Source organism: Micromonospora sp. CA-111912 (genome assembly GCF_050948415.1).
Taxonomy (GTDB): domain Bacteria; phylum Actinomycetota; class Actinomycetes; order Mycobacteriales; family Micromonosporaceae; genus Micromonospora.
Map to the genome: position 1 here is coordinate 7,155,439 of NZ_CP192007.1, position 56,603 is coordinate 7,212,041.

The 56,603-nt window shown below is 72.2% G+C and carries 52 protein-coding genes, 1 pseudogene and 1 CRISPR repeat array (2 of these 54 only partly in view); of the genes and pseudogenes, 32 read left to right on the forward strand and 21 right to left on the reverse strand.

What is annotated here, in order from left to right:
• Positions 1-1,158, reverse strand: the 5' portion of a protein-coding gene (locus tag ACQPZO_RS30670) for a hypothetical protein (RefSeq protein WP_433345729.1). The gene continues 33 nt to the left of window position 1, outside the view; 1,158 of the gene's 1,191 nt are visible here — the first part of the coding sequence; the start codon lies at positions 1,156-1,158; its stop codon lies off the left edge, out of view.
• Between the two features lie 323 nt (positions 1,159-1,481).
• Between ACQPZO_RS30670 and ACQPZO_RS30675 the strand changes: the two genes are divergently transcribed.
• Positions 1,482-2,069: a flavoprotein gene (locus ACQPZO_RS30675; RefSeq protein WP_433345731.1), complete on the forward strand. Its 588-nt coding sequence runs from the start codon at positions 1,482-1,484 to the stop codon at positions 2,067-2,069.
• Positions 2,070-2,187: 118 nt separating this feature from the next.
• Complete coding sequence (fdhD, locus tag ACQPZO_RS30680; protein WP_433345733.1) at positions 2,188-3,039, forward strand: formate dehydrogenase accessory sulfurtransferase FdhD; 852 nt, start codon at positions 2,188-2,190, stop codon at positions 3,037-3,039.
• A gap of 228 nt (positions 3,040-3,267) precedes the next feature.
• Here fdhD and ACQPZO_RS30685 read toward each other — a convergent pair whose 3' ends face one another.
• Positions 3,268-3,519, reverse strand: coding sequence for a flavin reductase (locus ACQPZO_RS30685; RefSeq protein WP_433345735.1), 252 nt, complete (start codon positions 3,517-3,519; stop codon positions 3,268-3,270).
• A complete protein-coding gene (locus ACQPZO_RS30690; protein WP_433345737.1) occupies positions 3,519-3,653 on the reverse strand; it encodes a hypothetical protein in 135 nt (44 codons plus the stop codon). Before ACQPZO_RS30690 ends, ACQPZO_RS30685 begins: the two co-directional genes overlap by 1 nt.
• A gap of 249 nt (positions 3,654-3,902) precedes the next feature.
• Here ACQPZO_RS30690 and ACQPZO_RS30695 point away from each other — a divergent pair, with 249 nt between their 5' ends.
• From ACQPZO_RS30695 to ACQPZO_RS30705, 3 genes are all read left to right on the forward strand, one after another.
• Positions 3,903-4,115: a hypothetical protein gene (locus ACQPZO_RS30695; protein WP_433345739.1), complete on the forward strand. Its 213-nt coding sequence runs from the start codon at positions 3,903-3,905 to the stop codon at positions 4,113-4,115.
• A gap of 226 nt (positions 4,116-4,341) precedes the next feature.
• The gene (locus ACQPZO_RS30700) at positions 4,342-5,088 is read left to right on the forward strand and encodes a DUF5753 domain-containing protein (RefSeq protein WP_433345740.1); all 747 of its coding nucleotides are present in this window, start codon (positions 4,342-4,344) and stop codon (positions 5,086-5,088) included.
• Positions 5,076-5,270: a DUF397 domain-containing protein gene (locus ACQPZO_RS30705; RefSeq protein ID WP_433345742.1), complete on the forward strand. Its 195-nt coding sequence runs from the start codon at positions 5,076-5,078 to the stop codon at positions 5,268-5,270. The genes ACQPZO_RS30700 and ACQPZO_RS30705 overlap by 13 nt, the downstream gene beginning before the upstream one ends.
• A 375-nt stretch (positions 5,271-5,645) precedes the next feature.
• Positions 5,646-7,748: direct repeats of the CRISPR family, unit length 28 nt; unit sequence GGATCACCCCCGCATACGCGGGGAGCAG.
• A gap of 175 nt (positions 7,749-7,923) precedes the next feature.
• Here ACQPZO_RS30705 and ACQPZO_RS30710 read toward each other — a convergent pair.
• On the reverse strand, positions 7,924-8,955 hold the full coding sequence (locus ACQPZO_RS30710) for a DUF4192 domain-containing protein (protein ID WP_433345745.1): 1,032 nt from the start codon (positions 8,953-8,955) through the stop codon (positions 7,924-7,926).
• 196 nt (positions 8,956-9,151) lie between these two features.
• On the opposite strand from ACQPZO_RS30710, the gene ACQPZO_RS30715 reads away from it, so the two are divergent.
• The 5 genes from ACQPZO_RS30715 to ACQPZO_RS30735 all read left to right on the forward strand — a co-directional run bounded on the left by ACQPZO_RS30715 (position 9,152) and on the right by ACQPZO_RS30735 (position 15,916).
• Entirely contained in the window at positions 9,152-10,069 is a 918-nt protein-coding gene (locus ACQPZO_RS30715; protein WP_433345747.1) for a fructosamine kinase family protein, read from the forward strand.
• The gene (gene moaA / locus ACQPZO_RS30720) at positions 10,066-11,079 is read left to right on the forward strand and encodes a GTP 3',8-cyclase MoaA (protein ID WP_433345749.1); all 1,014 of its coding nucleotides are present in this window, start codon (positions 10,066-10,068) and stop codon (positions 11,077-11,079) included. Before ACQPZO_RS30715 ends, moaA begins: the two co-directional genes overlap by 4 nt.
• Complete coding sequence (locus ACQPZO_RS30725; RefSeq protein WP_433345752.1) at positions 11,076-11,351, forward strand: MoaD/ThiS family protein; 276 nt, start codon at positions 11,076-11,078, stop codon at positions 11,349-11,351. Before moaA ends, ACQPZO_RS30725 begins: the two co-directional genes overlap by 4 nt.
• Positions 11,352-11,361: 10 nt before the next feature.
• Positions 11,362-12,606, forward strand: coding sequence for a metallophosphoesterase (locus ACQPZO_RS30730; RefSeq protein ID WP_433345754.1), 1,245 nt, complete (start codon positions 11,362-11,364; stop codon positions 12,604-12,606).
• Positions 12,607-12,721: 115 nt separating this feature from the next.
• A complete protein-coding gene (locus tag ACQPZO_RS30735; protein ID WP_433345756.1) occupies positions 12,722-15,916 on the forward strand; it encodes a UvrD-helicase domain-containing protein in 3,195 nt (1,064 codons plus the stop codon).
• A 20-nt stretch (positions 15,917-15,936) separates the two neighbouring features.
• Here the strand turns inward: ACQPZO_RS30735 and ACQPZO_RS30740 are convergent, their stop codons facing one another.
• Both ACQPZO_RS30740 and ACQPZO_RS30745 read right to left on the reverse strand, forming a co-directional pair.
• The gene (locus ACQPZO_RS30740; RefSeq protein ID WP_433345758.1) at positions 15,937-16,563 is read right to left on the reverse strand and encodes a prepilin peptidase; all 627 of its coding nucleotides are present in this window, start codon (positions 16,561-16,563) and stop codon (positions 15,937-15,939) included.
• Positions 16,564-16,573: 10 nt separating this feature from the next.
• Positions 16,574-17,611, reverse strand: a complete 1,038-nt coding sequence (locus tag ACQPZO_RS30745; RefSeq protein WP_433345760.1) for an EamA family transporter — start codon at positions 17,609-17,611, stop codon at positions 16,574-16,576.
• Positions 17,612-18,410: 799 nt separating this feature from the next.
• Between ACQPZO_RS30745 and ACQPZO_RS30750 the strand changes: the two are divergent.
• The 7 genes and pseudogenes from ACQPZO_RS30750 to ACQPZO_RS30780 form a co-directional block, all read left to right on the forward strand.
• A pseudogene (locus tag ACQPZO_RS30750) lies at positions 18,411-18,680 on the forward strand (LppU/SCO3897 family protein); the annotation flags it as partial.
• Between the two features lie 179 nt (positions 18,681-18,859).
• A complete protein-coding gene (locus ACQPZO_RS30755; protein ID WP_433345762.1) occupies positions 18,860-20,095 on the forward strand; it encodes an AAA family ATPase in 1,236 nt (411 codons plus the stop codon).
• 637 nt (positions 20,096-20,732) lie between these two features.
• Positions 20,733-21,134: a hypothetical protein gene (locus ACQPZO_RS30760; protein ID WP_433345764.1), complete on the forward strand. Its 402-nt coding sequence runs from the start codon at positions 20,733-20,735 to the stop codon at positions 21,132-21,134.
• Positions 21,135-21,246: 112 nt separating this feature from the next.
• Positions 21,247-21,729: a hypothetical protein gene (locus tag ACQPZO_RS30765; protein ID WP_433345766.1), complete on the forward strand. Its 483-nt coding sequence runs from the start codon at positions 21,247-21,249 to the stop codon at positions 21,727-21,729.
• Between the two features lie 55 nt (positions 21,730-21,784).
• Positions 21,785-22,621 carry a hypothetical protein gene (locus ACQPZO_RS30770; protein ID WP_433345767.1) on the forward strand — a complete coding sequence of 279 codons (837 nt, stop codon included), beginning with the start codon at positions 21,785-21,787 and terminating at the stop codon, positions 22,619-22,621.
• A gap of 9 nt (positions 22,622-22,630) precedes the next feature.
• Entirely contained in the window at positions 22,631-23,305 is a 675-nt protein-coding gene (locus ACQPZO_RS30775; RefSeq protein ID WP_433345769.1) for an ABC transporter ATP-binding protein, read from the forward strand.
• A gap of 22 nt (positions 23,306-23,327) precedes the next feature.
• Entirely contained in the window at positions 23,328-24,446 is a 1,119-nt protein-coding gene (locus ACQPZO_RS30780) for an ABC transporter permease (RefSeq protein WP_433345772.1), read from the forward strand.
• A 24-nt stretch (positions 24,447-24,470) separates the two neighbouring features.
• Here the strand turns inward: ACQPZO_RS30780 and ACQPZO_RS30785 are convergent, their stop codons facing one another.
• Positions 24,471-25,019: a GNAT family N-acetyltransferase gene (locus ACQPZO_RS30785; protein WP_433345774.1), complete on the reverse strand. Its 549-nt coding sequence runs from the start codon at positions 25,017-25,019 to the stop codon at positions 24,471-24,473.
• Between the two features lie 156 nt (positions 25,020-25,175).
• Here ACQPZO_RS30785 and ACQPZO_RS30790 point away from each other — a divergent pair, with 156 nt between their 5' ends.
• Together ACQPZO_RS30790 and ACQPZO_RS30795 are read left to right on the forward strand one after the other, a co-directional pair.
• Complete coding sequence (locus ACQPZO_RS30790; RefSeq protein ID WP_433345776.1) at positions 25,176-25,718, forward strand: DoxX family protein; 543 nt, start codon at positions 25,176-25,178, stop codon at positions 25,716-25,718.
• A gap of 215 nt (positions 25,719-25,933) precedes the next feature.
• Positions 25,934-27,385, forward strand: a complete 1,452-nt coding sequence (locus ACQPZO_RS30795) for a glycosyltransferase 87 family protein (RefSeq protein ID WP_433345778.1) — start codon at positions 25,934-25,936, stop codon at positions 27,383-27,385.
• A gap of 63 nt (positions 27,386-27,448) precedes the next feature.
• Here the strand turns inward: ACQPZO_RS30795 and ACQPZO_RS30800 are convergent, their stop codons facing one another.
• From ACQPZO_RS30800 to moaC, 4 genes are all read right to left on the reverse strand, one after another.
• Positions 27,449-27,880: a molybdenum cofactor biosynthesis protein MoaE gene (locus ACQPZO_RS30800; RefSeq protein ID WP_387022393.1), complete on the reverse strand. Its 432-nt coding sequence runs from the start codon at positions 27,878-27,880 to the stop codon at positions 27,449-27,451.
• Positions 27,877-29,136 carry a molybdopterin molybdotransferase MoeA gene (locus tag ACQPZO_RS30805; RefSeq protein ID WP_433345780.1) on the reverse strand — a complete coding sequence of 420 codons (1,260 nt, stop codon included), beginning with the start codon at positions 29,134-29,136 and terminating at the stop codon, positions 27,877-27,879. Before ACQPZO_RS30805 ends, ACQPZO_RS30800 begins: the two co-directional genes overlap by 4 nt.
• Positions 29,137-29,256: 120 nt before the next feature.
• Positions 29,257-29,727 (reverse strand): MogA/MoaB family molybdenum cofactor biosynthesis protein, encoded by a 471-nt coding sequence (locus ACQPZO_RS30810; RefSeq protein WP_396676699.1) that lies wholly within the window; start codon positions 29,725-29,727, stop codon positions 29,257-29,259.
• Complete coding sequence (gene moaC, locus ACQPZO_RS30815; RefSeq protein ID WP_433345783.1) at positions 29,724-30,215, reverse strand: cyclic pyranopterin monophosphate synthase MoaC; 492 nt, start codon at positions 30,213-30,215, stop codon at positions 29,724-29,726. Before moaC ends, ACQPZO_RS30810 begins: the two co-directional genes overlap by 4 nt.
• Before the next feature lie 688 nt (positions 30,216-30,903).
• On the opposite strand from moaC, the gene ACQPZO_RS30820 reads away from it, so the two are divergent.
• Genes ACQPZO_RS30820 through ACQPZO_RS30835 form a run of 4 tightly spaced genes read left to right on the forward strand, consistent with a single transcriptional unit; the run spans position 30,904 to position 35,840 of the window.
• Positions 30,904-33,435, forward strand: coding sequence for a putative bifunctional diguanylate cyclase/phosphodiesterase (locus ACQPZO_RS30820; protein ID WP_433345784.1), 2,532 nt, complete (start codon positions 30,904-30,906; stop codon positions 33,433-33,435).
• Entirely contained in the window at positions 33,432-34,784 is a 1,353-nt protein-coding gene (locus ACQPZO_RS30825; protein ID WP_433345786.1) for a glycosyltransferase 87 family protein, read from the forward strand. The genes ACQPZO_RS30820 and ACQPZO_RS30825 overlap by 4 nt, the downstream gene beginning before the upstream one ends.
• Positions 34,781-35,416 (forward strand): phosphoribosyltransferase, encoded by a 636-nt coding sequence (locus ACQPZO_RS30830; protein ID WP_433345788.1) that lies wholly within the window; start codon positions 34,781-34,783, stop codon positions 35,414-35,416. The genes ACQPZO_RS30825 and ACQPZO_RS30830 overlap by 4 nt, the downstream gene beginning before the upstream one ends.
• Positions 35,417-35,435: 19 nt before the next feature.
• A complete protein-coding gene (locus ACQPZO_RS30835; RefSeq protein ID WP_433351373.1) occupies positions 35,436-35,840 on the forward strand; it encodes a zf-TFIIB domain-containing protein in 405 nt (134 codons plus the stop codon).
• A 64-nt stretch (positions 35,841-35,904) separates the two neighbouring features.
• Here the strand turns inward: ACQPZO_RS30835 and ACQPZO_RS30840 are convergent, their stop codons facing one another.
• The 5 genes from ACQPZO_RS30840 to rpsF form a co-directional block, all read right to left on the reverse strand.
• Complete coding sequence (locus ACQPZO_RS30840) at positions 35,905-38,571, reverse strand: replicative DNA helicase (RefSeq protein ID WP_433351375.1); 2,667 nt, start codon at positions 38,569-38,571, stop codon at positions 35,905-35,907.
• 481 nt (positions 38,572-39,052) lie between these two features.
• Positions 39,053-39,499: a 50S ribosomal protein L9 gene (rplI, locus tag ACQPZO_RS30845; protein WP_433345790.1), complete on the reverse strand. Its 447-nt coding sequence runs from the start codon at positions 39,497-39,499 to the stop codon at positions 39,053-39,055.
• Positions 39,500-39,513: 14 nt separating this feature from the next.
• Complete coding sequence (rpsR, locus tag ACQPZO_RS30850) at positions 39,514-39,753, reverse strand: 30S ribosomal protein S18 (RefSeq protein WP_007073789.1); 240 nt, start codon at positions 39,751-39,753, stop codon at positions 39,514-39,516.
• A gap of 41 nt (positions 39,754-39,794) precedes the next feature.
• Positions 39,795-40,343: a single-stranded DNA-binding protein gene (locus ACQPZO_RS30855; RefSeq protein ID WP_433345792.1), complete on the reverse strand. Its 549-nt coding sequence runs from the start codon at positions 40,341-40,343 to the stop codon at positions 39,795-39,797.
• A gap of 88 nt (positions 40,344-40,431) precedes the next feature.
• Complete coding sequence (rpsF, locus tag ACQPZO_RS30860; protein WP_117668160.1) at positions 40,432-40,722, reverse strand: 30S ribosomal protein S6; 291 nt, start codon at positions 40,720-40,722, stop codon at positions 40,432-40,434.
• Positions 40,723-41,317: 595 nt separating this feature from the next.
• Between rpsF and ACQPZO_RS30865 the strand changes: the two genes are divergently transcribed.
• Both ACQPZO_RS30865 and ACQPZO_RS30870 read left to right on the forward strand, forming a co-directional pair.
• Positions 41,318-42,109 carry a deoxyribonuclease IV gene (locus ACQPZO_RS30865; RefSeq protein WP_433345794.1) on the forward strand — a complete coding sequence of 264 codons (792 nt, stop codon included), beginning with the start codon at positions 41,318-41,320 and terminating at the stop codon, positions 42,107-42,109.
• Entirely contained in the window at positions 42,106-44,313 is a 2,208-nt protein-coding gene (locus tag ACQPZO_RS30870; protein WP_433345796.1) for a hypothetical protein, read from the forward strand. The genes ACQPZO_RS30865 and ACQPZO_RS30870 overlap by 4 nt, the downstream gene beginning before the upstream one ends.
• A gap of 24 nt (positions 44,314-44,337) precedes the next feature.
• Here the strand turns inward: ACQPZO_RS30870 and ACQPZO_RS30875 are convergent, their stop codons facing one another.
• The 3 genes from ACQPZO_RS30875 to ACQPZO_RS30885 all read right to left on the reverse strand — a co-directional run bounded on the left by ACQPZO_RS30875 (position 44,338) and on the right by ACQPZO_RS30885 (position 49,515).
• Positions 44,338-45,852 (reverse strand): glycosyltransferase family 87 protein, encoded by a 1,515-nt coding sequence (locus ACQPZO_RS30875; RefSeq protein ID WP_433345798.1) that lies wholly within the window; start codon positions 45,850-45,852, stop codon positions 44,338-44,340.
• Positions 45,853-45,982: 130 nt separating this feature from the next.
• A complete protein-coding gene (locus ACQPZO_RS30880) occupies positions 45,983-48,859 on the reverse strand; it encodes a transglycosylase domain-containing protein (protein ID WP_433345800.1) in 2,877 nt (958 codons plus the stop codon).
• A gap of 191 nt (positions 48,860-49,050) precedes the next feature.
• Complete coding sequence (locus tag ACQPZO_RS30885) at positions 49,051-49,515, reverse strand: DUF5318 domain-containing protein (protein ID WP_396671867.1); 465 nt, start codon at positions 49,513-49,515, stop codon at positions 49,051-49,053.
• A 175-nt stretch (positions 49,516-49,690) separates the two neighbouring features.
• Here ACQPZO_RS30885 and ACQPZO_RS30890 point away from each other — a divergent pair, with 175 nt between their 5' ends.
• The 3 genes from ACQPZO_RS30890 to ACQPZO_RS30900 all read left to right on the forward strand — a co-directional run bounded on the left by ACQPZO_RS30890 (position 49,691) and on the right by ACQPZO_RS30900 (position 52,072).
• The gene (locus ACQPZO_RS30890; protein WP_387022351.1) at positions 49,691-50,329 is read left to right on the forward strand and encodes a PadR family transcriptional regulator; all 639 of its coding nucleotides are present in this window, start codon (positions 49,691-49,693) and stop codon (positions 50,327-50,329) included.
• A 23-nt stretch (positions 50,330-50,352) separates the two neighbouring features.
• On the forward strand, positions 50,353-51,432 hold the full coding sequence (locus tag ACQPZO_RS30895; RefSeq protein ID WP_433351376.1) for an inositol-3-phosphate synthase: 1,080 nt from the start codon (positions 50,353-50,355) through the stop codon (positions 51,430-51,432).
• A gap of 109 nt (positions 51,433-51,541) precedes the next feature.
• On the forward strand, positions 51,542-52,072 hold the full coding sequence (locus tag ACQPZO_RS30900; protein ID WP_433345803.1) for a hypothetical protein: 531 nt from the start codon (positions 51,542-51,544) through the stop codon (positions 52,070-52,072).
• A gap of 20 nt (positions 52,073-52,092) precedes the next feature.
• Here the strand turns inward: ACQPZO_RS30900 and ACQPZO_RS30905 are convergent, their stop codons facing one another.
• A complete protein-coding gene (locus ACQPZO_RS30905) occupies positions 52,093-52,572 on the reverse strand; it encodes a methylated-DNA--[protein]-cysteine S-methyltransferase (protein WP_433345806.1) in 480 nt (159 codons plus the stop codon).
• 100 nt (positions 52,573-52,672) lie between these two features.
• Between ACQPZO_RS30905 and ACQPZO_RS30910 the strand changes: the two genes are divergently transcribed.
• The 4 genes from ACQPZO_RS30910 (at position 52,673) to ACQPZO_RS30925 (ending at position 56,488) form a co-directional block, all read left to right on the forward strand.
• Positions 52,673-53,194 (forward strand): SigE family RNA polymerase sigma factor, encoded by a 522-nt coding sequence (locus tag ACQPZO_RS30910; protein WP_405115154.1) that lies wholly within the window; start codon positions 52,673-52,675, stop codon positions 53,192-53,194.
• Positions 53,191-54,291 (forward strand): TolB family protein, encoded by a 1,101-nt coding sequence (locus ACQPZO_RS30915; RefSeq protein WP_433345808.1) that lies wholly within the window; start codon positions 53,191-53,193, stop codon positions 54,289-54,291. The genes ACQPZO_RS30910 and ACQPZO_RS30915 overlap by 4 nt, the downstream gene beginning before the upstream one ends.
• Positions 54,292-54,426: 135 nt before the next feature.
• Entirely contained in the window at positions 54,427-54,939 is a 513-nt protein-coding gene (locus ACQPZO_RS30920; RefSeq protein WP_433345810.1) for an NfeD family protein, read from the forward strand.
• A gap of 52 nt (positions 54,940-54,991) precedes the next feature.
• The gene (locus ACQPZO_RS30925; RefSeq protein WP_433345812.1) at positions 54,992-56,488 is read left to right on the forward strand and encodes a flotillin family protein; all 1,497 of its coding nucleotides are present in this window, start codon (positions 54,992-54,994) and stop codon (positions 56,486-56,488) included.
• Between the two features lie 56 nt (positions 56,489-56,544).
• Here the strand turns inward: ACQPZO_RS30925 and ACQPZO_RS30930 are convergent, their stop codons facing one another.
• On the reverse strand, positions 56,545-56,603 hold the 3' end of the coding sequence (locus ACQPZO_RS30930) for a CCA tRNA nucleotidyltransferase (RefSeq protein WP_433345814.1). 1,405 nt of this gene lie beyond the right edge of the window; 59 of the gene's 1,464 nt are visible here — the last part of the coding sequence; the start codon falls outside the window, past its right edge — the gene reads right to left on this strand; the stop codon is at positions 56,545-56,547.

The following is a 56,603-nucleotide window of genomic DNA, read 5'->3' on the forward strand; positions in this document are numbered from 1 at the left end:
GGCCCGCCGCCGGGTACGGCCGGCGAGCAGCGGCAGCAGCACGATCTCGAAGGCGACCAGCAGCAGCGACCCGATCGAGTCCCAGAAGCCGGGGCCGGTGGGGGAGCCGTTCACCAGGGCGGAGAAGACCCGGGAGGCGAACTCCAGCACCAGCGGCGCGGTCCACAGCGTGACGGTCACCAGCAGCGCCACGACCCCGCCGCAGGTGATCAGCGCGAACCAGGGCGCGAGCTGCCGGTCGCGCGGGGACCAGTCGTCCTGAGGCTGTTCGGACGGGCGCACCCAGGGCAGCCAGGCGAACCGGTCGCGCAGCCAGGCCCGGCTCACCTCGTCCAGGTTGGTGCAGCCCAGCGCCGTGGTCGCCACGTAGTACAGGTCGGTGCGCAGGAAGACGTAGAACTGCCAGGACATCCGCAGCAGGACGGTGTACGCCACCGCCAGCGCCAGCCGTCCCGGCCAGGACAGGCCGTCGGACAGGCCGACCCAGGCGACGAGCACCAGCGCGCCGAAGAGCACCGCGTCGGCCAGCAGCCCGGCCAGCATCGGCAGGTAGCGCTGCCGGGCGGGCACGGTGAGCAGGGCGTCCAGCTCGGTCTCCACCACCGCGTAGTAGAGCCGGCGGCCGACCCGCATCTTGGTGGGCAGGCCGAGCCTGCGGGCGGCGAGCAGGTGGTACCACTCGTGCCACAGGATGCCCGGTGACTGGCACAGGGCCAGACCGAGCTGCACGGCGAGCAGCGACGGGACGAAGAAGACGTTCTGGGCGTGCGGCCGCAGCTCCGGCTGGCTCACCATGGCCACGGCGGCGGCGATCACGATCAGCGCGTACGCCGCCCAGGCCAGTGGGGAGAAGGCGGCACGGCCGAGCCGCCGGAAGCGGACCTCGGGCGCCCGGGCCGGTGGTTCCCCGTCGGCCCGGATGAAACCGAGTTCGCGCAGCGTGTCGACGAAGTCGGCCATGTCCACGGGCTCCCCGAAGGTGCTCCGGTACCACTGCTCCGCCTCGCCGACCGGCATCCCGTCGGCGAGGCGGCGCAGCAGCGCGACCCCGTCCTCGGGCAGCAGGGCGAAGGACGCGGCGTCGATCCGACCGACCGTGACGCCGTCCCGCTCCGGCACGTACGTGAGCGGATGGAACTCCAGGCGGGTGGTTGACATGGTTCCTCCAGGGCGTAAGCCCGGCGAAGGCCGTCCCGGCGCGCCGACGCGCCGGGACGGCCGACCGGTCAGCAGCAGTCCGTGCAGTACAGCGGCGCCGACGTGGTGAGCTTGATGGAGCCCGTCTTGCGGATCGTGATCTTCTTCATGCCGTTCACCTCCTAGGCCGGCGGGTCGTGGGGGCGGCCGGCTGAGGACGAACCTGCCAGCCGGACGCCCCGGGCGGCATGGGGAGCGGCCCCCAAACTCCCGCGCCGATCCGGCGGCGAAGATGGGGCCGTTCCCCCATGTCCGCGGCGTCCCCGCGCCGGGACGCTGTCCGCATGCGAGACGACGCGCTTTCGGTCATCATCTGCGGCTCCAGCGCCGCGATGGCTGCCTCCGGTTACCTGTCCTGGCTGCGCCAGGAGATCGACCTGCCGCTGCGGGTGCTGCTCACCGCCAGCGCCGAGCGGTTCGTGCAGCCCCAGGTGGCCGCCTGGTACGCGGACGAGGTGTTCGCCAGCGGCGACCCCGCGCTGAACCCCACCGAGTTCGCCAAGCGCTCGCTCGGCATCGTCGTGTTGCCGGCGACCGCCGGCACGATCGCCGCGGCGGCACTCGGCCTGGCCGGCACCCCCGCGCAGACCGCCCTGCTGGCCAGCGACCGGCCGGCGATCTTCTTCCCGAGCATGAACAAGTCGATGTGGACGAAGCGGATCACCCAACGCCACGTCGAGACGCTGCGCGACGAGGGCCACACCGTCGTCGAGCCGCAGGAGCGGGTGATCTTCGAGCTGTGGCAGCGCGAGAACGTCCTCGGCATCGCCATGCCCCCGCCCGACGCGGTCGCGGAACTCGTGGCGAGCTGGCTGGAGAGCAGCCTGTCCGGCGAGGCCGAGGAGCCCGCCGACCCGACCGCCGCCTCCTGACCGGGCATCGGGCGCCCGATGTCCGGCGTCGGCGCTCCCGGCGCTCGACACTCCCGGCTCCCGACGCTCCCGGCCGGGCACGTCCGCACCGGGCGTGCCGTTCGGGCAGGATGGCGGGATGGGACGGGCCACTGACCGGCGGAGCGTGCTCCGGATCGACCTCGATGCGACCGACCCGGCCCGCGTGACGGTGCGCCGGCCGGACAGCGTGTCCGTGGAGGAACCGCTGGAGATCCGGGTCGGTCCGGGCGGGCCGGGCCGGCGGCGACCGCTGGCGGTGACCATGCGTACCCCCGGCGACGACCTGGACCTGGCGATCGGGTTCCTGCTGACCGAGGGGCTGATCCGGTCCGCCGCCGACGTGCACACCGCCCAGCTCTGCGCGGGCGCGGACACGCCGAACACGTACAACGTGGTGGACGTGGTGCTCGCCCCCGGCGTGCCGGAGCCGGCCACCGACCCGGCGCGGAACTTCTACACCACCAGCTCCTGCGGGGTGTGCGGGAAGGCCAGCATCGACGCCGTGCGGACCCGTTCCCAGTTCGCCGTCGCGGACGACCCGCTCACCGTGCCGGCCGGGCTGCTGGCCGAGCTGCCGGACCGGCTGCGGGCGGCGCAGCGCAACTTCGACCGCACCGGCGGCCTGCACGCGGCCGGACTGTTCACCGGCGGTGGGGAGCTGGTGGTGCTGCGCGAGGACGTCGGCCGGCACAACGCCGTCGACAAGGTGATCGGCTGGGCGGTACGGGAGCGCCGACTGCCCCTGGCCGGGCACCTGCTGCTGGTCTCCGGCCGGGCCAGCTTCGAGCTGACCCAGAAGGCGTGGATGGCCGGGCTGCCGCTGCTCGCGGCGGTCTCCGCCCCGAGCACCCTGGCCGCGGAGTTGGCCGAGGAGGCGGGGATGACCCTGGTCGGCTTCCTACGCGGCCGGACCATGAACGTGTACGCCGGCGCGCAGCGGATTGAGTAGAAGCCTTACGGGCCCTGGCCAGTGACCAGGCGTCGCCGCGTTGCCCCCTCACGGGGGCAGTCGACCACGCCCCTCACCAGTCGGGCGGCACCCCATGATCGTCTGTCGAAAAAGGAGAATCTCCTCGGCGTGTCGTCTCACTAAAGCGCAGACGATCAATGAAGTCGTGCGGGTTCCGCCTTGAAGTTGTCGCCGATCGCAGCGGGTGTCGTCCCCGGTCAAGAGGCGCTATCCGCGAGCACGCGCCCAGGAGATGAAGCGATCGGTCAGGCCACCCGGCGGCCGGCCGGGGGTCAGCTCGATCAGGTGTGCGGTCGCCTCCTCCTTCAGCGTCGCCAGGTAGATCAGCAGGGCCGTACGGTTGCCCTGGTACTCGGACAGCAGCGACAGCCGCGCCGCGCCGCACGGCCACGGGTGGCCGCAGACGCGGCACAGCCAGATCGGGCGTACCGGCAGGTGCGGGCGGGCGGCGCGGCACATCAGCGCACCCGCAGCGCGATCGCCCGCGCCTCGTCGTCGGTCAGCGGCAGGAACCACAGGAAGCGCTGGACGATCTCCGGGGGCGTAGGACCGCCCGGCCGCCCACGGAGATCACGGATGGCCTGCTGCGCCATCCGCAGGCACCCCGGCAACAGCGCGGTACGCAGTTGGTTGTCGATCGGGCCCTCCGTCCAGGCCGGGCAGGGGAACGGGCTCCCGCAGCGCCGACAGGTCCACGCGGGCCCGTGAGAGAAGTGCTCCGCCAGGTCCGCCGCGCGGGTGCGCCCGGTGGCGGGTGCTCGGTGGTTGCGGTACCTCACCGCTGGCCTCGGTTTCCGCGCATCAACTGCGTCGGGGTGGGCAGCTCGCCAGCCACGCCCCGGATGAGCCGCGTCGCCGCGTCGTTGCGCGGCCCCCGGTACGGCGGGATCATCGGGCCGACCAGCGGGGGGTCGTACGGGACCGGGTCCCTGGGCGACGGAGCCGGCCTCGGCGCGGGCTTCGGAACGGCCGGCGCGGGATCGCGCTGCGGCTTCGCGGCCCGGTACGCCCGGCAGACCTGGCACGCGCAGTGCCGGCCCCGCCGGGACCGGTGACGCCCTCCTCGGTGCGACACGATTCCACCCTTCCGTCGAGATTGGAGAGGGGGCCGTCCGCTCGTCGCACGGGAAGGACCGGGGCGGCCCCCTCGACGAACGCAACCGCCGGGCAACTCCTCCACCGGCCACGCCGTCCTGCACACAGCCTTCCGACAGTTGCGAGGCGAACACACTGCGTTGCATTATGTGTTCGGGACGTTCTGGACGTTAGGAGATCTCAGGGATGAATCGAGCCGTACAGGTCGCGATGACCGAAACGGGCCACACGGCTGACAGCCTCGCCGCTCACATTGGGGTCGACCCGAAAACCGCAGCCAAGTGGGCGAGTCACGGACGGATACCGCAGACGCGGCACCGCGCAAAGGTTGCCGAGCTTCTCGGCAAGGACGTACTGGAACTTTGGCCGGACGCGCTGAAACGAAAGGAGCCGGCCTGGTTTCGGCCGTGGACCGAGATTGAGCGTGAAGCAGTCGGCCTCAGGTGTTTTGAGTCGGTTGTCATCCCGGGCCTTCTCCAGACCGAGGCATACGCTCGCGCCGTCCTGGCATGCGGGCCGTTGATGGCTGACGCGGCCGACCACGTGGAGAGTCGGCTTCGGCGTCAGGCCGCCGTGTTCGAGCGTTCCCGCCCTCCCCTGACGGTCTTCGTGATCGACGAGGCTGCACTACGACGGGGCAGCCCAGGGGTGATGCACCCACAGCTCGATCATTTGGCAGCGGTGGCCCAGCACGCCAACGTGATGGTGCACGTCCTGCCCTTGGGCGCAGGTCTGCATCCAGGACAGGCAGGGCCTTTCGCAATCGCGACGACTCCCGATGCAGACGACGTCGGCTACCTGGACGATCAGGCCGCAGGGCGCATCACAAACGACGTTGCTCCCCTGTGGGCGGTCTGGGATACCGTGAGGTCGGTCGCGCTGCCGCGAGACCAGTCCATCGACTTCCTGAAGGCGCGAGCATGGCTGACCTGACTGGCGCCCGTTGGCGCAAGAGCATCCGTAGCAGCTCCAACGGCGGCAACTGCATCGAGGTCGCCGACAACCTTCCGGGCATCGTCGGCGTACGGGACTCGAAGGACCCGGCCGGCACGGCCCTCAGCTTCTCCCCGGCCGCGTGGCGCTCATTCATCGTCCACGTCGCTGCGCGCGCCTGACCCCACGGCAGAAGACGTAGAACGCCCGCCCCGAAAGGGGCGGGCGTTCTGCCATACCGAGCAGGAAGCAGATGGCCCGCTAGAGGGTGAGAATCCTGCAAGGAAGCAGGCTGTGCCCGCTGATCAACTCAACCCCGGGATCACCCCGCATCAGCGGGAGCAGTCTGACCGGCACGTCGCCATATCGGTCTGGATGAGATCACCCCCGCGTACGCGGGGAGCAGACGGTGATCGGTGGCACCATCACCCTGGCCGAGGGATCACCCCCGCGTACGCGGGGAGCAGGTCCTGCCCTGGCCCTTCGTCCTGGCCCGAGGATCACCCCGCATACGCGGGGAGCAGGGTTGCTGCGGGTTGCCGGGCGGTGGCACCGCAGGATCACCCCCGCATACGCGGGGAGCAGGTGCACGACCACGGCCACGGATAGCAGGAAGCGGGATCACCCCCGCATACGCGGGGAGCAGTACGGCGGTGGCGGCGGCCCGATCGTGCACGAGGGATCACCCCCGCATACGCGGGGAGCAGGGCGGGCAGCAGTCCGTGGAGCCGGTCGCGGGGGGATCACCCCCGCATACGCGGGGAGCAGACGCCCGCGCGTCGGCGCGCAGGGCGGCCCGTCGGGATCACCCCCGCATACGCGGGGAGCAGCCCTCTCCGCCAAGATCCGGCGGGTCGCGGCCCGGATCACCCCCGCACACGCGGGGAGCAGGCCCAGCACTTCGCCGCCATCAGCATCCCGGCCGGATCACCCCCGCATACGCGGGGAGCAGGCCGACGGGTCCGACGTGGAGCGGTTCGACCTGGGATCACCCCCGCATACGCGGGGAGCAGCCGCTGGGTGGTCCACCGGAGTACCCAGTCGGCGGATCACCCCCGCATACGCGGGGAGCAGCGGGGCGCACGCTGGGCGGTCGGCTGGTTCTCGGGATCACCCCCGCATACGCGGGGAGCAGGTCGACCACCCCGGCCTAATTTCGTAAGGAGCCGGATCACCCCCGCATACGCGGGGAGCAGGGTCCGGTTTGCCCGAAACGCGGCGCATCATAAGGATCACCCCCGCATACGCGGGGAGCAGGCCCCTGACCCCACGCCGACCCGGCGGCGGCGGGGATCACCCCCGCATACGCGGGGAGCAGCCCCGGGCTGCGTCGCAGACGGCGGTGAAAGGGGGATCACCCCCGCATACGCGGGGAGCAGGCCGATTCCGGCATGAGGGGGGCAAGGGAAACGGATCACCCCCGCATACGCGGGGAGCAGATGTCGGTGATGACTCCGGTATTACCGACCCTGGGATCACCCCCGCATACGCGGGGAGCAGCCCAAGGACGGACTGTAGCCAACCCTTCTCGCGGGATCACCCCCGCATACGCGGGGAGCAGAGCAAGTAGGCGTCCGCCTTCGCTAGACCCCAAGGATCACCCCCGCATACGCGGGGAGCAGCCCCCGCTGTGCGGCGACCTCGGCGCGCAGGTCGGATCACCCCCGCATACGCGGGGAGCAGCGGTCCGCCCCGGTCAGGTTCGGGGACGCACCCGGATCACCCCCGCATACGCGGGGAGCAGGGTCAGTAGGGGATGACGATGAGGTGTCGGTCGGGATCACCCCCGCATACGCGGGGAGCAGTCCGCACCGAAGCGGAGCGCCGATTCATGCTCAGGATCACCCCCGCATACGCGGGGAGCAGGGAATGGGAGGCGGGCAGGGCTCGCTTAGCGTCGGATCACCCCCGCATACGCGGGGATGCAGTGGGCACCCGACCCGCCGATGGCCCCGGAAACGGGATCACCCCCGCATACGCGGGGAGCAGGACACTGGACATCCTCACGGGACGGTCATCGGGGGATCACCCCCGCATACGCGGGGAGCAGTCCCGGGCGCGCGCACCTTGTTTGACCTGCTCAGGATCACCCCCGCATACGCGGGGAGCAGGAGGACGCGGCGCAGGTTGCGGGGGTCGACCCGGGATCACCCCCGCATACGCGGGGAGCAGCTGTGCGTGCCGCATCGGCCGCCGGGTGTGAGGGGATCACCCCCGCATACGCGGGGAGCAGGCCCATGCGCCCCCGCGTCGGCTCGTCTTCGACGGATCACCCCCGCATACGCGGGGAGCAGGGCGGGGCGGGTGCCGGCGGTGGCGTGCAGGACGGATCACCCCCGCATACGCGGGGAGCAGAAGTCGTCCGCGTGCGCATTGTGCTCTGCCCAAGGATCACCCCCGCATACGCGGGGAGCAGACCCGGTCGCGCGCCTCGCTCGGGCTGTACTCGGGATCACCCCCGCATACGCGGGGAGCAGCACGGCCGGTCGCTGTCCAGGGCGTGGATGTGGGGATCACCCCCGCATACGCGGGGAGCAGATGGAACAGGGCCTCGACCAGGCCGAGGGCAAAGGATCACCCCCGCATACGCGGGGAGCAGGTGGAGTACCGCTATCCGTACAACCCTGACGACGGATCACCCCCGCATACGCGGGGAGCAGACTTCCTGACCTGCAGCGCTAAAGATCAACTTCTCGCTTTTCCTTCACTTTGCGCTGCAAGATCAACTCCTGGCTGGCGCTGCTGGGCAGTTCGCAGGTCGGACATAGCGTACGGCGAAAGAGGACCGGAAAGGGACCCGGAAACACCACGCCAACATCCCCGCCAACCTGCTCGTCACCCACGTCGGCGGCGGCGCTGGCGAAGCACCCCCGGCGGGCCGGTCGTCGGCCAGCCGTCGAGCTGGGACGGGGGTACCCCTCGGCGCAGCAGGTCGTCGAGGAGCAGTGCGAGCGAGTAGTCCGGGTGCGCCTCCAGTACCCGTTCCAGTGCCACCGCAGCGAGCGCCCCCTGCCCGGCCCGCCAGGCGGCGAAGGCGAGCAGGGAACCTGGAGCGGCGATCAGGTCCCGCTCGGTGCGGCGCAGCACGTCGGTCCAGAGGGCGAGGTCCCGCTCCCGCCCGTCGGTGCGCTCCCAGGCGTGGTCGCGGACCGGCAGGTGGGTGAGGAGCAGAGTCAGCCAGGCCACCTCGTCGTCGGTGAGCCGCTCACCTCGGCGACGCATGGCCTCTCGGACGGCGAGCGTGCCGGCGCGGCGCAGTGCCCGACCGCCGAGCAGGTCGGCCTCCGGCGCCTCGGCCAGCAGGGCCGCCAGTCGGCGTTCGGCGCGGTCGACCGCCCGTCCCATCGCCACCCGGGCCGGGCCGCCGAAGGGGGCCACCTGCGTGGTCAGGGCCGCCCGGTCGGGTAGGGCCACCTGACCGGCGAAGACCGCCGCCGCGCTGACCTCGCTGGCCCCGGTGTCGTACGGGGTGCCGTCGGGCGGGCAGCAGGCCGGCTCGTCGCACAGGTAGGACCAGTAGCGGCCGTCGGTGACCCGCAGGGCGTCCAGCACGGTCAGCTCGGCGGCGGCCAGCGACCCGCGTACCGCGTCGACGGCCGGGGTGACCCGGGAGGCGTCGCCATAGCCGAGCACGGTGGCGGACTCGGCGCCCTGCCGGGCGATGACGCCGGCCAGGTGGGCGGCCGGGTCGAGCGGGTCGTCGCCCGGACCGGGCAGGTCCGCCCGGGCGGCGAAGACGATCCGCCGGCCCCGCATCGCGACCACCACCACGCTGTCGGAGGGATGGAACCCGAGCAGGTACGGCACGGCCGCGATGAGGTCGGCGGGCGAACGGACGGTGAGCCGGGGGCGGTCGGTACGGGCCATGGGAGGCAGCCTCGGCCGCAGCCGAGCGCCCCGGCAGGCCCTGTGGACGACACGCGGGTTATCCACAACCACAGAGAGTAGCGACGCAGCTCAGCCCCGGTCTCCGTTTGGGCCGCTGACCGGCGGCACGCCCCGTTGACGCCGGGCCATACCGGAGACCCCCACGGGAAGCGCCCCGAACGGCTACCTTGCGGTCATGGACCTGGCGTACCTGCGGGCGCATCCGGAACACCTGCCGACCTTCCTCACCCACCAGCGGATCCGGGAGACGCCGGTCGCCGGCGGGGACGTCTGCGCGGCGTCCCGGCTGACCCTGGACGACGGGCACTCCGTCTTCGCCAAGACGTGGCCGGAGGAGCGGGCCGGCCGGCCCGTGCCGGAGGGCTTCTTCGCCGCTGAGGCGGCCGGGCTGCGCTGGCTGCGGGAGGCCGGCGGGGTCCCCGTACCGGAGGTGGTGGTGGCGCTGCCGGAGCTGCTGGCGCTCGACTGGGTCGAGGCCGGCGAGCCGACGCCCGAGGTCGCCGAGCGGTTCGGCCACGAACTGGCCGCGACGCACCGCGCCGGGGCCGCCGCGTTCGGCGCGGAGTGGCCCGGCTTCATCGCCGCGCTCCCCCAGGACAACACGCCGGACCCGGGCCCGTGGCCGGACTGGTTCGCGCGTCGGCGGCTCGCCCCGTACCTGCGGATGTCGGTCGACGGCGGCGCGCTCACCGGCGTCGAGGCCGCGCTGGTGGAGGCGGTCCTCGACCGGATCGGCGAGTTCGGCGGGGACGAGCCGCCGAGCCGGATACACGGCGACCTGTGGTCGGGCAACGTGCTCTGGGGGACCGACGGGCGGGCCTGGCTGGTCGACCCGGCGGCGCACGGCGGGCACCGGGAGACCGACCTGGCCCAGTTGGCGCTGTTCGGCGGGCCGCCGCACCACGACCGGATCATGGGCGCCTACCGGGAGTCCTGGCCGCTGGCCGACGGGTGGCCCGCGCGGGTGCCGCTGCACCAGCTCCACCTGCTGCTGGTACACGCCGCCCTGTTCGGCGGGGCGTATCGCGAGGCAGTCGGCGATGCCGCCCGCGCCGCGCTGCGTGAGGCCGGGCGCGCTACGGTCGAGGGGTGACCGTCGCCCCACCGACCGAAGGCGTCCTCGCCGACCGGTACGGCCGCGTCGCCCGGGACCTGCGCGTCTCGCTGACCGACAAGTGCAACCTGCGCTGCACGTACTGCATGCCGGCTGAAGGGCTGTCCTGGCTGGCCGGCCCCCAGTTGCTGACCGACGACGAGATCGTCCGGCTGGTCGGGCTGGCCGTGCGGCACCTCGGGGTGACCGAGGTGCGGTTCACCGGCGGGGAACCGCTGATCCGTCCCGGCCTGGTCGGCATCGTCGCGGCGGTGGCCGCGCTGGAGCCCCGGCCCCGCATCTCGCTGACCACGAACGGCCTCGGGCTGGACCGGCTGGCCCCCGCCCTGCGGGCCGCCGGGCTGGACCGGGTGAACGTGTCGCTGGACACCCTCGACGCCGGCCGGTTCGCCCGGCTGACCCGGCGGGACCGGCTCGCGGACGTGCTCGCCGGGCTGACCGGGGCGGTCACCGCCGGGCTCAGCCCGATCAAGATCAATACCGTGCTGATGCGCGGGGTCAACGACGACGAGGCCCCCGCGCTGCTCCGCTTCGCCCTGACTAAGGGCTACGAGCTGCGGTTCATCGAGCAGATGCCGCTGGACGCCCAGCACGGTTGGGACCGGGCGACCATGGTCACCGCCGACGAGATCCTCGCCGCGCTGCGTACCGGGTTCGACCTGACCCCGGACCCTGCCGAGCGGGGCGCCGCGCCGGCCGAGACCTGGCTGGTCGACGGCGGCCCGGGTCGGGTCGGGGTGATCGGCAGCGTGACCCGCCCGTTCTGCGGCGACTGCGACCGCACCCGGCTCACCGCCGACGGTCAGGTCCGCGCCTGCCTCTTCGCCACCGAGGAGTCCGACCTGCGCGCGGCGCTGCGGGCCGGGGCGGACGACGAGGAGTTGGCCCGGCGCTGGCGCACCGCGATGTGGGGCAAGCGGGCCGGGCACGGCATCGACGACCCGGCCTTCCTCCAGCCGGCCCGGCCGATGTCCGCGATCGGCGGGTGACGGTGCACGGTTCCGATCCCACGACCGGACAGCTCACCGTCCGCTACTTCGCCGGCGCGCGGGCCGCCGCCGGCACCCCCGAGGAGACCGCGCCCGCCGGGCGGTCCCTGGACGAACTCGCCGGTGAGCTGGCCGAGCGGCACGGCGTACGGCTCGCCGCCGTGCTGACCGCGGCGAGTTTCCTGGTCGACGGCGTGACCTGTCATGATCGTCGGGCACCGCTGCCGGCCGGGACGACGATCGACGTACTGCCCCCGTTCGCGGGCGGCTGAGGAGGCTCACGTGTTGGCGACCCTGGCGTTCGTGGGCTTCGCGACGCTCGTCGTCGGTCTGCTCCACTTCTATCTGTGGAAGCGGCTGGTCAAGGACACCACCGGCCCGGGGCGGTGGCGGCGGATCGGGGCCGTCGCCGCGCTGGCGCTGGCACTGCTCGTCCCGGCCACGATGATCGGCACCCGGGCCGGCCTGTTCTGGCTGGCCTGGCCGGGCTACCTGTGGCTCGCGGTGATGTTCTACCTGCTGGTCGTGCTGCTGGTGTTGGAAGTGCCGATGTTGGTCGCCCGGCTGGCGCTGCGCCGCCGGGTGGTCGCCGCCGAGCCGGCCGCCGCCGCGCCCGAGCCGGTGCTGGTGGGCGCGTCCGGCGGGGCGGAACCGCCGGCCGCCGCAGCCGTCGACCAGCCCGACCACGACCCGGACCGCCGGCTGCTGCTGGCCCGCGGCGCGGCGATCTTCGCGGGCCTCACGGCCGTCGGGGTCACCGGCTACGGGGTACGCAACGCGATGGGCCCGCCGCGCCTGGACCGGGTGCGGATCCCGCTGGCGAAGCTGCCGCGCGGGATGGACGGGCTGCGCATCGCCACCGTCTCGGACATCCACCTCGGGCCGCTGCGCGGCCGGGCACACACCGAGCGGATCGTGGCAATGATCAACCGGCTGGACGCCGACCTGGTCGCGGTCGTCGGCGACCTGGTCGACGGCTCGGTCGCCGAACTGGGCGAGGCGGCGGCGCCGCTGCGCGACCTGCGTTCCCGGTACGGCAGCTTCTTCGTCACCGGCAACCACGAGTACTACTCCGGCGTGGAGGAGTGGGTGCAGGAGGTGGACCGGCTCGGCCTGCGGGTGCTCCAGAACACCCGGCAGGAGATCCGGACCCCGGGCGGGGTGCTGGACCTGGCCGGGGTGAACGACGTCAGCGCCGCCGGCACCGGGCTGGCCGCCCCCGCCGACTTCACCGCCGCGCTCGGCGACCGGGACCCGGGCCGCCCCGTGGTGCTGCTCGCCCACCAGCCGGTGGCGGCCGTCGAGGCGGCGAAGTTCGGCGTCGACCTGCAACTGTCCGGGCACACCCACGGCGGTCAGATCGTCCCGTTCAACCTGCTGGTGAAGCTCGAACAGCCGGTGGTCTCCGGCCTCGGCGAGGTCGACGGCACGAAGGTGTACGTGACCAACGGCGCGGGCTTCTGGGGCCCCCCGGTCCGCGTCGGCGCGGACCCCCAGGTCACCCTGGTGGAGCTCCGCACCCCCTGACCCGGGACCGGCGCGCATTTATCGGGCGGCGGCCGGGGTGTCCAGGGAAGGATGCTCAGGTCACCCGTACGCGTGGCGGGGAGCGGCCGTCGGGACGGGCGTGACAGGATGCGGCGTGCTCCCGTTCAGCGCCGCACCCGCCGGTGACCCCTCGCCGTTCGTCGCGGACCTGCACATCCACTCGAAGTATTCGCGGGCGTGCAGCCGTGACCTGACCCTGCCGAACCTCGGCTGGTGGGCCCGGCGCAAGGGCATCAGCGTGCTCGGCACCGGCGACTTCACCCACCCCGCCTGGTACGACCACCTGCGCGAGACGCTGCACCCGGCCGAGCCCGGCCTGTACCGGCTCAGCCCCGAGGCGGAGCAGGACATCGCCCGCCGGCTGCCGCCCCGGCTGGCCAGCGAGGCGGAGGCGGACCCGGTCCGGTTCATGCTCAGCGTGGAGATCTCCACGATCTACAAGCGGGACGACCGGACCCGCAAGGTGCACCACCTGATCTACCTGCCCGACCTGGACGCGGTGCAGCGGTTCAACACCGCCCTCGGCCGGATCGGCAACATCGCCTCGGACGGGCGACCGATCCTCGGCCTGGACTCCCGGGACCTGCTGGAGATCACCCTGGAGGCCAGTCCGGACGGCTACCTGGTGCCGGCGCACATCTGGACGCCCTGGTTCTCGGCGCTGGGCTCGAAGTCCGGCTTCGACGCGATCGCCGACTGCTACGCCGACCTGGCCGAGCACGTCTTCGCCGTGGAGACCGGGCTGTCGTCCGACCCGGAGATGAACTGGCGGGTCGGCAGCCTGGACCGCTACCGGCTGGTGTCCAACTCGGACGCGCACTCCCCGCCCGCCCTGGGCCGGGAGGCCACGGTGTTCGCCTCCGGCCGGGACTACTTCGCCATCCGGGAGGCGCTGCGCACCGGCGACGGCCTCGCCGGCACCATCGAGTTCTTCCCCGAGGAGGGTAAGTACCACGGCGACGGGCACCGGCTGTGCGGGGTCAACTGGTCCCCGGAGCGGACCCGGGCCGCCGGCGGGAGCTGCCCGGAGTGCGGCAAGCCGCTGACGGTCGGGGTGCTCAGCCGGGTCGAGGAGCTGGCCGACCGGCCCGAGGGTCACCGGCCGCAGCACGCCCGGGGAGTCACCCATCTGGTCCCGCTGGCCGAGATCCTCGGCGAGCTGAACGCGGTGGGCCCGAAGTCCAAGAAGGTCGAGGGGAAGCTCAACGAGCTGGTCGCCGCGCTCGGCTCGGAGCTGGACATCCTGACCCGCGCCCCGCTGGACGAGATCGGCCGGGTCGGCGGGGAACTGCTCGCCGAGGGGATCGGCCGGCTGCGCCGGGGCGACGTGCGCCGGGTGCCCGGCTACGACGGCGAGTACGGGGTGATCACCCTGTTCGACCCCACCGAGCTGGGCGGGAAGGCGGCGGGGACGCAGGCGGAGACGCTGTTCGACGTACCGGTGCCGGCGCAGCGGACGCCCGCGGAGCCTGCGGCGAAGGTGAAGGCCAAGCGGCCGGCGGCGAAGGTCGAGCCGAAGCGGAAGGCCGCCCCGCCGCCCCCGCCCCCGCCGATTCCGCCGCAGCCCTCCCCGCACGAGCCGTTCGAGCCGATGCTCTCCGGGATGGAGGAGGTCGGCACCGGCCTGCTGGACCGGCTGGACGCGATGCAGCGGGTGGCCGCCTCCGCGCCGGGCGGGCCGCTGCTGATCGTGGCCGGCCCCGGCACGGGCAAGACCCGGACGCTGACCCACCGGATCGCGTACCTGTGCGCCGAGCTGAACGTGTTCCCGGAGCGCTGCCTGGCGATCACCTTCACCCGGCGGGCCGCCGAGGAGCTGCGGCACCGCCTCGACGGGCTGCTCGGGCCGGTGGCCGAGGACATCACCGTCGGCACGTTCCACTCGCTGGGGCTGGCCATCCTGCGGGAGAACGCCGGGGCGGCCGGGCTGCCGACCGGCTTCCGGATCGCCGACGACGCGGACCGGTCGGCGGCGAGGGCGGAGGCCGGCGAGGACCTGGCGGCGTACACGGCGCTGCTGCGCAAGCGGGACCTGGTCGACCTGGACGAGCTGCTCACCCTGCCGGTGGAGCTGCTGCGCGCCGAGAAGAAGCTGGTGCAGCGGTACCGGGACCGCTGGCAGTGGATCTTCGTGGACGAGTACCAGGACGTCGACGCGGTGCAGTACGAGCTGCTGCGACTGCTCAGCCCCGCCGACGGCAACCTGTGCGCGATCGGCGACCCGGACCAGGCGATCTACTCCTTCCGGGGCGCGGACGTCGGCTACTTCCTGCGCTTCTCGCAGGACTTCACCGACGCCCGGCTGGTCCGGCTGAACCGCAACTACCGCTCGTCGGCGCCGATCCTGGCCGCCGCCGTGCAGGCCATCGCGCCGTCATCGCTGGTCCGGGGCCGCCGGCTCGACCCGGCCCGGCTCGACCCGGAGGCCCCGCTGGTCGGCCGGTACGCCGCCGCGTCCGTCGCCGACGAGGCCGACTTCCTGGTACGCACCGTCGACGAACTGGTCGGCGGCCTCTCCCACCGGTCGCTGGACTCGGGCCGGATCGACGGCCGGTCGACGACCCTGTCGTTCTCCGACATCGCCGTGCTGTACCGGACCGACGCGCAGGCCGCGCCGCTCGTGGACGCCCTGACCCGGGCGAACGTCCCGGTGCAGAAGCGCTCGCACGACCGGCTGCGGGACCGCCCCGGGGTGAACGCGATCGCCCGCGAGCTGCGGCACGCCGACGGCCTGGCCGGCGGCCTGCCGGCCCGGGTCCGGCTCGCCGGGCAGGTGGTCGCCGACCGCTTCGCCGCCCCCACCCTCGACGGCTCCGGTGTGGCGCGCCCCGAGGAGGTCCGCGCGGCGGTGGACCTGCTGACCCCGCTGGCCCTGCGCTGCGGCGACGACCTGGAGCTGTTCCTGTCCCAGCTCGCCACCGGTGCCGAGGTGGACGCCCTCGACCCGCGCGCCGAGGCGGTCACCCTGCTCACCCTGCACGCCGCGAAGGGCCTGGAGTTCCCGGTGGTCTTCCTGGTCGGCTGCGAGGACGGCCTGCTCCCGCTGCGCTGGCCCGGCTCCACGCCGGACGAGGACGCGGTCGCCGAGGAGCGGCGGCTCTTCTTCGTCGGCCTGACCCGGGCCCAGGACCGCCTCTACGTCAGCCACGCCGCCCGGCGCGCCCGGCACGGGTCGGAGCGGGACTGCCGGCCGTCGCCGTTCCTCGACGTGATCGACCCGGGCCTGTTCGAGCGCCTGGGCGAGGCCGAGCCCCGCCGCCCCAAGGACCGCCAGCTCCGCCTGCTGTAAGAGGCCCCCGGGGGGAGGGTTCAGCCGAGCAGGGCGGCGATCCAGGCGCCGACGAGCAGGGCCGGCCCGAGCGGCAGCAGGGTGTCCCGGCGGACCCGGCGGGCGGCCAGCAGGCCGAGCACGGCCAGCCCGTGCAGCGCGTGCGGCAGGGCCAGCCCGGTCAGCAGCGTCGGCCAACCCAACCAGCCGAGCGGCAGCCCCAGCATGGCGGCGAGCTTGACGTCGCCGAAGCCGAGCCGCGAGCCTGGCAGCAGGGCCAGCAGCGCGTACCCGGTGAACGACAGCACCGCCCCGGCCAGCGGGCCGAGCAGCCGGTCCGGCCGGCCGGCGACCGACGCCGCCGCGACCAGGCCGGCGGCTGCGGCGAGCGCGGCCGCGCCGACCAGCGGGTCGGGCAGCCGCAGGCAGGCCAGGTCGACCACGGCGAGCACCAGCCCGAGCGCGGCCACCGCGAGGAACGCCGGCAGCGCCGCCCCGACGCCCGGCGCGACGCCGAGCCCGCCGAAGACGACCGCCCCGACCACCGCGCACGTCGGCGTCCGCCGCCGCGCGGGCGGCGCGGCGGTGAACCGGGCGGCCAGCCACGGTGCGACGGTGCCGGCCGCCGCACCGAGCGCCGCGACGGAGATCGGCAGCCCGGCGGACACCGGCCGGACGTTACCGCCGGGGTGCCCGGCCCACTGCCCCGGTCCGCCGTCCGGCACGTTCCGTGCTCACCACCACCGCCACCCCGACGACGATCACCGCGCCGCCCAGCAGCACCTGGCTGGTCACCGGCTCGGCGGCCAGCAGCGCGCCGAGCGCGACCGCGACCACCGGGTTCACGTACGCATACGTGGACACCAGCGAGATCGGCGCGTGATGCAGCAGCCAGACGTACGCGGTGAAGGCGACCAGCGAGCCGGCGACCATCAGGTACGCCAGGGCGAGCCAGGATCGGCCGGTGACCTGCCCGGGGTCGAAGCCGCGCAGCTCGCCCCGGGCTGCGGCGAGCACCGCCAGCGCCACGGCGCCGGCGAGCATCTCGTAGACCGTGGCGACGAACGGGTCGGCCGGCATCGTCAGACGGTTGGACAGGAACGATCCCACCGACCAGCAGGTCGCCGCCGCGACCACGGTCAGCGCCCCCGCCAGCGGCACCGCCGCCGACTCACCGGTCGGCAGCACCAGCAGGACCAGGCCGAGGAAGCCGAGGCTCACCCCGGCGAAGGTCCAGAACCGGGGCCGGTCCCCGGTTGTCGTCCGGAGCAGGACGACCAACAGCGGGACGGTGGCGACCAGCAGCGCGGCCACGCCCGAGGGCACAGCCGTCCCGGGTGGGCCGGACTCGGCGAGCACCACCAGTCCGTTGCCGCCGGCCAGCAGCAGCACCCCGACCAACGCGGCCGAGCCGAGTTGGCGCCGGTCGACGCGCAGGGCGCCCGCTCCCCGGCGTACCCGCAGGACGAGCGCGAGCACGGCGGCGGCTGCGGCGAACCGGAGGCCGGCCGAGGTGAGCGCCGGCAACGACTCCACCGCGACCCGGATCCCGAGGTAGGTGGAGCCCCACAGCACGTAGACGACGACGAGCGCGGTCCAGATCAGCGCCGGTCGGACCGGCGGCGCGGCGGCTCCGTCGGGCCCGCCGGGCGTGGCCGGGCCGTCGGGCGCGGGCGGACCGGTCGATGCCGTCGCACGCGGAGGAGGTGATGTCATCGGTTGGCCACGCTACGGTGACCACGGCGTCGGTGTCCTGGTTGGTGGCCGGCCTCACCGCTCGGGCAGGAGGGTGCGCATGTCGAACTACGGATCACCGGGTGATGGTCCCACCGGGCCGTGGCCCGGACGACGGCCGGGCGACGGCTACGACACGCCGTCCGAGCGGCGGGCGGACGACGGGTCCTCCGGGCCGTGGGCGGACGACGGGTCCTCCGGGCGGTGGACGGACGACGGGTTCGACAGGTCCTCCGGGTCCTGGGCGGGCGACGGTCGGGGAGAGCCGCACACGGCGTACCCGCCTCGCCAGCCGTGGCACCACGAGCCTCCCGAGCGGGCCTCCCACCCGGCGGACCAGGCACCCTGGACGGGCGATCCGCGGCGGTTCGCGCCGCCGTCCCGGGAGCCGCGGCCCGACCCGTGGGACCGTCCCGAACCGTGGCCCCACGAACCCGAGGTCTACCGGCCGGGCGGGGGCGGACCGGGGTACCCGGCGGCCCGCCAGCCCGGCGGCCCGTACGCCCCGGGGCCGCACCCGGGGCCCGGCCCGAGCCAGCCGGCGTACACCGGGGCGCCGGCGCCGCCCCCGGACCGGAGGCGCGGCCGGGGACCGCTGATCGCCGTGCTGGCCACCCTGCTTGTGCTGCTGCTCGGCGGCGGCTCGCTGGTGTGGTACCTGCTCGACCGGGACGAGGCACCAGAGGGCGCCGGCCAGGCCCGGCCGACCGCCGACCCGACGCCGGAGGAGGAACCGGCCTCCCCGACGGCCCCCGCCCCGACCGCCCCGACCGCCCCGACCGCCCCGGCCCCCGAGTCGTCGGCCGATCCCCGCTTCGTCAAGGCCGGGCAGTGCGTCCGCAACACGGGGCCGGCGGGTGGCAAGCCCAAGCTGCTGGTCGCCCCGTGCGCCCCGAAGACGTACGAGGTGCTGCGCCGGTTCGACGGGCAGACCAGCGGCGAGAAGGACGCCGAGGCGAAGTGCGCCAAGGTCACCGGATACACCAACTGGTACTTCTTCGACAGTCAGCTGGACACCCTCGACTTCGTGCTGTGCCTGAAGGCCCGCTGACGCCGCTCTTGCGTGTTCGCGTCGGGAAGCGCACCAGCGGGGCACCGGTAGCTGAAACTAGGGCTGTCTAGCGCACACGCTAGACAGCCCTAGTCTTGTCTCGACGACCGGCGACACGCCGGTAGCGTCCTCTACGGATGTCTAGGTTTCCAGCTAGACGGCCCGATATTGTGCGATTCGTGGATCCGGTCCGCAACCCGTACGCCCCGGGCGCCGGCCAGCGCCCGCCCGAGCTGGCCGGGCGGGGGCGGGAGCTGGACGTCTTCGACGTGGTGCTGGAACGCATCGCGCGGGGCCGCCCCGAGCGCAGCCTGATGCTGACGGGCCTGCGCGGCGTCGGGAAGACGGTGCTGCTCAACACGCTCCGCTCGGAGGCCATCAACCACCTCTGGGGCAGCGGCAAGATCGAGGCCCGGCCGGACCAGTCGCTGCGCCGCCCGATCGCCGCCGCGCTGCACATGGCGGTCCGTGAGCTCGCACCCCGGCACCGCGCCCCGGACCGCATCGACACGTTCCTCGGGGTGCTGAAGGCGTTCGCCCAGCGCTCCGCGCCCGCCGGCCGGGCCGGCGCCGCCCCGAAGCTGCGCGACCGCTGGCAGCCCGGCATCGACGTGCCGGCCGCCACCGGCCGGGCCGACTCCGGCGACATCGAGATCGACCTGGTGGAGCTGCTCAGCGACGCCGCCGCCGTGGCCGCCGACGTCGGCACCGGCATCGCGGTCTTCATCGACGAGATGCAGGACGTCGGGGCCGAGGACGTCTCGGCGCTCTGCGCCGCCTGCCACGAGCTGTCCCAGCTCGGGGCACCGCTGATCGTGGTCGGCGCGGGGTTGCCGCACCTGCCGGCGGTGCTCAGCGCCGCCAAGTCGTACTCGGAGCGGCTGTTCCGCTACCAGCGCATCGACCGGCTCGACCGGATCGCCGCCGACCGGGCGCTCTGCGCGCCGGCCGAGCGGGAGGATGTCGAGTACGAGCCGAAGGCCCTCGACCTGCTCTACGAGAAGTCCGGCGGCTACCCGTACTTCGTCCAGGCGTACGGCAAGGCCACCTGGGACCACGCGCCGCGCTCCCCGATCACCGACGCGGACGTCCGGGTCGCCGCCCCCGAGGCGGAGGCCGAGCTGGCCGTGGGCTTCTTCGGCTCCCGGTTCGAGCGGGCCACCCCGGCCGAGCGCGAGTACATGCGGGCGATGGCGACGCTGTCCCTCGTCGAGAGGGACGCCGGCGGCCGGGACGACATGGACGCCGCCGTGCCGACCGCCGAGATCGCCCGCGCGCTCGGGCGCAAGCCGGCCAGCCTCTCCCCGGCGCGGGACGCGCTGATCAAGAAGGGGCTGATCTATTCCGGGGAGCGTGGCACGGTCGCCTTCACCGTGCCGCACTTCGGCCGGTACCTGCGCACCCAGCCGGCCTGACCCGGGCGCGGGTGCGAAGGGCGCCGAGGCCGGCCGATTCGCGACTACTGCGGGATCCGTAAGCAGGGCCCTCAAGCCCTCGCCTAGACGCGCAAAGCACCGAAAAGATTCACTCCAAACCTAGTGACATAGATCACCGTCACTACTAGACGTAGCCCCCCTGTGGTCACCTACGCCACTTCCAGCGCCTTCATCGCTCACCGAGCATGACAATCCGTAAGCGTGGCGCGAAAAGCCGGTGCATTCATTCTCCGGAGCAGGAGTCCCCGATTCCTTATTGCGGGCAACGATGACGGCATGCTTAGCTCACTGTGCGCAGCGCTCCCGTTACCCATCCAGAGCAACGGAGGGTTTTGGATTCACAACGGGCTTCGACGAGATCGGCCAGAGCGGCGCGGGCGTGAGCCGGTTGCGGTAACCCGATTTTGTCCGAAGCCACTCGTAGAGCCTGATCAACTCTACGAGTGCCATCGAGCCCGGAAACCTCGACGGGCTCATCTCACGACCTTCCACCACCGATCGCACCGGTCTCCAGGTGCGGTCAGCAGCGGAACCTCGCTGGTCAGCCCTCGGCCATCACGCAGCGGCTTGAAGACCGGCAAGTCCCATCATCCGGATTCTCGAAAGGATCACAACCATGAAAGCTATCGCCAAGGGGATCGTGCTGGGGCTGACGCTCGTGCCAGCGTTAGCAACCTCGGCCCTCGCCGCCGGTCCGACAAAAATCCAAGGGGACTGCGGATTCGCTTCGTACCTTGTCGAGGGAACGACCATCCGCACCGTAGCGTCGAACGATACGACCATCTCGCTGAAGTACACCAACGGCATGGGTGGGACGAGCAACGTGAGCCTCCGCATCAGCCCCATCAGCGTGACGACCGGGGACGCCTTCAACGGCACCACCGTGGTCGGCCCGGGCACGGGTGGAACCTGGAGCTTGGCGGACGATGTCCTCGCGACCACTCAATTCACCCTCAACTTCAGGTCTTCCGTCAACGTGACCGTGGATGACCACTGGGAGGGCGACCTCCGCTGGTGATGAATTCCTATCACTGATCATCCGGCTTGACCTGTTCTAGTTGCGTCGGTCCGGTTGGAACGCTACGGTCCATGGCGGCCAACCGGCCCAACTTAGCGTCACGGGGAGAAACATGCGAGCATTCAGGGGCGTATTCCCCATTGCTGTTGCGGTCGCGCTTCTGACGACCGGCTGCTCAACGGGGCCGGGCGACGACTCCGGAGCCATCAAGAATTATGACGAGGCGCTCAAGGAATACAACGCGGCCAAGTCTTCGCTGACCTTGCCGGCCAACAAGAGCTGGGACTCGGCCCAGCAGCTGCGCAAAGAGGCCGATGGATCGCAGGTCGTTTTCCAAGACGGCGCAGCTACGGGGAAGGTCGAATCCTTCTGGCTGTGCGCCTGGAAGCAGGAGTGGCTGGCGGCCCGCGGCACCGATGCGCAGCGGGAGAAGCAGGCCCTCGACAACCTCGGCAAGTTCACGACCCTGCGCACCTACCAGAAGAGCTACGACCAAAGCAGCCGCGAGTTCTTTGACAGCGAGCTCGCCAAGGCGAGGCTGGGCGATCCCAGCCTCGTGCAACAGGACGTCAAGGTGAACTGTGCGAAGGACTGACACGGGACGGGGACAGAGACGCGGGTCGCGTTTCCCGAGACGCGTACTGGTCTTCGTGGCCCTGCCGGCTGTCGTCCTCTCCGCCGGGGCCTGGTTCATGGCCGACAGGTCCGGCACGGCCCTGGTGCCGGTGCTGACCGACAACAAGACGCAATCGACCACCGCCACGGTGGAACGCCGGAACCTGGTCAGCGTCCTGGCGTCGAACGCGTCCGTGGTGTCGTCTCCGAGCTATTCACTGACCGCGCCGAAATCCGGCGTCTATCGTCGCGATCGATCGAAGAAAGGCGTGATACCGGCTGGCACCGTCGTCGGCTGGATCCGGTCTTCGAATGGGCGGGTGCCGGTCACGACCCCCGTGGAGGCCACCGTTCAGGACGAACTCGCCTCCTCCGGAACCACGGTTCCGGAGGGCCTCCCCCTGGTGAGCCTCCGGGCCAGCGGCTATGGCATCCGGGCCACCATCTCGGAAGCGCTCATCTACCGCCTGTCCGACCTTGGGCCGGAGGCCACCGCGCAGATCGACCACGGGCCGGGCCCGTTTCCCTGCCAGGTGCTCGGTGGCCCCGATCGGGGCGACGGGGGGGAGGGATCGTCCGTCAGCGTGACCTGCGCGCCGCCCACGGATCTACGTCTCTTTCCAGGACTCAAGGGCGTGCTGGCCGTCAGAACCGGCGAGGCGCGAGACGTTCTCGCGCTCCCCGTCGAGGCGGTGGCGGGAAGCGCGGAGCGAGGTCGGGTCCGAGTGCGCGAGGCGACTGGATCAACCAAAACCCGCGACGTGAAATTGGGAATGACCGACGGGTCGTTCATCCAGATAGTCGACGGTCTCGCGGTGGGCGACGTGGTGGTGTCACCGGCCCCGGCGCTCACGGATCCAGGCGAGGGCTGAGGGACAGGTTTGCTACGGCTGAACAGCGTCCGCAAGTCCTTCGACGGCCCGAAAGGCGAACGAGTCGATGTGCTGCGGGATCTTTCCGTCCACGTTGAGGCGGGGACCACAGCGGCCATTCTCGGGCGCTCCGGCTCGGGGAAGAGCACGCTGCTCGCCATTCTCGGTCTTTTGGACAGCCCCGACTCCGGCACCTACCACATCGACGGGCAGGAAGTCAGCGGTCTGAGCGACGTGGCCCTCGCCCGCCTGCGGAGCACGCACCTCGGCTTTGTCTATCAGCGGTTCTTCCTGCTGCCCCACCTGAGCGCCTACGAAAACGTCGAGACGGCCCTTCAGCACGGAATTCCGGTGCCGCGGCGCCGCCGGCGGTCCTTAGTGCTGGAAAGCCTCGACCAGGTCGGCCTCGCCGATCGGACCACCCATCGTCCACGTCAACTGTCGGGTGGCGAGCAGCAGCGGGTGGCCATAGCCAGGGCACTGGTACGCACCCCCGCTGTCGTCCTCGCCGACGAGCCCACCGGCGCGCTGGACGAGAACACCAGCGAGCAGGTGATCACTCTCTTGTTGACAGCCGCCAAGGCCCGCGGCGCGACCACGGTGATGGTGACGCACGACCCCGAGGTGGCCATGCGCACCGACCGCACCCTGCACCTCGTCGAGGGGGCGTGGGCACGTGATTAGACGTATACCTGAGCTCATCTCGATGAGTGCGCGCGAGTTGCGGGCCCGCGGAGGCCGGGCGCTGCTCGCCTGCCTCAGCCTGGTCATCGGGATCATCGCGGTGATCTTCGTGCAGGCCACCGCGGGGGTGGCCAGGGCGGAGTTGATCCACCTCGCCGAGCTGAGGGAGGGCAGGGACGGCAGTGCGGCGGTCACGGTCAGCGGCGACGCCCTCGGCAGTCAGACGTCCCGGTTGCTCGCTTCGAAGTCGAACACCGGTGCCGACGTCGCACTGTTCGTGTCGGAATCGGGGGCCGTGCTCACCGGCGGGCCCTCGGCGATTCCCATCATCGCCTTCGAAGGTGACGTCATGGCGGTGCGACCCTTCGATCTGGTCGCCGGTTCCTGGCCCACGGCGACGACGGCCGGCGCGACGATGGTCGTCAACAAGGTGGCGTGGGAGCAGATCGCCGGGCGCTCGGGGCTGCTGTGGAGGACCGGGAAGGGGGATCTTGCCCGCCATACGCCGGTGACCGGGGTGATCGACGACGGCGAGCAGGACCCCAGGGCGTACCTGCCGTGGCGGGAGTTGGCCGCGCACGCCCAGCCGGTCGCGGAATCCTCGGTGCGGGTGCTGGCCCGGGTGCCGTCGGGCGACGCGGCACAGAGCGTCGAGTGGCTGCGCTGGCACACCTCCGTCGACCAGTTGCCGATCCAGGGCACGATCGAGCCGGTGAACGCGGCGGCGGGCGTCGACGACCAGCTGAGGGTCGTCACAGCGGCGTTCCTGGGAGTCGGTCTGATCATGCTGTTGGTGGGTGTCCTCGGCGTGCTGAACATCGGGCTGGCCACGCTCAAGGAGCGAGCTGACGAGCTTGCGCTGCGCCGTTCCCTCGGGGCCACCAAGGGCGACATCATGGTGCTGGTTCTCGCCGAGTCCGTGCTCATCGGCTGCGTCGGCTCGCTGGTTGCGGTCCTGCTCGCCGTGGCGATGTACCGACCGCTGGTGGCGGCGGCGCTCAGCGGCAGCACGGACGTCCCCTTCCCCCTGAGCGCGGCCGTCTACGGGGTAGTGGTCGGCGGGCTGGCCGGGGCGGCAGGTGGACTGATACCCGCCCTACGCGCAGCGCGGACCCCCATCGCGGCGGTCATGCGTGCCTGACGAGCCGTCCCACTGGCGGGAGGGTCAGACCTTGGACCAGGGCGGTGGGAAGAAAACCTCGCCACGTGGCACCGGGTCGTCCCCGCTGGTGCTGGGCGGCAGGACCAGCGCCTGCCAGGGATCCCCCAGGCCGGACCACGGGCTGGTCAGCCCCATCCGGTCGGCGCGGGTGAAACCGAACCGCCGGTAGAAGGCCGGGTCGCCGAGCACCACCACGAGCCGCTCGCCCAGCTCGGTGGCGGCGTCGAGGGCGGCCTGCACCACGGCCGTGCCGTGCCCGACGCGCTGCCGGTGCGGCGCGACGGCGACCGGGCCGAGGACCAGCGCCGGGACCGCGCTGCCACCCTCCGCGCCGACCCGGACCCGGGTCAGCAGGGCGTACCCGACCACCTCGCCGCCGTGCTCGGCGACCATGGCCAACTCGGGCACCCAGGCGTCGGTGTCGCGCAACTCGCCGACCAGCGCCACCTCGGGCGGGGTCGACACGTCGGGGCGGGCGAAGGCCGCAGCCAGTACCCGGCGGACCGGGCCGGTGTCGGCCGGACCCTCGGGGCGGAGCCGCAGCGTGGTCACCCGGGCGAGGTTACCGGCCGGAGCCCGTCCACCAGCGACGGTCGCCCCGGTCGGCGTGGCGGTCCGGATCATGGGTACGCCTCCGGCGTCCATGTCGGCCGATCGGATCGGGCCGTTGCAGGGGTAGCCGCCGCCGCGACGGGGTATGACTGATCCATGAAACCCGTGCGCTCCCTCGCCCGCGTCATGTTGAGCGGCGTCTTCGTGGTCAGCGGCGTCCGCAACTTGCAGAACCCGGGACGGCTGGTGCCGGCCGCGAAGCCGGTGACCGACCGGGTCGGCCCGCTGATCCAGCAGGTCTCCCCCCGCATCCCCACCGACACCGAGACGCTGGTCCGGATCAACTCGGCCACCCAGCTGATCGGCGGCCTCATGCTGGCCACCGGGAAGTTCACCCGACCGGCCGCGCTGGTGCTCGCCGGCACGCTGCTCCCGACCACCGTCGCCGGTCATCCCTTCTGGAAGGGCGAGCCGGCCGAGCGGGCACAGCACCAGACCCAGTTCATGAAGAATCTCGGCATTCTCGGCGGGTTGCTGCTCGCCGCCGCCGACACCGAGGGGAAGCCGGGTCTGCGGTGGCGGGCGGGACACCGGATCGGCCACTCACGACGGTCCGTGCAGCGGGCCGTCCGGACCGCCCGCCGGGAGGCCCGGATCGCCGTACGCTCGGCCGCCACGGCACGCCGGCTGCCCGGCTGACCTGCGGCGCGACGCTCCCCTCCTGTGGCTCTTCACCGCCAAGGCCGCGAATTACCTGAACCGCCCGGTAGGCGTTAACGCGGTGGAAATGTAAAAAACCAGTGTGGGATCGGACACGGTCGCATAACGCGGGAGGCATTAACGTGAGGCGCCGTTCTAGGCTCCGTGCTGGACCTGAACGGGTAGGACGATCTTGGTATGGGGGTGGCCACGCCATGCCGGCGACCGTCAGACGACGGATGGACCGCCTCACGCCGATCCGCCGCGTGACCCGGTTGCCCCGTGGGGTCGACCGCAGGACCGCGGTGCGGGTCGGTGTCGTGGCCGCCGTCGCGTACGCCGCGTGGTTCGCCATCGGCGCCTTCGGGCGGCCGTACAACTTCTTCGACATGAAGATCTACCACGGCGCGGTGGCGTGGTGGGTGAACGGCAACGAGCTGTACGACTTCATCGCACCCTCCACGACGCTCGGCTTCACGTACCCACCCTTCGGCGGGCTGGTCATGCTCCCGATGGCGGTGGTGCCGGTGCAGGTCGCCGGCTGGTTGAACGTGCTGGCCAGCATCGCCGCCCTCGCCCTCGTCCTGGCCGGCCTGCTGCGGCCGGTCGTGGACCGGCTCGGCTGGCCGCTCTGGTTCACCGTCGGCATCGCGACGCCGATGGCGGTGGCCCTCGAGCCGAGCCGCGAGACCCTCGGCTACGGCCAGGTCAACCTGCTGCTCTTCGCGCTGATCATGGCCGACCTGATCGGTCTGCGCTGGCGGGCGAAGCGGGGCACCCGGTTCGACCCCGCCGACGGGCCGCTGCGGCGCTTCGTGTTCAGCGGGGCCTGGGCCGGGGTCGGCATCGGCCTGGCCACTGCCGTCAAGCTGACCCCCGCGCTGTTCATCGCGTACCTCATGATCACCCGGCAGTGGCGGGCGGCGGCCACGGCGGTCGGCACCACGATCGGGGTTACCCTCGCCGGCTTCGCGCTCGTCGGCACCGAGTCCCGGTCCTACTTCGGCAGCGTGCTGTGGCAGACCGAGCGGGTGGGCGCGGCCGACATGACGCCCAACCAGTCCCTCGCGGGCCTGCTGGCCCGGCTCTACGACTCGATCGAGACGCCCGGCCTGCTCTGGTTGTCGTTCTCGGTGCTGATCCTGGCCCTCGGGCTGTCCCGGGCCGTCAGCGCCCGCGCCGACGGCGACGAGCTGACCGCGTTCACCCTGGTCGGGCTCACCGCCAACGTGATCAGCCCGATCTCCTGGTCGCACCACCTCGTCTGGGTCATTCCGGCGATCATCGTCCTGGCCGACGCGGCGGCACGCCGCCGGGAGGCGAGCCGGGGGTCGGTGCAGCGCGCCGGCCAGGCATCGTACAGCGGGCTGCCCGGGCTCAACGGGCTGCGCCCACCGATCTGGTACCCGACGCTCACCGGGCTCCGGCACGGCGTGGCGGCGCTCGGCCTCTACCTGCTGTTCCTGACCTCGCCAATCTGGCCGTACGAGCACCAGCTCCCTGAGATGTCGCACTACCAGGACGGACTGTTCGGGGCGCTGATGGAGAACTCCCTCGCCGTGGCCCTGATCGTGCTGGTCGCCGCGCTGCCGTGGCGACCCGGCGCCGAGCCGGCCTTCTACGCCGACCGGTTCGGCCGCGCCTCCCTGGTCAACGGCCGCCGCTGAGGCTCCGGCGGTCGCCGAGGGCACGGCTGCCGTCGGCCCGGACACCGCACCGGCCCGACGGCGTCAGGGACAGTTGACCCACTCCTCGGTGCCGTCGTCGAACACCTGCCGCTTCCAGATCGGCAGCCGCGCCTTGACCTCGTCCACCAGCCGGGCACAGGCGGCGAACGCGGCGGCCCGGTGCGCGGTGCTCACCGCCGCGACCAGGGCCACGTCGCCGACGCCGAGCGGCCCGACCCGGTGCGACACCGCGACCGCGTACACGTCCGGGTCGGCGGCCACCTCGGCGGCGACCTCCAGCAGCACCGCGGCGGCGCTCGGGTGGCCCTCGTACTCCAGGCTGGTCACCGGGCGGCCGTGGTCGTGGTCACGGACGACGCCCCGGAACGACACCACCGCCCCGGCCCGCCGGTCGGCGACGGCCGCCTCGTGCGCGGCCAGGTCCAGCGGCTCCTCGGTGACCGTGCCGAAGACCGTCGACTCCTCGATCGTCACCAGGACCGTTCCCCCGGAAACAGGGGCAGCGGCACGACCGGCACCCGCGCGCCCGGCTCGCCCGTGGTGCCGGGGCGGATGACGGCGAACCCGTCCGCGCCGGCCAGGCCGCGCAGCATCGCCGAGCCGACGTGCCGGACCGGGTGGGCGGTGCCGGCCGCCCGGTCCAGCCGGACCAGGGCCAGGTGGGTGTGGTCGCCGCGGCCGGGCACGGGCTCGGCGAGCGTGGCGTGCGGCAACGCCGGCATCGGCCGTCCCTGCAAGCCGGCCAGCAGCGGCGCGACCAGCGAGACGAGCGCGACGATCGCCGACTGCGGGTTGCCGGGCAGGCCGGCCACGAACCGGATCCGGCCGTCCGGGTCGGCCAGCCGGGCCAGCAGCATCGGGAAGCCGGGGCGGACCGCGACCGTGTTGACCACGTAGTCCGCGCCGAGGGCCTCCAGGGTGGGGTGCAGGTGGTCGACGGGGCCGTGCATCGTCCCGCCGGTGGTGCACACCAGGTCGGCGGTGGTGAGCGCCGCGCGCAGGGCCGCCACGTGCGCCGGCAGGGTGTCGGCCACCGGGCCGACCACGTCGGCCGGGCGCACCTGGCAGCCGTACCGGCGCAGCCAGGCCGGCACGGCCGGGCCGAGGGCGTCGCGGACCCGGCCGTCGGCCGGCGGGCCCGAAGTCAGCAGTTCGTCGCCGAAGACCAGCAGCGCGGCGCGGGGCGGGCGGCGCACCCGCAGGGCGTCGTGCCCGCAGGAGGCGGCCAGACCGATCACCGCCGGGTCGACCGGGGTGCCGGCGGGGAGCAGTTCCTCACCCGCGTACGCCTCCTCGCCCGGCTGGCGCCATTCTGGGCTCGGTCGCGGGGTGCCGGCGATCCGGCCGTCGGCCGTGCGGGTGGACTCCTCGACCCGCACGATCGCGGTGACGCCCTCGGGCACCATCGCGCCGGTGGCGATCTCGACGGTGGTGCCGTCCTCGGCAAGCGGGGGCGGGTTGCCGCCGGCCAGCACCCGGCCGACGATCCGCCACGGCCCGCCCCCGCGCACCGCCCAGCCGTCCACGCTGGAGGTGGGGAAGGCCGGCAGGTCGGTGCGGGTGGCCAACGGTTCGGCGAGGGTGTGCCCGTCGGCGTCGGCGAGCGGCCGACTCACGGCGGGCAGGGCGGCGGCCAGGCCGACCGCGTACACCCGGGAGCGGGCCTCCTCCCAGCCCGCCGGCGGCGGTACGGCGACCTGCTCGGCGGCGGACGCGGTTTCCGTGCTCACCGGCCGAGCCTATCCCCGGGCGGTCCGGCCCGCCCCACCAGTGGCCGGCCGACACTCCCAGTGGCCGGCCCGCCCGCGCGCCGGCCCTACGGGCGGGGACCACCCCGGCCCGCCACGCCGTCAGTGGTCGCCGCCGCGCAACTGGTCGACGGCGTGGGCCAGGATCGGGCCGAGCACCGCGAGGCCGTCACGGGCGCCGCCGGTGGAGCCGGGCAGGTTGACCACCAACATCCGGCCGACCACCCCGGCGACGCCCCGGGAGAGCGCCGCCGCGGGCACCTTGTCCCGGCTGTGGGCGCGGATCGCCTCGGCGATGCCGGGGATCTCATGGTCGAGCAGCGCACGGGTCACGTCCGGCGTCCGGTCGGTGGGGGTGATCCCGGTGCCGCCGCTGGTCAGCACGACGTCGACCCCGGCAGCCAGGGCGGCCCGCAGCGCCTCGCCGACCGGCTCGCCGTCGGGCACCACCACCGGGTCGTCCACCTGGCAGCCCAGCTCGCGCAGCCCGGCGGCGAGCAGCGGGCCGCTGGTGTCGGCGTAGACGCCGGCCGCCGCGCGGTTGGAGGCGACCACCACCCGGGCGCGGATCACGGCCGGTCCCCCGGCCGTAGCCAGCGGCCGGTCTTGCCGCCCTCCTTGCGCAGCACCCGCACCGCCTCCACCGACGCCGCCGGGTCGACCGCCTTGACCATGTCGACCAGGGCCAGGCCGGCGACCGCGACCGCGGTCAGCGCCTCCATCTCCACGCCGGTGCGGTCGGCGGTCCGCGCCGTGGCGGTGATCTCGACGGTGTCCTCGGTCAGGGTGAGGTCGACCGTCACCCCGTGCAGCGCGATCGGGTGGCAGAGCGGGATCAGGTCGGGGGTCCGTTTCGCACCCATGATGCCGGCGAGCCGGCCCACGGCGAGCGCGTCGCCCTTGGGCAGCCCGTCGCGGCGCAGCAGGTCGATCACCTCGGGGGTGGTCCGCAGCCGGCCGGCGGCCACCGCGAGCCGGCCGGTAACCGCCTTGGCGGAGACATCGACCATGCGGGCCGCGCCCGCCGCGTCGACGTGGGTGAGCTGCGCGGGATCGGTCACGGTCGCGAGCCTATCGTCCGGTACGCCCGGGCCGGCCAAGGGCCGGGCGGCGCCGGGGGTCCGTCGGGGCCGGGGGTCGGTCGGGGTGCCGATGAACCGGGCCCGAACAAGCCGGGCGCGGTTCTCGCGGGAATGGGGTGCCGCTGCGAACCGGGCGAATGGGCAGGGCCGAGAATTGATTGCTGGGACATTCGGCCGCGCATATGTATACAAACTTAAACAAAACCCTGCAAAAACGCGTCTGGCTCCGTACGCCGAACGGGCACCGGGCCGTCATCACAATTCACCGTCCCGCCGAACGACCGCATCACGGGGTACCAACACCAGCGCAAACGGCTATGGACGGACCGGGGAGAGACGGGAGGGAAGCCCGCTCCGATAATTATGCCGAGAACTCGCAGGAGTTACGCTGTGGGTTTTCGCGCCAGAACGGTGAGTGACCTGAACGGCACTCATTAGCGCATTCTGCGCATATGGACATGCAATGCCACGAAGGCCCACCAAACGTCATAAGATTCGGCGTGTCAGCCAAGCCCGGGCAGGCATCGGTCGACGAAGTTCTTGAGACGAAAGGCGGGACCATGAAGGCTCACGACTGGCTCTGATCGAACTCTTCACCCGAGACCTGACCGGCCGTAAAGTCCGAGATACGCACTGCCAGGAAGCACCGACGGCAGAGGGACTGGACGTGGCCGGGAGCGCAAGACGCGACAGTGAGACCGATCGGCGGCTTCTGCTGCTTGTCGGTCTCGTCGTGCTGTGCGCCGCCACCGCAGTCGTGCTCAGCCTGCGCGCCATCGGGTTCGACAGCCCGCCGAGCGCCCGAGAGCTCACCAGCGCGGCGACCGTGGCCTTCCTCGTGGCGGTGGGCGCCACCGTGAACGTGCGAATCCGCATCCGGGCGACGACCCACGGCGTCTCCTGGACCGAGGTCGCGGTGCTCGTCGGGCTCGCGGTGGCACCCGTGCCCTGGGTGATCCTCGCGACCGGCCTGGGCGTCGGGCTCGTCCGGGGCATCCTCAGGGTGGCGCCCCTCAAGCTGGCGTTCGGCGTGGCGAAGGACATGGTCACCGCGGCCGTCGGCGGGATGGTGCTGCTGACGGTCGGCTGGAGCTGGCCGATCGGCGGGGCCGTCGGCCGGTCGATCTGGGCGCTCGTCGCCACGTACCTCGTGGTCGTCGTCCTCGACGAGGTGCTGACCTTCCCGGTCATCGCCCTCGCCACCCGCACCCGGGTCCGCGACCTGTTCCGCGAGCACTACGACCTGCGCATCGCCAGCGCCACCGCCCGGTTCGCCGTCATCGTCTCCACCCTGCTGATCCTCAACAGCAACCCCAGCTTCCTGATCGTCGTGCCGCCGCTGGTGCTGAGCCTGCACCTTGCCTACTCCAGCCGGGTCCGCAACCGGGCGGAACGCGACGCCTGGCAGCGGCTCGCCCGGACCACCGACGCGCTCAACGTCGTCGACCTCGACAAGGTGCTCACCACCGCCGTCACCCAGGCCGCCGAACTGTTCTCCGCGGACGAGGTGGAGATCGCCCTGCGCGAGGGCACCCGGATCGTCCGGGGCGCGGCCGGCGCGCTCACCTACGACGGGCCCGCCGACCAGGTCGGTGCGGTGGACGGGCCAGCCATCGAGGTGCCCCTCGAAGGGGCCGACCGGGCCGTCGACATCGGCGCGCTGCGGTTGCGGTTCCGGGGCCCGGTCCGGCTCTCCGAACGCGAGCAGTACACCCTGCGCACCTTCGCCTCCGCGCTCTGCACCGCCGTACGCAACGCCCAGGCGTACGCCGAGTTGGCCCGCGTCGCCGACGAGCACGCGTACGCGGCGACCCACGACGCGCTGACCGGCCTGGCCAACCGGCGGCACCTGCTGGAGCAGGGCACCGAGCAGCTCAACGCCCGACACGCCGACGGGGTGACCGCGCTGGTGCTGATCGACCTCAACCACTTCAAGGAGGTCAACGACACCCTCGGCCACGCCGCCGGCGACCGGGTGCTCATGCAGGTCGCCGGCCGGCTACGCGGCGCCGCCCACGGCGACGACCTGGTGGCCCGCCTCGGCGGCGACGAGTTCGCCGTGCTCCTGCGCGGCCTGCCCGCCCCGGCGGTGGCCGCCCACCGGGCGGAGGCGCTGCTCGCCGCGCTGCACGAGCCGCTCGGCCTGGACGGCATGCGAATCAGCATCGAGGCCAGCGGCGGCATCGCCGTCGCACCCGCCAGCGGCGGGGTCGTCGAGTTGCTGCGCCGCGCCGACGTGGCGATGTACCAGGCGAAGCGGGCCGGCCAGCGGATCTCCACGTACGCCCCGGCCCGGGACACCGCCGACCCCGGCCGGCTCACCCTCGGCGGGGAGCTGCCCCGCGCAGTCGCCGACCACGAATTCACCGTCAACTTCCAGCCGATCGTCGACCTCGCCACCGGCGAGGTGACCAGCGCGGAGGCCCTGGCCCGGTGGCACCACCCGGTGCACGGCATGATCGACCCGCTGCGCTTCCTGGAGGCGGTGGAACGCTCCGGGCGGCTCCCGGCGTTCGCCGAGGCGATCCTCGACGAGGCGCTGATCGCCGCCGACAGCTGGCGGGCGGCCGGCTTTGACCTACCGGTGGCGGTCAACGTGTCGCCGCGCAGCCTGCTCGACGCCCGCTTCCCCGGCGCCGTGCTGGCCCGGCTGCGCGCCCACGACCTGCCGCCGGACCGGCTGGTCCTGGAGCTGACCGAGACGCTGACCCTCAGCCAACTCGACGTGGTCGACCGGGTGCTCAACCGGCTGCGCGACGAAGGTGTCCGGCTGGCCCTGGACGACTTCGGCACCGGCTACTCCTCGCTCTCCCTGCTCTCCCGGATACCGGTCCACGAGTTGAAGATCGACCGCAGCTTCGTGTCTGTCATGGAGGCATCGACGGAGGCCGCCTCCGTCATCCGGTCCACCCTCGACCTGGGCCGCAGCCTCGGGCTCACCGTGGTCGCCGAGGGGGTGGCGAGCGAGCCGCAGCGCCGCGCACTCTGGGAGCTGGGCTGCGCCGCCGGGCAGGGCCACCTATTCGGCCGGCCCGTGCCGGCCGGGACGCTGCTCTCCACGCTGCACCGCGGGTTCGGCGGTCGCCCCGGCACCCTCGCACCGCCCCTGCACGACGCGGGCGCCGTGCTCCGGCTCCCCTCCGGCCGCCGGCAGGGCGGCCGAGGCCGAGGGGAGCGTCTGCCACACTTGCCCGCGTGACCGCCGCCGACCGGACCACCCGTACCCCCGCGAGCTGGCGGAGGATCGACCGGGCCGCGGGGGGCCTGGCCCTCGACATCGGCCTGTACGCCGCGTCCGCCGCGTTCGCGGCGGTCACCGCAGCCACCTCCACCCTGCCGCCGCACCGCGCCTGGGGAACCGTCGCCGCGTTCGGGTACCTGCTCGCCGCCGTCGCCGTCGCGGGTCAACTTGCCGCCCGGCGGCGCGATCCCGCCTCGTCGCTGGCCGGCCTACCCGGTCGCTGGGCGGTCACCGGGCTCGCCTGGGCCGCCACCACCGTGCTGCCGCTGATCCAGCAGGGCGTGCAGCGAGCGGGCGGCCGGACCGACCGGGCACAGGAGGAGGTGGTGGTCGTCGAGCACGCCGGCATCCGCCTCGCCGAGACCGGCACCCCGTACCTCGGACACGACGCGATCGCCGCGCTCCCCGCCGACGAGCGGCTGCTCGGCTACACCCCGTACCAGCCGGGGATGGCCCTGTTCGGCCTGCCCCGCGCGGTCGCGGATGGCTGGTGGACCGACGCCCGGCTGTGGTTCGCGGTCGCCACCGCGCTGGCCCTCGCCCTGGCGGTCCGCGCCCTACGCCCGACCGACCCGACCGACCCGACCGACCGGCCAGCGGCGGTGCTGCGGGGCGTCCAGGCGGCCACCGTGCTGCCGATCTGCGCCCTCACCCTGGCCACCGGCGGCGACGACCTGCCCGTGCTCGCCCTCTGCCTGCTGGCCCTCGCCCTCGCCGCCGTCGACCGGCCGGGCCGCGCCGGCCTGGCCGTCGGGCTGGCCGGCGCGCTGAAGCTCTTCGCCTGGCCGGTCGCCCTCGTCCTGATCGCCTGGGGGGCGACCCGGCGCTCCTCCGGGCGGCTCGCCGCCGGTGCGCTCGGCGTCCCGGCGCTCGCCCTGCTCCCCGCGTTGCTGGTCGACCGGGACGCGCTGGTCGAGAACGTGCTGCGCTTCCCACTCGGCCACGGCCTGGTCACCAGCCCGGCGCAGTCCCCGTTCCCCGGCCAACTGATCGCGACCGCCCTGCCCGCCGGCCGGGTGGTCGCCGCCGCGCTGCTGGTCGCGGTCGGCGTCGGGATCGCCGTCCGACTACTGCGCCGCCCGCCCCGCACGGCCGCCGCCACCGCCCTCATCTGCGGGTACGGGCTGCTCGCCGCGATCCTGCTGATGCCGTCCACCCGCTTCGGGTACCTGCTCTACCCGGCCGCCCTGCTGGTCTGGGCACCCGCCCTCGGCCGCCCCGAGCCGGGTGGTCTCCGCCCACCGACCGGTCGTTCTCGCCGGACTGCCGACGCGGGCCCGCCAGCAGGGCGTACACCTGAGGAATGACGACGACCTACCGCGACCGAGAGGACGCCGGCCAGGTCCTCGCCGACCGGCTCGCCGAGCTGGCCGACCGGCCCGACATCACCGTGCTCGGGCTGGTCCGGGGCGGGGTGCCGGTGGCCCGGGTGGTCGCCGAGCGGCTCCGGGCACCCCTCGACGTGCTGGTGGTGCGCAAGCTCGGCATGCCGATGGCGCCCGAGGTCGCCTTCGGCGCGCTCGGTCCGAACGGGGTGCGGGTGCTCAACGAAGCGGTGGCCGCCCGGGTCGACCCGGGGGACGTCGCCGAGGTGCAACGCCACGAGCAGGCGGAACTGGAGCGCCGGGAAAGCCGCTACCGGGCCGGTCGCCCACCGCTCGACCTGACCGGGCGAACCGCCGTCATCGTCGACGACGGTCTGGCCACCGGGGCCACCGCCCGCGCCGCCGTCCAGGTGGCCCGGCGGCTCGGCGCCCGTCGGGTGGTCGTCGCGGTCCCGGTCGGCGCCGAGGAGGCGTACGAGATGCTGGTCGCCGAGGCCGACGAGGTGGTCTGCGTCCAGCGGCCCGCCGGCTTCGGCGCGGTCAGCAGCTACTACGAGGACTTCCACGAGGTATCCGATGACGAGGTGACCGAGGTGCTCGCCGCGATCGGGTGACATCACCAGGTACCTTCGGATAATGCAGCTCACCTGTCCCAAGTGTCACGGAGACATGCGTCAGTACGAACGCAGCGGAGTCGTCATCGATCAGTGCGGCGAGTGCCGGGGGATCTTCCTCGACCGCGGCGAACTGGAGAAGTTGTTCGAGGCCGAGGCGAACTGGAACCGGCAGCAGCCGGCGGGCGCCCCGAACCCGGCACAGCGCCCCCAGGCGCCCGGTGCCTACCCGCCGCCTCCGCCGCCCGCCCACCAGCCACAGCAGCCGGGGTACGGCGCGGTTCCCCCGCCGCCCCCGCCCGCGCACGGCTACCCGCCCGTCGCCCCGGCGTACGGCGGGCACGGCCAGCAGCACCACGGCTACCACGGCCACTACCGCCGCAAGAAGAAGCACGGCGGCTTCCTCGGCGAGCTCTTCGACTGACGGACGTGTCCGGGGCCGGCCGGTGGTGTTGCCAGCCGGTCCCGGGATCGCCCCCTGGGGTCGGTCAGACGATCGCCATGTCCACGAAGCGGGAGAGGTGAAGTTGCGCGGCCACGGTGATGGAGTCGGTCGGACCATTTCTGTGTTTGGCAACAATAAAGTCAGCCTCGCCCGCGCGTGGCGACTCCTTGTCGTAGTAGTCATCTCGGTGTAGAAGGATTACCACGTCGGCATCCTGCTCGATGGAGTTGTGGGTGGCAATGCCGTTGGCGACGAAGTTGTGCGTGCCGAGGACGGTCGCGTCGTACACGTCACGCTCACCGATCGACTCAATTGAGACGATCTCGTCCCAGAAGATGTCGTTGGTGGCGTGCAGCTCAAGGTCCACTGAGTCGAGGACCGCCGCAATCTTCGCCAGCCTGGATCTGCTGGGTGCGTGTTTCCAGAGGGTGCTGCCGCAGAACTGGGTTCCGATCGCCTTGGCGAACTCCCGATAGCTCATGCCCTGGTCGACGAGGATCCTACGGACCTCCGACCACACTTCCGTGGGCACGGTGTCAACGTTGGTATTACTCTCCCGCTCCTCCAGCGCGCCGAGCAGCGCCGCGCAGTTGGCCGCCCGCTCGCCGTGCACCCCGATCTCACGGAGAAAACGAAGCTGGTCATCCCGGCCTGAAATATCGAGCGTGTACTGAGGCCGGTGCCGCACGACAGGTACGGCCTTGAGACGGGCGGTTATGCCATACCGGAGTAGAAGTCGGGAGATGTCCTCCAACATTCGTCGGCTGGTCGAGGAGAAGTAGACCCTGCCACCGCGGCCGGATTTGTTGAGGAAGACGGATCCGTCGGTCGCCCACAGATGGCGGAGGAAGGTGGTGATCTGCTCCTTGGGCAGGCCGAAAACCGTCTGCGGCACGAACTTCTCGTGAGACCTGAGGCCGAACAGCCCGAGACCGTCCAACCATTCGGCCACCGGATTCCGGCGGCCCCTGGCCAGTCGATAAGGAGCAGGCAGGCGCAGGGTGGTCACCCGGGCGGCGGCGTAGTCGTCCCGGACAGCAGAGATGCCGAAGTGCTTCGCCGCATCCGCAACCGCCTGCAAATTCTGTTCGTCGCAACTGGCGTACCGAATCGGTTGTCGCCGGACGAACGAGCCGTCACCGAGCAGATGGGCCAGCAGGACCACCTCTTCCTCAGGCCAGGGCCTAGTGGCGAGCGGCGGCGGGATGTGCCTCGGCGTCGCGATACGCGCCCCGGCAGCCAACTCGCTCAGCGGCACCCAGCCGGCAAAGGTCAGGAAGGGGTGGTTGGCCGTGGCCTCGATCTGCTTTCCCGACGCCAGTGTCATCCGGAACACCTCGCGAGTGCCGCTCGGAAAGACGTGGGTCATGGTGCGGGGGGCGTAGCGAAGGTTGTCGTCGAGCGCCCAGACAGGAACTTCCTTGACCTCACCGGCGAGGAGTTCACCCAGCGTCACCTCTGTGTTGTTGTCCGCGCGGAGGAGCCTGGTCTCGGCGGTGAGGCAGCCAGATTCACGTAGATCGGACAGCTGGGGCCGCTTGTCCGTCCGTTGTTCCGGGCCACGGTTGAGCTGACTCACCGCGATCACCGGGCACTCGACCTCCTTGGCGAGCAGCTTGAGGCCACGGGACAGGTCCGCGACCTCCTGCTGCCGGCTCTCGGTGCGCTTCGGCGAGGTCATCAGCTGGAGGTAGTCGACGACGATCATCTTGAGGTCGTGCTTCTGCTTGAGCCGGCGCGCCTTGGCCCGGATCTCCATCAGGTTCATGCTCGGCGTGTCGTCGACGAAGAGCGGGGCCTCGCTGATCTCGCCCATACACCGGGCCAGCTTGGTCCAGTCGTCGTCGGAGAGCTGGCCGCTGCGCAGCACGTGCAGCGGGACCCGGGCCTCGGCCGAGAGCAGTCGCATGACGATCTCGACCTTGCTCATCTCCAGCGAGAAGATCGCCGCAGCCTGATTGGCCCGGATGGCCGCGTTGCGGGCGAAGTCCATGCTAGCGGTCGATTTGCCCAAACCGGGCCTACCGGCCACGATGATCAACTGTCCGGGGTGCAGGCCGTTGAGCAGCCGGTCCAGGTCGGTGAAGCCGGTCGGCACGCCGGTCATCATGCCGCCCTGGGCGCCGACCGCCTCGATCTCGTCGAGCGTCGGCTGGAGCATGTCGGCCAGGACGGCGAAGTCCTCGTTGACCCGGCGCTCGGTGATGTCGTAGACGGCCTGCTGGGCGAGGTCGACGATGTCGTCCACGTCCCGGCTGCCGTTGTTGCCGGTGCCGTACCCGAGCTGCACGATCTTCGTTCCGGCCTCGACCAGCCGGCGGAGCACCGCCCGCTCCCCGACGATCCGGGCGTAGTAGGCCGCGTTCGCGGCGGTCGGCACGCTCGCGATCATCGTGTGCAGGTACGGGGCCCCGCCGATTCGGGCCAGGTCGCCCGAGTCGGCCAGGGCTGCGGCGACGGTGATCGGGTCGGCAGGCTCGCCCCGTCCGTAGATGTCGAGGATGGCGTCGAAGACGGTGGCGTGCACCGGCCGGTAGAAGTCGTGGGACTTCAGGATCTCGACGACATCGGCGATGGCGTCCTTGGACAGCAGCATGCCGCCGAGAACGCACTGCTCGGCCGCGACGTCCTGGGGCGGGGTCTTCTCGAACTGGCCCTCCCGCTGGGAGGGGGCTGGCGGCTGGCCACCGCCTCGTGGCTGCGTCCGCATGTCGTCGGCGACCGACACGGGTCCCCCCTCCGCTGCCTCGGTTCGACTACCGGTCCGCCGCCGGGCACGGCGACTTCCGATCGGACCGGTCGGGTCGATCGGGGGTCATCGCACCGTCGGTCGAGAGGCAACCATACGGAACCCGAGGTCAGCGACTCAACCACGCCGGTGGACGAGCCTTGGGACAACCTGTGGACACCGGTGGACAACATGTGCGCAGGGTGTGCACAACCTGTGGACAACCGCTGGGGAATTCCTCCACGCAACGCTGTGAGCTGGGAAAACTCTACCCACACCTTGTGGATAAGAAATTCTTGGTAAGTTTCGCCGATCCTGGGTTGGCGGCGGTGGTCGGGGGGCTCTCGACGGTGTGATCAGCGCCGTCACCGGTCAGCGGATCGGTCGGCTGAGCAGGGCCGCACCATGCGCACAGGGCCCGCACCGGCGTACCGGTGCGGGCCCTGTGTGTGGTGCTTCGGTGTCAGCCCTGGACGACGTTCAGGTCGAACTTGGCGGTCACGTCGGGGTGCAGCTTGATGCTGACCGGGTACGCACCCAGCGACTTGATGTGGCTGGGCAGCTCCAGCCGCCGACGGTCGAGGGTCGGGCCGCCGGCCGCCTTGACGGCGTCGACGATCTCGGCCGGGGTGACCGAACCGAAGAGCCGCCCGCCGTCGCCGGCGCGGGCCTTCAGGTTGACCTTCAGGCTGTTGAGCCGGGCCTTGACCTCGTTGGCGTGGTCGAGGTCGCGGATCTCCCGGGCCGAGCGGGCCCGCTTGATGACCGTGACCTGCTTCTCCGCACCCTTGGTCCAGACGATCGCGAAGCCCTGCGGCAGCAGGTAGTTACGGCCGTAGCCGTTCTTCACCTCGACGATGTCGCCCGGGGCACCGAGGCCGGACACCTCCTGAGTCAGGATGATCTTCATGTCGGTGCCTCCTCTCAGCGGGCCGTGGCCGTGTACGGCAGGAGCGCCATCTCGCGGGCGTTCTTGACCGCGCGGGCGATCTGCCGCTGCTGCTGCGAGGTCACGCCGGTCACCCGTCGAGCGCGGATCTTGCCGCGGTCGGAGATGAACTTGCGCAGCAGCGCGGTGTCCTTGTAATCGATATAGGTGATCCCGTCCTTGTCTAGCGGGTTCACCTTCTTCTTTGGCTTGCGAAGGGCCGCAGCCTTAGCCATTGACCGTGCTCCTGGTTTGCGATCGCGGGCGCTCGGCGCCATTAGAACGGGGGCTCCTCATCAAAATTGCCGCCACCCGAACCAGCGCGCGAGGGAGCTGGTGCGGCCGAGGCCCAAGGGTCGTCGAAGTTGCCTCCGCCGCCGCCCTGGGCACCACCACCGCCACCGCCGCCGCCACCACCGAAGCCGCCGCCACCGCCGCCGGAGCGGGACATCTTCTGCACCTTCGCCGTGGCGTAGCGCAGCGACGGGCCGATCTCGTCGACCTCAAGCTCGATGACGGTGCGCTTCTCACCCTCGCGGGTCTCGTAGGACCGCTGACGCAGCCGGCCCGACACGATCACCCGGGCGCCGCGCTGCAACGACTCGGCGACGTGCTCGGCGGCCTGACGCCAGACCGTGCACGCGAGGAACAACGGCTCGCCGTCCTTCCATTCGCCGGACGCCTTGTCCATGAACCGGGGCGTCGAAGCGACCCGGAACTTGGCGACCGCGGCCCCCGAGGGGGTGAATCGCAACTCGGGGTCATCGGTCAGATTGCCGATGACCGTGATGGTGGTGTCTCCTGCCATGACCATCTCCTCGCGCACTCATCGTTCGCCGTACAGACTCTCAGAGCCCTACGACAGCGTCGATGAAGCTGATCCGGGTGAACCGGGTGAACCGGACTGGACGCTGTTAGCGCATCTCCGGACGGATGACCTTGGTGCGCAGCACGGACTCGTTGAGCCGCAGCTGACGGTCCAGCTCGGCCACCGCCGCAGGCGTCGCCTGCAGGTCGATGACGGCGTAGATGCCCTCGGCCTTCTTGTTGATCTCGTACGCGAGGCGCCTACGGCCCCACACGTCGGTCTTCTCCACCGAGCCACCCGCGGTCCGGATCACGTTCAGGTACGTGTCGAGCGACGGGGCGACGGTGCGTTCCTCGAGGCTGGAATCGAGGATCACCATGACTTCGTAATGACGCAAGACGTGCTCACCTCCTGTGGGCTAAGCGGCCACGGTCCTTCCGCGGCAGGAGGTCGTGCGTCTGCCCGCTCCGGACCGGGGGAACCCGGCCGGGCGCGGACAACCGGACCAGAATACCCGGTCCGAACGATCATGCCCGGGCAGGTCGACCACTCGCGGCGTACCACCGGCGGCACGGAGGGCGCACAGGACGGGGGCCCGGTCCGACGCTGGCGTCGGACCGGGCCCCCGTCACGAGGCCGCGGGGCGTCCCGTCCGCATTCCTTGGGTGGGACCTGGGGAGGAACGACCACACCGATGAGGTTGGATCGCGACGCCCCGCGGAGCTTCATCGTGTTGTTATCTGACAGTACAATGGCATTCGTCCCCTGTGGGGCGGATTTGAGCTTTTACCCAGAATTCCGCAGCTCGCCCCGGCCCGCCCGCGCCCCGGAGAATCACTGGCGCCCGGGAGAGTCGACCGTCGATCCCACCCGGACCAACGACCACCTCCGCCCCGGGTGACGCCCCGCCAAACCGGTGCCGCCGCACCGGATGCCGCCACCCGGGCGCACCGTCACCCCGCGCGTCGGTGCCGCGACGTAGGCTCGCCTCCATGCGTATCGGAGCCCACGTCGATTCCGCCGACCCGCTGTCGGAGGCGGCCGCCCGGGCCGCCGAGGCCGTGCAGTTCTTCCTCTCCGACCCACAGGGCTGGAAGGCACCGCAACCACGGGAGGACGCCGACCGGCTACGGGCCGCCGACGTCGACCTCTACGTCCACGCGCCTTACGTCATCAACGTCGCGACGCTGAACAACCGGATCCGTATCCCGAGCCGGAAGCTGCTGCTCGGCCACGCCACCGCCGCTGCGGGGATCGGCGCGAAGGGCCTGATCGTGCACGGTGGGCACGTCAACGCGGGCGACGACCTGGCGGTCGGCTTCGACAACTGGCGCAAGACCTTCGCGTACGCGGCCGAAAACGGCGGCTTCGCCCTCCCGGTGCTGATCGAGAACACGGCCGGCGGCGACAACGCCTGCGCCCGTCGCCTCGACGCGCTGGCCCGGCTCTGGGACGCCGTCGGCGAGTACGAGGTGGGCTTCTGCCTGGACACCTGCCACGCCCACGCCGGGGGTGAGGAGCTGCTGGACCTGGTCGACCGGGTCAAGGCGATCACCGGCAGGATCGACCTGGTCCACGCCAACAACTCCAAGGACGCGTTCGACTCGGGCCGGGACCGGCACGACAACCTCGGCGGCGGCAGGATCGACCCGGAGTTGGTGGTGGCGGTGATCCGGGCGGCGGACGCACCGGTGATCGTGGAGACCCCGGGCGGGGTGGACGGGCAGGGCACCGACATCGCGTTCCTGCGCGACCGGCTGGGCGCGAAAAGCACGGCGGCATGACGACCGAGCGGGTCGGCGCCACCGACGAGGACACGACCGGCGGGAGTCCGCTGGTGGATGGTGCCGCCGTGAAGAACCCGGACACCGCCACGAAGGGCATCGGGGACGGCGGGGCGACCGACGACGGGCAGGCAGCCGGCAGCGACCGGGCCGACGCCGGCCGGAAGACGGCCGACGCGGGGCAGCACGCCGAGCCCGCAGCGGGGGACGACAGCGCGAAGGCCGACATCGCGAAGGACGACGCCGGTCAGGACGACGCCGTCACCAAGTCCGCGGACACGAACGCCGCCAAGGGCGGCGACACCAAGGGCGGCGACACGGAGAAGGACGCCGACAAGAAGGAAGCAGCGGACAAGGACGCCGGAACGGCGAAGGCCTCGGACAAGAAGAAGGCGGACAAGGACGGCGGCACCGCGAAGGACGGCGGCGGCGCGAAGCCGGACCGGTGGGAGGCGTTCGCCCCCGCTCCGGAGCGGGTGCCCGGGCGGGTGGGGCGCGTCCTGCGGGCGATCGGCCGGTTCCTGGTCCACGAGTGGACCCTGGCCGTGCTCGCCTCGCTGGCCCTGGCCGTCGCGCTCACCTGGCCGACGCTGCGCTACCCCCTCTACACGCTTCCCCAGGACTACTGGGACCCGAGCCTCCAGGCCTGGCAGATGGCCTGGTCGGGCCACATCTTGCTGACCGACCCGGCACAGCTGTGGCAGTCCAACACGTTCTTCCCGGACCCGTGGAGCTTCGCGTTCTCCGACACCCTGCTCGGCTACGCGCCGGCCGGCATGATCGGCACCGGCCCCGAGGCCGCCCTGCTGCGGTACAACATCATGTTCGTGCTGGCCCACGCGCTGGCCACGCTCGGGGCGTACGCGCTGGCCCGGCAGCTCGGCGCGGGTCGGGCGGGCGCGGCGGTGGCCGGGGTGAGCTACACGTACGCCCCCTGGCTGCTCGCCCAGGCGGGTCACCTGCACATCGTGTCCAACGGCGGAATCCCGCTGGCGCTGGCCATGCTGGCCCGGGGACACGGCTGGTCGCTGCGCCACGGCTACCGCCCCGAGCGGCGGCACGCCGGGTGGGCCTACGCCGGCTGGCTGGTGGCCGCCTGGCAGCTCAGCCTGGGCTTCGGCATCGGGCTGCCGTTCGCGTACGCGCTGGCGGGGGCGACGCTCGTCGCCGCCGTGACGTGGTTCGTCCGGCGGCGGTCGAACCCCCGGCCGTTCGGGGTCCGGCTGCTCGTCGCCGACGTGGTCGGCGGGCTGCTCTTCGCCGGGGTGGGCGGGCTGCTGGCCGTTCCCTTCTTCAAGGTCGCCGAGCTGCACCCGAACGCCGCGCGGACGCTCGCCGACATCGGCGTCTACTCTCCGCCGTTCTCGGGCTTCTTCACCGCCCCGGCGGAGTCCCGGGTGTGGGGCGGCCTGCACGAGGGCGCGCGGTCGTTCCTGCCCTGGCACCCGGAGATGACCCTGCTGCCGGGCTTCGTGCTGTACGCGCTCGCCGCGGGCGGGCTGTTCTTCTCGGTGTGGCGGCTGCGGCACCGGCTGCTGCTGCTCGCCGGGGTGGTGGTGACGATGGTGCTGGCGATGGGCACCCGGTTCTTCGGCGGCACCTTCACCTACGGGCTGCTGTTCGAGTATCTGCCCGGCTGGAACGGCCTGCGCACGCCCGGGCGGATGATGTTGTGGACGACGCTGCTGCTCGGGCTGCTCGCCGCGGGCGCGGTCAGCGCCTTCGCCGTCCGGGTGCGGGAGTGGGCCGCCGAGCGGGTCCCGCCGTGGCCGGGTCCGTGGCTACGGCTGGCCACGGTGCTGCCGCTGCTGCTGGTGCTCGCCGAAGGGCTGAACAGCACGCCGCATCCGGTGGTGCCGGCCCAGCCCGCCGCGATGCGGTCGGTGGACGGCCCGATGCTGGTGTTGCCGAGCAGCCAGAACCTCGACCAGCCGGTGATGCTGTGGTCGACCAGCAGGTTCCAGAACATGGTCAACGGCGGCAGCGGCTTCACCCCGGTGCGGCAGGCCGAGATCCGGCAGGCCGCCGAGAGCTTCCCGGACCAGGCGAGCGTGACCTATCTGCGCGACCTGGGCATCCGCAACGTGGTGGTGCTGCGCGACCGGATCGCGGGCACGCCGTGGGAGACGACGATCGATGTTCCGGTCGATGCCCTCGGCATCACCCGTGAGGAGATCGAGGGCGCGGTGGTCTACCGGTTCTGACGGCCCGGCCCGGCCCCGGTGGCGTCAGGTGTCCGCCGGGGCCGGTTCGGCGGCCGTGTCAATCGCCCCCTGCCGTCGCCGCCAGCGGCTCAGCCAGGGGGCGTCCGGTGCGCCGTCGAGCACGCCGCCGTCCGGGTCGTCGGCGTAGGTGGCCCGCACGGCGTCCCGCCCCGGGTCCAGGATCTCCTTGACGACCAGCACGCAGAGCAGCACGACGGTGCCCAACCGCAGCGCGGAGGCCAGCACGAAGACCCCCTCGGGGAACACCGGGCGGCTGGTCGCCGTGCCGAGCAGTTCCCCGTAGAAGGCGACGAAGTAGCCGATCTCGGCGACCTGCCAGGCGATGAACGCGCCCCACTTCGGCCGGGCGAGGACGACCAACGGCAGCAGCCAGAGCACGAACTGCTGCGACCAGACCTTGCTGAAGATCAGGAACGCGGCGACGACCAGGAAGGCGAGCTGGGCCAGCCGCGGCCGGCGCGGCGCCAGCAGCGCCAGCGCGGCCACCCCGAGGCAGGCCAGCCCGAAGAGGGCGTATGAGAGCCAGTTCAGGGTGGGGATGTTGGCGTTCAGCCACTCGAACGGCCCCATCGAGCCGGGGCCGCCGGTGTTGACCTTGCCGTCGAGGTAGCGCCCGATGTACCACAGGGTGCCCCAGTCGATGGGCCGGGTGGTGTTCAGTTCGAAGAAGCGGTCCCAGTTGTCGCGGTAGGGCACGGCGGCCGGGAGGTTGACCGCGACGAGCGCCACGAGCGCCGTGCCGATGGCGGTGAGGCCGGCGCGGAGCCGATTCGAGCGCAGGGCGAGCACCAGGATCGGCCCGAGGACGAACAGCGGCCACATCTTGGCCGCCCCGGCCAGGCCGAGCAGCACCCCGGCCACCGCCGGGCGGCGGCGGGCCCAGGCGAACAGCCCGAACGCGGCCAGCCCGACGGCGAGCAGGTCCCAGTTGACGGTGGCGGTGAGGAACAGCGCGGGGGCGAGCGCGAAGAGGGCGGCGTCCCACGGTCGTCGGCGGCGCAGGTTGAGGATGACCGCGACGGTGGCCACCGCGAGCGCGCCGAGCACCAGGACGTTGAGGTTGTAGAACCACTGCCCCTGGTTGATCTCGGGGTTGTCTACGCCGAGCGCGTGCACCGGCAGCCCGAGCGCGCCCATGAAGTACCCGGTCAGCACCGGGTACTCGACGGGGTGGTCCTGGTAGGGCACCTTGCCCTCGTTGAGCCCTTCGGCGTAGTAGAGCGCCAGCACGTCGGTGTAGCACATGCGGGTGTACTGCACGTTGTTCTGCCAGGCACCGTCCTGGCAGGGGGACTTCTGCACCCAGTGCAGCGCGAGGGTCAGGCAGGCCAGGGCCAGCACGATCCGGGTGGCCGTCCAGAACCGGCTCTCGCGGCCGGCGGGCCGGTCCAGCGCGACCGCGTGGTCGCCCAGCGGGCCGCCGATCAACTCCGAGGCGCCGCGGACGAATCCGTCCGACCGGGACGGGTGGTCACCGGCCCCGGCGTCGTCGATGTCTGTCGTCGACTGGGTGCTCATGGACAGCAATCATCCCGTACCGGTGGCCTCCGCGTCCCGCCCAGGCGCGAACATTCCGGTACGCGAAACGCCGCCGGCGGCCGGACGTGGTGTCCGGCCGCCGGCGGCGGCGATGCTCAGCCCGGTCCGCTCACTCGCGGGTGCGGGGCGCGACGGTGGGCAACAGCCCGCCACCGTTGCCGCCGTTGCCGTTCCTCGGCCGGGGGTCGGTAGCGCCCGGGTTGCCCGGCCCCGGGTTGCCCGGGTTGCCCGGGTTGCCGGGGGTCTGCGGGCAGAGAGGGTTCAGCGGGTCGCAGCTGGGCTGCTCGGGCTGGGTCGGGGCCGGGGGCGGCGGCGGCTCGGTGCCGTTGCCGGCCTTCTCGTCGCCCATCCCGGTGACCGAGGGCAGGCTCTCCTTTTTCTCGCCGTCGAGCGCGGCGTTCATGTACCGCTGCCAGATGGCGCCGGGGAGCTTGGAGCCGCCGATGTCCTCGCCGTTCTTGTCCTTGATTTGCGGCTTCTTCGGGTCCTTGCTGCCGACCCAGACCGCGGTGGCGATCTGTGGGGTGTAGCCGACCATCCAGGCGTGGGCGTTGTCCTTGCTGTCGTACTCCCAGGTGCCGGTCTTGCCCGCCGCCTCCCGGCCGCCGTCCAGCGACCGGCTGTTGGGACCGGGGATCTGCTTGAGGACGCTGGTGACCTCCTTGGCCACGTCCGCGCGGATTCGTTGCGGAGGAGTGCGATTGAGCTTCTCCCCGTTGACCAGCTCCCACTTGCCGGTGTCCACGTTCTGCTTCTCGACCTTCATCACGAAGTGGGCCTTGTTGTACTTGCCGTCGTTCGCGAGGGTGGCCAGGCCGTTGGCGTGGTCGAGGACCGTCACCGGGTACTGGCCGTAGCCGATCACGTGGTAGAAGGGCTCGGGGGCGACATCCTCGCCCTTCTTCTTGGTCAGGTCGATCGGCTTCGGCGGGTTGTCGGAGGTGGTCCACATGGTGGTTACGCCGGCCGCGCGGGCCATGTCGACCACCTTGTCCGGGCCGATCTTCTCGGTGACGTGGAAGAACGGCACGTTGTACGACTTGACCGTGGACTCCTCAAGGGTGCACCACTTCTTGCAGACGCCGGCGCCCCGGCCCGCGTTCTGCACCTCGTTGTCGAAGCCCTCCGGCTTGAACGGGGTGGCGTCCCAGTGCGACTTCACGGAGATGCCGGCGTCGATCGCGGCGGCCAGCGTGTAGACCTTGAACGACGAACCCGGGGCGTGGCCGCCGGTGAGGTTGCCGGCGGAGTCGGTGTTCTTGCCGGCGTAGTCGAAGTCCGCGCCGCTGTCGCCGCCGTAGTAGGCGAGCACCCGGCCGGTCTTCGGCTCGATCGAGACCACCGCCGCCATCAGGTTCTTCGGCTGATCGGCCAGCTCGGAGTTCTTCTTGGCCCGCATCGCGGTGTTCTCCGCCGCGCCCTGGAGCTTCGGGTCGATCGTGGTCTGGATCCGGTAGCCGTCCTCACGCAACGCGTCTGCGCAGCTGATCTTGCCGGCCGCCCCTGAGTTGGAGCAGATGCCCCACTGCTCCATCTCGTCGCGGACGTAGTTGACCACGTTGCCGCGGGGGGTGTTCACGCCGAACGCGGCCGAGCCGGCGGCCTTCGGGCTGAGCGGCTTCGGGTACTGCGCGTCGGTCGGTCGTTGTGGCTTGCCCGGGGCGTTGATCCAGCCCTTGGCTGCCATGCCGTCGAGCACGTAGGTCCACCGCGACCGCGCGGCGTCCGGGTTGACCGCCGGGTCGTAGCCCCTGTGGGTTCCGGTGGCGGTCGGCTGCTTGATCACCGCGGCGAGCACCGCGGCCTGGGCCACGGTGAGCTTCTTGGTCGGCACCCCGAAGTAGGTCTGTGCCGCCGCCTCGATGCCGTACGCGCCGCGCCCGAAGTAGATCACGTTCAGGTAGTGCTCCATGATCTCGGCTTTGGTGTAATCCTCGCTGAGCTTGGAGGCGAGGATCGCCTCCTTGACCTTCCGGGCGTACGTGTCGTCCTTCAGGCTCGCGTAGGCGTTGCGGGCGTACTGCTGGGTGATGGTCGAGGCGCCCTGCTTGTCCTCGTTGGTGAGGTTGTTCCACGCGGCCCGGGCGATGCCCTTGTAGTCCACGCCGGAGTGCTCGTAGAAGTTCTGGTCCTCCGCCGCTGCCACCGCGTCCTGCACGTGCTTCGGGATTTCGTCGATCTTGACGAGCTGCCGGTTCTGGTTGCCGAGCTTGGCCAGGACCGTCTTGTTGTCCTTGGCGTACACCGTGGTGGACAGCGGCAGCGGCAACTGCTCGGGCAGCACGACCGTGGTCGAGTAGTACGTGAAGCCGACGACGCCAATGCCGGCCAGCATGATGAAGATCGCGAAGCTGGCGATCAGCATGTTGATCCGGCGACGCTTCTTCGCCCGTGCGATCGCGTTCGGGTCGCCCGCGCCGCGACCGCCACGACCGCCGCGTCCCGGCCCGGTGGGCCCGCCGGGGCCTCCCGGCCCGCCCGCACCGCCGCCGGACACCGGGGCCACCCCGGCCCGGCCGACGGTCGCCCGGCCGGCGAGCCCGCCCACCGCCGCGGACCCGACGCTCGCCCGACCGGCGGAGCCGACTCCGACCGAGGCCCGCCCGGCCGGGGCGCCGCCGGGCGCCGGGGAGACGGGCACCGAGGCTCGACCCGCGCCGGCCCGCCCGGCCGCCGGGGCGCCGGGGGCCGGCACCGAGGCCCGGCCCGCGCCCGCGCGCCCGACCGAGGCGGACCCCACCGAAGCGGAGCCGGCGACGCCGCCGCGCGGCGGCGGCACGGACGCCGAGCCGCCCACCGAGGCGCGTCCACCGGTGCCCCGGGGCGCGACCGAGGCACGGCCGCCCTGTGCCGTACCCTCGGGTGACCAGCCGTTGCCGCGGGCGTCGCCGTCGCGGCCGTGCGCGTCGGCCGTGCCTGGGTCGCCGTTGGCGCCCGGGATCTGGGCCCGCCCGCGCGAGGAGCTGGGATCGCCGTACGAGTTCATTCCTCACACCCTGCCGGTCGCGGTGGGACGCGATCGCGCCGCCACCGGGTTGCCGTGAGCTGAAACACGCGACGTCCCCGCCCGAGCGTGTCGGGTCGGGGGCGTTACTTCAGGATCAATCGGGCCAATCAGGCCAAAGGGCTGTCGGTCATCCCGTCTTCTCCACACCGGGTCAACCGAACCAGCTGGATTCACCGTTGCGCCTCTCGCCTCCGCCGAACGGCCGGACCGGCACCCGCGGCCGAGCCGCCCACCGCGCCCTGCTCCGCCCCGGCCTCCGTGTCACCGGCCAGCCCGTCCCGGCCGAGCAGGTACTGCTCGACGAGGTGATTCCAGTCGCAGCCGAGGCACACCTCCACCACGAAGACCTGGAACTCACGCAGCGTCATCGCCAGGACGGGCAACTCGGTCAGAGTACGCGCCTGCCCGGCGGACTGCTTGAGCTCGTCCCCGTAAATGTAGTGGACGTGGGTGAGGTTCTCGCTACGGCAGATCGGGCAGCGGTTTTCGGTCGGTTCCCCGTGGAACCGGGCGGCGTTCTTCAGGTACGGGGAGGCGTCGCAGACGTCGTACGTGCCGACCCGGCCGGCGAGGAGTTCGCGCAGCACCGCCCGCTTCCGGAGCGAGTAGTCGACCACCTGGCGCTGCGTACGCATGCGGAGAAGGGTACGCGGTCGGGCCCGACGAGGCGACCACCGTCACATTCCGTCAACCCGGGAACTCGCTCCGAAAGGTTTGCCCTGATCCTGGGTGAGCCGCTAACGTGCGATGTATCGGTCCGATACATCGCGGCGGTTGCGCCCACGCGTCAGGGGTAAGAAGGGGTGGCCCGTGCTCGAGCTCGCCATCCTCGGCCTCCTCCAGGAGTCCCCGATGCACGGCTACGAGCTCCGCAAGGAGCTCGCGGCCAAGTTGGGCGCGATCCGGGCGGCGATCAGCTACGGCTCGCTCTACCCGACGCTACGCAGGTTGCAGGCGGCGGGATGGATCACCGAAGCCGCCGAGACCCCCGCGACCGCCGAGGAGGTTCCCGCGCTGACCAGCCGGCGAGGTCGGGTGGTCTACAAGATCACTGCGGAGGGCAAGGAACGCTTCGCCCAGCTCATCGGGCAGGCCGGTCCCGAGACGTACGACGACACGGGCTTCGGTGTGCACTTCGCGTTCTTCGCCCGCACTGACCAGGCGACCCGACTCCGCATCCTGGAGGGTCGCCGCCGAAAGATCGAGGAGCGTCGCGAGGGACTTCGCGACGTGCTGGGCCGGGCGGCCGAGCGCCTCGACGCGTACACCCTGGAACTGCAACGCCACGGTCTCGACGCCTGTGAGCGCGAGGTCCGCTGGCTGGAGGAGCTCATCGCCAATGAGCGCTCCGGCCGTGCCCCGACGGTCCCGCGAGCCGGGACGGTTGGCGGCCGACGAGATAACGACAGCCCGCCTCCGCCTGGAGAGTCCAGGAAAGAGCGGCCGTGATGAAGAAGAAGGAGGCAGACGCTATGGGCTCCGTCCGCGTCGCCATCGTCGGTGTGGGAAACTGCGCCTCGTCCCTCGTGCAGGGCGTGGAGTACTACCGCAACGCCGACCCGAACGACCGCGTCCCGGGTCTCATGCACGTCACCTTCGGCGACTACCACGTCTCGGACGTGGAGTTCGTAGCGGCGTTCGACGTCGACGCCAAGAAGGTGGGCATGGACCTCGCGGAGGCGATCGTCGCCAGCGAGAACAACACCATCAAGCTCTGCGACGTGCCGCCGACCGGCGTCAGCGTGCAGCGCGGTCCGACCTTCGACGGCCTGGGCCAGTACTACCGCGAGATCGTCGAGGAGTCGGACGCCACGCCGGTCGACGTCGCGCAGGCGCTGCGCGACGCGCAGGTCGACGTCGTCGTCTCCTACCTGCCGGTCGGCTCCGAGCAGGCCGACAAGTTCTACGCCCAGGCCGCGATCGACGCCGGCTGCGCGTTCGTGAACGCCCTGCCGGTCTTCATCGCCTCCGACCCGGAGTGGGCGCAGAAGTTCACCGACGCGGGCCTGCCGATCGTCGGCGACGACATCAAGAGCCAGGTCGGCGCCACCATCGTGCACCGCGCCCTGGCGAAGCTCTTCGAGGACCGCGGCGTCGAGCTGCTGCGCACGTACCAGCTCAACTTCGGCGGCAACATGGACTTCATGAACATGCTGGAGCGCAAGCGGCTGGTCTCGAAGAAGATCTCGAAGACCCAGTCGGTCACCTCGCAGATCCCGCACGAGATGCAGAAGAGCGACGTGCACATCGGCCCGTCGGACCACGTGCCGTGGCTCGACGACCGCAAGTGGGCGTACATCCGCCTGGAGGGCCGCTCCTTCGGTGACACCCCGCTCAACGCCGAGCTCAAGCTCGAGGTGTGGGACTCGCCGAACTCGGCCGGCGTCATCATCGACGCCGTCCGGGCCGCGAAGATCGCCCTGGACCGGAAGATCGGCGGCCCGATCCTGTCGGCCTCGTCGTACTTCATGAAGTCCCCGCCGGTGCAGTACTCCGACCACGACGCGCATGCCGCCGTCGAGTCCTTCATCAAGGGCGACATCGAGCGCTGACACGCTGACCACCAGCACCACCGCGAGGGCCGGGTCCGTCGGGACCCGGCCCTCGCGTGTCGTGCCGACCACCGCATTCCTCCTCCGGCACGGAAGTAAGGAGCAAACCGTGGATTCCTCGCAGATCGTCGCCCAACTCGTGCAACGGGCCCGCGACACCCCGTACGCGGTGACCCCCGTCCCGGGCGGCGCGCGGGTCGGGCTGGCCGTGGCCGACATGCACTGGCACACCCTGTTCCACCGCAGCGGGCTCACCATCGAGCACGCCGTCGTGCTGCGGTTCGACGACGCGAACCGGATCTACACCCGGCAGCAGCAGACCCGAAGGTTGAGCTACCGGTTCGGCATCGACGGGCGGGTGATCGGCGCGTCCCTGAGCGCGAGCGTCTTCAAGGGCACCCAGATCAACTTCCGGCGCGGCGCGGTCGTCGGCCGGCACGACGACGGCAGCCTGGTACGCGGCTACCGGTTCGACTCTCGCGAGTTGACCTCGTTCGTTGACTCTGTGCTCGTCCCGTCGGGGTGGAAGCGGGCCATGGACCGGAGCACGAAGATCGGGCTGGTCGCGGCGATCGCGGGGGGCGGGATCGCGGTGCTGACGCTGATCGGCCTGGGCGTCGCGATCCTCGTCACGGGCTGAGTCGCCCGCCGACCCGCCGGTCACGACCAGGCGCGTTGCAGGGCGACCCGGGCCTCCAACTCCAGCAGCGTCACCTTGCGGGGCAGGCCACCGCCGAAGCCGACCAGCTTCGCCCCCGCGCCGACGATCCGGTGGCAGGGCACGATCACCGGGATCGGATTGCGGTTGCAGGCCACCCCGACGGCCCGCGCCGCGCCCTGGTCCCCCACGGCCTTGGCCACCGCCCCGTACGTCATCGTCTCCCCGTACGGGATGCGGGTCATCTCCCGCCACACCGCCCGCTCGAACTCGGAGCCCCGGCGCACCGCCACCGGCACCGTGAACTCGGTCAGCTCGCCGGCGAAGTACGCCCGCAACTCCGCCACGGCCCGCCCGGACAACTCGTCGCCGGGCGTCTCGGCCGCCGCCGTCACCCGCCCGAAGTGCGCGCCGCACACCCCGGCGTCGTCGGTGGCCACGGAGAACTCACCGATCGGCGAGTCGAGGACGGTCCAGCGCACACCCCCATTCTTCCCTCCCGGTCCCACCTCGCCGCGATCAGGCCACCCGACGAGGCAAGATTCCGGCTCCGGTGGGCGTCTTGACCATCGGAGGTGGGCGGTGACTGAGGTGACCGACGGGGAGTTCACCGCGTTCGTCAACGAGCGGGGCGCGGCCCTGCTGCGCTTCGCGTACGCCCTGGCCGGCAGCCAGCACGGCGCGGAGGACCTGCTCCAGAACGCGCTGGCCAAGGCGTACGCGCGCTGGCCGCGGATCCGGGGCGACGCCGAGCCGTACGTGAAGAAGATCCTGTACCACGACCAGGTCTCCGGCTGGCGACGCCGATCCCGGCGGCCCGAGGTGCCGGTCGACGTGCTGCCCGAGCCCCCGGCTGAGCGGGACAGCGGGCACGACGTCGACCTTCGGATGCTGCTGCGGGACGCACTGCTGACGCTGCCGCCCCGGCAGCGGGCGGTGCTGACCCTGCGGTACCTGGAGGACCTGAGCGTGGAGCAGACCGCCGCCCTGCTCGGCTGCCGGACCGGGACGGTGGCCAGCCAGGCGTCCAGGGCGCTGGCCAAGCTCCGGCAGTTGGTGCCCGACTTCGCCGACCACGCCGACAGGCCGGAGGTGAACCGATGAACTCCTCCGCCGAGGAGGCGCTGCGGGCCGCCGTACACGAACTCGCGGGCGAGGCCCGTGCGGTCCCGGACCTGGCGGCCGGTGCGCTGCGGCGCGGCCGGCGGGTGCGGGCCCACCGCCGGGCGATGGTGGTGAGCGTCTCAGTGCTCGCCGTCGCCGCCGTGATCCTGCCGTTCGTGCTGCTGCGGCATCGCCCGCCGGTCCTGCCGGCGGTGCCCGAGCCGACCGTCAGCGCAACCCCCGGCCCGGATTTGCTCCCGACCCCGGGTCGGGACTGGACGGCGTCGCCGCTGGTCCTGCCGGGAGGCTGGGTGGTCGGCAGCGCCCTGCGCGACGGCACCGGCTGGGTGCTGGACCGGAGCCGGAACCGCTACCAGCGCGCCGCCGGCTACGCCGCGGTGTGGCCGGCACCCAGGGGCGCGTTCAGCGCCCTCGTCGACGCCGACCGGCCCCTGGAGATCGGCCTGGGCGACACGGCCCGGGGCCGGACCAGTTGGATCCGCGTCGGCCTCGCCATCGGGGCGCCGCAGTGGTCGCCGGACGGTCGGCGGCTGGTGGTGACGATCAGCGACAAGGACACCGGGGGACGGTCCATCGGCGTCCTCTCCACGGACGGCGGGTTCCGTCGCTACCCCGTCGACACCGTGCGCTACTACTGCACCGACCACTGCTTCTTCACCTGGACCCGGGACGGCCGGGAGGTGGCGCTCCAGCAGACCGACGCGTTCGCCCCCCGGTCCGAGTCGACGCGGCACCCCCGCCGGGGCGTACAGCTCTTCTCCGCCGACGACGGCCGGCCGACCCGGTTCGTGGCCATGCCCGGCGACCCGGTCGGCCCGTGGGCCTGGTCGCCGGACGGCCGGCTGGTGGTGGTGCAGGGCCAGGCCGAACCACTGCTGGTGGAGACGGCCACCGGCCGGGTGCTCCGGGCCCTGCCGACGGCCGACACCGCCTTCGTCTCCGACGACCGTCTCCTCTACCGGCGTCCGTACGGCTACCGGGACTACGTGCTCGCCGATCCGACCGGGCAGGAGCTGGCCCGGCAGCCCGTGCCGCGCGAGGTGGCCACTTTGGAGCTCTCCGCCACCCCGCGCTGAGCGTGCACCGGCCCCGCCTCCGCCGGTACGCCCCTGCCCCGTGGCCTCCACCTGACGCGCCCTGCCCCACCGCCCCCGCCGGGCGTGGGTCACGGCCTCCGGGCGACCTTGCACGGCGGCGCTACCGTGCAGCTCATGGCCCCGGGGACGCTCATCTTCCTGATCATCGGCGGGGCGGGCGTCGCCGTGCTGGCGCTGGCCCTGCTCGGCGCGGAACTGTTCCAGTTCGGCCATCCCGACGTCGACGGGCCGGTGTCCGTCGAGGCGGTCGCCGGCTTCACCGGCGCGTTCGGCTTCGGCGCCGCGATCGTCAACGAGCTGCTCGGCGGGCGTACCCCCGGGATGATCACGGCAGCGGCGGCCGGCGGCGCGCTGGCGGCGGTGCCCACGGCCTGGGTCGCGGTCCGGCTCAGCCGGGCGGCCCGTACCATGCGGACCGACCCCACCCCGACCCGCAACGACCTGGTCGGCGCGCTCGGCCTGGTGGTGACCCCGGTGCCGGTCGACGGGTACGGCGAGGTCCGGGTCCGCGTCGCCGGCCAGCCGATGAAGCTCAACGCCCGCGCCGACGAGCCGATCCCGGTCGGCGCCCAGGTCTTCGTGGTGGAGGCCCTGAGCGAGACCAGCGTGTACGTCGAAACCTACTGAGTCCTGCCGCAGGGACCCACCAACCCCCTCACCCCCTCGGAGCGGAAGTCGCATGCCCCTTCTCATCGCCATCGGCGGCGTGGTTCTCCTCGTCGTCTTCCTCCTCCTCTTCGTGCTCTCCCGGATCAAGGTCGCCGGGCCCAACGAGGCGTTCATCGTCACCGGTCGCAGGGGCCGGACCACGCACACCGCCGACGGCGGCCGGTCCACCGACAACTCCGGGCAGAAGGTCGTCCTCGGCGCGTCGGTCTTCGTCCTGCCGGTGGTACAGAAGATCCAGTCGCTGGACCTGTCCAGCCGTCGCATCGACGTCGGCATCAAGGGCGCGGTGAGCAAGCAGGGCATCCGGGCCGACCTGCACGGCGTCGCCATCGTCAAGGTCGGCGGCACCGAGGACGCGATCCGCGCCGCCGCCCAGCGTTTCCTGCACCAGCAGGACGAGATCGACAACTTCACCCGCGAGGTGCTGGCCGGCGCGCTGCGCTCGATCGTCGGCCGGCTCACCGTCGAAGAGGTCATTCGGGACCGGGCGGCGTTCGCCAGCGCGGTGGCCGAGGAGGCCGAGCACTCGATGACCAACCAGGGCCTGGTGCTGGACACCTTCCAGCTCCAGGACATCGTGGCCGAGGGGTCGTACCTGCAGGACCTGGGGCGTCCGGAGGCGGCCCGGGTGCTCAAGGACGCCTCGATCGCCGAGGCCCGGGCCCGGCAGCAGGCCGAGCAGGAGCGGCTGCTGGCAGAGGAGGCCATCGCCGAGGCGAACCGGAACCTGTCGCTGAAGCAGGCCGCCATCCAGGCCGAGATCGACGCCGCGAAGGCGAAGTCGGCGGCGGCCGGCCCGCTCGCCCAGGCCGAGCGGGACCAGGCGATCCTCTCCGAGCAGCAGAAGGTGGCCGAGCGCAACGCCGAGCTGAAGCAGCGCCAGCTCGACACCGAGGTGCGCAAGCCGGCCGACGCCGCCCGGTACAAGGTGGAGCAGGAGGCCGAGGCGGCCCGCAACGCGGCCGTGCTGAACGCCGACGCCCAGCGGCAGGCCACCATCGCCGCCGCGCAGGCCGTCGCCGAGCAGTCCCGGCTCACCGGTGAGGGCGAGCGGGCCCGCCGGGCCGCCCTGGCCGAGGCGAACGCGATCGAGGGCGCCAAGGAGGGCGAGGCCGAGCAGCGCCGGCGATCCGCGATCGCCGAGGCGGTCGAGCGGGAGGGGCAGGCGGAGGCGGCCGCCATCCTGGCGAGGGGTCAGGCCGAGGCCGACGCGATGGCCCGCAAGGCCGAGGCGTTCGCGGCATACGGCGAGGCGGCGGTGCTGGACCTGCTGGTCCGGGTTCTGCCGCAGGTGGTCGAGGCGGCCAGCGCGCCGATCGGCGCGATCGACAAGCTGACGGTGATCTCCACCGACGGGGCGTCCTCGCTGACGAAGTCGGTGGCGAGCAACGTGGCGCAGGGGCTCCAGCTCGGCACCGACCTGACCGGCATCGACCTGGCCGGCCTGCTCGGCAAGCTCGGGGCGACCCAGTCAGGCGACGGCAGCAAGCCCGCGGTCGACGCCTGAGCTGACGAAAGGGGCCCCGGTCGACGGATTCCGTCGACCGGGGCCCCTTTCCGCGCTCAGGCCGGCGTGATGCCCTGCTCGCGGGCCCAGCGCAGCAGCTCCGCCTCCGCCTCGT

What these genes read in the sequence shown, in the direction of transcription:
- ACQPZO_RS30795 (WP_433345778.1), top strand. Translation starts at nt 25,934, where the DNA reads ATGCCGGCGACCGTCAGACGACGGATGGACCGCCTCACGCCGATCCGC.
- ACQPZO_RS30840 (WP_433351375.1), bottom strand. Translation starts at nt 38,571, where the DNA reads ATGCGGACGCAGCCACGAGGCGGTGGCCAGCCGCCAGCCCCCTCCCAG.
- ACQPZO_RS30875 (WP_433345798.1), bottom strand. Translation starts at nt 45,852, where the DNA reads ATGAGCACCCAGTCGACGACAGACATCGACGACGCCGGGGCCGGTGAC.
- ACQPZO_RS30705 (WP_433345742.1), top strand. Translation starts at nt 5,076, where the DNA reads ATGGCTGACCTGACTGGCGCCCGTTGGCGCAAGAGCATCCGTAGCAGC.
- ACQPZO_RS30870 (WP_433345796.1), top strand. Translation starts at nt 42,106, where the DNA reads ATGACGACCGAGCGGGTCGGCGCCACCGACGAGGACACGACCGGCGGG.
- ACQPZO_RS30765 (WP_433345766.1), top strand. Translation starts at nt 21,247, where the DNA reads ATGCGAGCATTCAGGGGCGTATTCCCCATTGCTGTTGCGGTCGCGCTT.
- ACQPZO_RS30895 (WP_433351376.1), top strand. Translation starts at nt 50,353, where the DNA reads ATGGGCTCCGTCCGCGTCGCCATCGTCGGTGTGGGAAACTGCGCCTCG.
- ACQPZO_RS30830 (WP_433345788.1), top strand. Translation starts at nt 34,781, where the DNA reads ATGACGACGACCTACCGCGACCGAGAGGACGCCGGCCAGGTCCTCGCC.
- ACQPZO_RS30780 (WP_433345772.1), top strand. Translation starts at nt 23,328, where the DNA reads ATGAGTGCGCGCGAGTTGCGGGCCCGCGGAGGCCGGGCGCTGCTCGCC.
- ACQPZO_RS30920 (WP_433345810.1), top strand. Translation starts at nt 54,427, where the DNA reads ATGGCCCCGGGGACGCTCATCTTCCTGATCATCGGCGGGGCGGGCGTC.
- ACQPZO_RS30925 (WP_433345812.1), top strand. Translation starts at nt 54,992, where the DNA reads ATGCCCCTTCTCATCGCCATCGGCGGCGTGGTTCTCCTCGTCGTCTTC.
- ACQPZO_RS30690 (WP_433345737.1), bottom strand. Translation starts at nt 3,653, where the DNA reads ATGGCGCAGCAGGCCATCCGTGATCTCCGTGGGCGGCCGGGCGGTCCT.
- ACQPZO_RS30685 (WP_433345735.1), bottom strand. Translation starts at nt 3,519, where the DNA reads ATGTGCCGCGCCGCCCGCCCGCACCTGCCGGTACGCCCGATCTGGCTG.
- rplI (WP_433345790.1), bottom strand. Translation starts at nt 39,499, where the DNA reads ATGAAGATCATCCTGACTCAGGAGGTGTCCGGCCTCGGTGCCCCGGGC.
- fdhD (WP_433345733.1), top strand. Translation starts at nt 2,188, where the DNA reads ATGGGACGGGCCACTGACCGGCGGAGCGTGCTCCGGATCGACCTCGAT.
- ACQPZO_RS30865 (WP_433345794.1), top strand. Translation starts at nt 41,318, where the DNA reads ATGCGTATCGGAGCCCACGTCGATTCCGCCGACCCGCTGTCGGAGGCG.
- ACQPZO_RS30885 (WP_396671867.1), bottom strand. Translation starts at nt 49,515, where the DNA reads ATGCGTACGCAGCGCCAGGTGGTCGACTACTCGCTCCGGAAGCGGGCG.
- ACQPZO_RS30745 (WP_433345760.1), bottom strand. Translation starts at nt 17,611, where the DNA reads ATGACATCACCTCCTCCGCGTGCGACGGCATCGACCGGTCCGCCCGCG.
- ACQPZO_RS30880 (WP_433345800.1), bottom strand. Translation starts at nt 48,859, where the DNA reads ATGAACTCGTACGGCGATCCCAGCTCCTCGCGCGGGCGGGCCCAGATC.
- ACQPZO_RS30715 (WP_433345747.1), top strand. Translation starts at nt 9,152, where the DNA reads ATGGACCTGGCGTACCTGCGGGCGCATCCGGAACACCTGCCGACCTTC.
- ACQPZO_RS30790 (WP_433345776.1), top strand. Translation starts at nt 25,176, where the DNA reads ATGAAACCCGTGCGCTCCCTCGCCCGCGTCATGTTGAGCGGCGTCTTC.
- ACQPZO_RS30695 (WP_433345739.1), top strand. Translation starts at nt 3,903, where the DNA reads ATGAGCCGCGTCGCCGCGTCGTTGCGCGGCCCCCGGTACGGCGGGATC.
- ACQPZO_RS30700 (WP_433345740.1), top strand. Translation starts at nt 4,342, where the DNA reads ATGAATCGAGCCGTACAGGTCGCGATGACCGAAACGGGCCACACGGCT.
- ACQPZO_RS30915 (WP_433345808.1), top strand. Translation starts at nt 53,191, where the DNA reads ATGAACTCCTCCGCCGAGGAGGCGCTGCGGGCCGCCGTACACGAACTC.
- ACQPZO_RS30760 (WP_433345764.1), top strand. Translation starts at nt 20,733, where the DNA reads ATGAAAGCTATCGCCAAGGGGATCGTGCTGGGGCTGACGCTCGTGCCA.
- rpsR (WP_007073789.1), bottom strand. Translation starts at nt 39,753, where the DNA reads ATGGCTAAGGCTGCGGCCCTTCGCAAGCCAAAGAAGAAGGTGAACCCG.
- ACQPZO_RS30675 (WP_433345731.1), top strand. Translation starts at nt 1,482, where the DNA reads ATGCGAGACGACGCGCTTTCGGTCATCATCTGCGGCTCCAGCGCCGCG.
- ACQPZO_RS30710 (WP_433345745.1), bottom strand. Translation starts at nt 8,955, where the DNA reads ATGGCCCGTACCGACCGCCCCCGGCTCACCGTCCGTTCGCCCGCCGAC.